Annotated in this window: 44 protein-coding genes and 1 pseudogene (1 of these 45 cut by a window edge); 17 read left to right on the forward strand and 28 right to left on the reverse strand. The window is 69.2% G+C overall.

Annotated elements, in window-relative coordinates; genetic code table 11:
* The 4 genes from IQ210_RS42765 to IQ210_RS42780 form a co-directional block, all read right to left on the reverse strand.
* Positions 1–284: the 5' portion of a sialidase family protein gene (locus tag IQ210_RS42765; RefSeq protein WP_194084668.1), read on the reverse strand. 1924 nt of this gene lie to the left of the window's left edge; 284 of the gene's 2208 nt are visible here — the first part of the coding sequence; the start codon lies at positions 282–284; the stop codon falls past the left edge of the window.
* Between the two features lie 128 nt (positions 285–412).
* Positions 413–1336: a carbohydrate ABC transporter permease gene (locus tag IQ210_RS42770; RefSeq protein WP_194084669.1), complete on the reverse strand. Its 924-nt coding sequence runs from the start codon at positions 1334–1336 to the stop codon at positions 413–415.
* Positions 1333–2367 carry an ABC transporter permease gene (locus IQ210_RS42775; protein ID WP_194084670.1) on the reverse strand — a complete coding sequence of 345 codons (1035 nt, stop codon included), beginning with the start codon at positions 2365–2367 and terminating at the stop codon, positions 1333–1335. The genes IQ210_RS42770 and IQ210_RS42775 overlap by 4 nt, the downstream gene beginning before the upstream one ends.
* A 27-nt stretch (positions 2368–2394) precedes the next feature.
* On the reverse strand, positions 2395–4086 hold the full coding sequence (locus IQ210_RS42780; protein ID WP_194084671.1) for an extracellular solute-binding protein: 1692 nt from the start codon (positions 4084–4086) through the stop codon (positions 2395–2397).
* Between the two features lie 325 nt (positions 4087–4411).
* On the opposite strand from IQ210_RS42780, the gene IQ210_RS42785 reads away from it, so the two are divergent.
* On the forward strand, positions 4412–7252 hold the full coding sequence (locus IQ210_RS42785; protein WP_194084672.1) for a glycoside hydrolase family 3 C-terminal domain-containing protein: 2841 nt from the start codon (positions 4412–4414) through the stop codon (positions 7250–7252).
* A gap of 111 nt (positions 7253–7363) precedes the next feature.
* Here IQ210_RS42785 and IQ210_RS42790 read toward each other — a convergent pair whose 3' ends face one another.
* The 3 genes from IQ210_RS42790 to IQ210_RS42800 all read right to left on the reverse strand — a co-directional run bounded on the left by IQ210_RS42790 (position 7364) and on the right by IQ210_RS42800 (position 13047).
* Positions 7364–8809, reverse strand: coding sequence for an aldehyde dehydrogenase family protein (locus IQ210_RS42790; protein ID WP_194084673.1), 1446 nt, complete (start codon positions 8807–8809; stop codon positions 7364–7366).
* A 160-nt stretch (positions 8810–8969) separates the two neighbouring features.
* Entirely contained in the window at positions 8970–10553 is a 1584-nt protein-coding gene (locus tag IQ210_RS42795; protein ID WP_194084674.1) for a PucR family transcriptional regulator, read from the reverse strand.
* A gap of 94 nt (positions 10554–10647) precedes the next feature.
* The gene (locus tag IQ210_RS42800; protein ID WP_194084675.1) at positions 10648–13047 is read right to left on the reverse strand and encodes a type IV secretory system conjugative DNA transfer family protein; all 2400 of its coding nucleotides are present in this window, start codon (positions 13045–13047) and stop codon (positions 10648–10650) included.
* Between the two features lie 286 nt (positions 13048–13333).
* Between IQ210_RS42800 and gabT the strand changes: the two genes are divergently transcribed.
* On the forward strand, positions 13334–14668 hold the full coding sequence (gene gabT / locus IQ210_RS42805; protein WP_079310953.1) for a 4-aminobutyrate--2-oxoglutarate transaminase: 1335 nt from the start codon (positions 13334–13336) through the stop codon (positions 14666–14668).
* 216 nt (positions 14669–14884) lie between these two features.
* Positions 14885–15706 carry a phosphatase PAP2 family protein gene (locus tag IQ210_RS42810; RefSeq protein ID WP_322658173.1) on the forward strand — a complete coding sequence of 274 codons (822 nt, stop codon included), beginning with the start codon at positions 14885–14887 and terminating at the stop codon, positions 15704–15706.
* Here IQ210_RS42810 and IQ210_RS42815 read toward each other — a convergent pair.
* From IQ210_RS42815 to IQ210_RS42850, 8 genes are all read right to left on the reverse strand, one after another.
* A complete protein-coding gene (locus IQ210_RS42815) occupies positions 15663–16160 on the reverse strand; it encodes a GntR family transcriptional regulator (RefSeq protein WP_194084677.1) in 498 nt (165 codons plus the stop codon). The genes IQ210_RS42810 and IQ210_RS42815 overlap by 44 nt on opposite strands.
* A 220-nt stretch (positions 16161–16380) precedes the next feature.
* The gene (locus tag IQ210_RS42820) at positions 16381–16833 is read right to left on the reverse strand and encodes a hypothetical protein (RefSeq protein WP_097269524.1); all 453 of its coding nucleotides are present in this window, start codon (positions 16831–16833) and stop codon (positions 16381–16383) included.
* A gap of 139 nt (positions 16834–16972) precedes the next feature.
* Positions 16973–18400, reverse strand: a complete 1428-nt coding sequence (locus IQ210_RS42825) for an NAD(P)/FAD-dependent oxidoreductase (RefSeq protein ID WP_194084678.1) — start codon at positions 18398–18400, stop codon at positions 16973–16975.
* Between the two features lie 37 nt (positions 18401–18437).
* Entirely contained in the window at positions 18438–19238 is an 801-nt protein-coding gene (locus tag IQ210_RS42830; protein WP_194084679.1) for an ABC transporter permease, read from the reverse strand.
* Entirely contained in the window at positions 19239–20168 is a 930-nt protein-coding gene (locus tag IQ210_RS42835) for an ABC transporter permease (RefSeq protein ID WP_194084680.1), read from the reverse strand.
* On the reverse strand, positions 20168–21331 hold the full coding sequence (locus IQ210_RS42840) for an ABC transporter ATP-binding protein (protein WP_194084681.1): 1164 nt from the start codon (positions 21329–21331) through the stop codon (positions 20168–20170). Before IQ210_RS42840 ends, IQ210_RS42835 begins: the two co-directional genes overlap by 1 nt.
* Positions 21328–22575, reverse strand: a complete 1248-nt coding sequence (locus IQ210_RS42845; protein ID WP_194084682.1) for a polyamine ABC transporter substrate-binding protein — start codon at positions 22573–22575, stop codon at positions 21328–21330. The genes IQ210_RS42840 and IQ210_RS42845 overlap by 4 nt, the downstream gene beginning before the upstream one ends.
* Positions 22576–22627: 52 nt before the next feature.
* The gene (locus IQ210_RS42850; protein WP_194084683.1) at positions 22628–24199 is read right to left on the reverse strand and encodes a gamma-aminobutyraldehyde dehydrogenase; all 1572 of its coding nucleotides are present in this window, start codon (positions 24197–24199) and stop codon (positions 22628–22630) included.
* A gap of 212 nt (positions 24200–24411) precedes the next feature.
* Between IQ210_RS42850 and IQ210_RS42855 the strand changes: the two genes are divergently transcribed.
* A complete protein-coding gene (locus tag IQ210_RS42855) occupies positions 24412–24981 on the forward strand; it encodes an NADAR family protein (RefSeq protein ID WP_194084684.1) in 570 nt (189 codons plus the stop codon).
* A 96-nt stretch (positions 24982–25077) separates the two neighbouring features.
* Here IQ210_RS42855 and IQ210_RS47675 read toward each other — a convergent pair whose 3' ends face one another.
* The gene (locus IQ210_RS47675) at positions 25078–25854 is read right to left on the reverse strand and encodes a DUF4190 domain-containing protein (RefSeq protein WP_322658164.1); all 777 of its coding nucleotides are present in this window, start codon (positions 25852–25854) and stop codon (positions 25078–25080) included.
* A 469-nt stretch (positions 25855–26323) separates the two neighbouring features.
* Here IQ210_RS47675 and IQ210_RS42865 point away from each other — a divergent pair, with 469 nt between their 5' ends.
* Both IQ210_RS42865 and IQ210_RS42870 read left to right on the forward strand, forming a co-directional pair.
* The gene (locus IQ210_RS42865; RefSeq protein WP_194084685.1) at positions 26324–27385 is read left to right on the forward strand and encodes an adenosine deaminase; all 1062 of its coding nucleotides are present in this window, start codon (positions 26324–26326) and stop codon (positions 27383–27385) included.
* Positions 27386–27427: 42 nt separating this feature from the next.
* Positions 27428–28117 (forward strand): glycerophosphodiester phosphodiesterase, encoded by a 690-nt coding sequence (locus IQ210_RS42870; protein ID WP_194084686.1) that lies wholly within the window; start codon positions 27428–27430, stop codon positions 28115–28117.
* Here IQ210_RS42870 and IQ210_RS42875 read toward each other — a convergent pair.
* Complete coding sequence (locus IQ210_RS42875; protein WP_194084687.1) at positions 28106–29758, reverse strand: RNA polymerase sigma factor; 1653 nt, start codon at positions 29756–29758, stop codon at positions 28106–28108. The genes IQ210_RS42870 and IQ210_RS42875 overlap by 12 nt on opposite strands.
* A 188-nt stretch (positions 29759–29946) precedes the next feature.
* Here IQ210_RS42875 and IQ210_RS42880 point away from each other — a divergent pair, with 188 nt between their 5' ends.
* Positions 29947–31077, forward strand: coding sequence for a serine hydrolase domain-containing protein (locus tag IQ210_RS42880; protein ID WP_194084688.1), 1131 nt, complete (start codon positions 29947–29949; stop codon positions 31075–31077).
* Here IQ210_RS42880 and IQ210_RS42885 read toward each other — a convergent pair.
* The 7 genes and pseudogenes from IQ210_RS42885 to IQ210_RS42910 form a co-directional block, all read right to left on the reverse strand.
* Positions 31070–31588 (reverse strand): hypothetical protein, encoded by a 519-nt coding sequence (locus IQ210_RS42885; protein ID WP_194084689.1) that lies wholly within the window; start codon positions 31586–31588, stop codon positions 31070–31072. The two genes, IQ210_RS42880 and IQ210_RS42885, sit on opposite strands and share 8 nt — an antisense overlap.
* A 43-nt stretch (positions 31589–31631) precedes the next feature.
* Positions 31632–32099 carry a hypothetical protein gene (locus IQ210_RS42890; protein ID WP_322658168.1) on the reverse strand — a complete coding sequence of 156 codons (468 nt, stop codon included), beginning with the start codon at positions 32097–32099 and terminating at the stop codon, positions 31632–31634.
* A complete protein-coding gene (locus IQ210_RS42895) occupies positions 32083–32574 on the reverse strand; it encodes an RNA polymerase sigma factor (RefSeq protein WP_194084690.1) in 492 nt (163 codons plus the stop codon). Before IQ210_RS42895 ends, IQ210_RS42890 begins: the two co-directional genes overlap by 17 nt.
* A gap of 85 nt (positions 32575–32659) precedes the next feature.
* Positions 32660–33256, reverse strand: a complete 597-nt coding sequence (locus tag IQ210_RS42900) for a class F sortase (protein WP_194084691.1) — start codon at positions 33254–33256, stop codon at positions 32660–32662.
* Positions 33253–33618: a Tat pathway signal sequence domain protein gene (locus tag IQ210_RS42905; protein ID WP_194084692.1), complete on the reverse strand. Its 366-nt coding sequence runs from the start codon at positions 33616–33618 to the stop codon at positions 33253–33255. The genes IQ210_RS42900 and IQ210_RS42905 overlap by 4 nt, the downstream gene beginning before the upstream one ends.
* A gap of 252 nt (positions 33619–33870) precedes the next feature.
* Positions 33871–34485 (reverse strand): annotated as a pseudogene (locus IQ210_RS47680) (DUF6308 family protein).
* A gap of 53 nt (positions 34486–34538) precedes the next feature.
* Entirely contained in the window at positions 34539–35765 is a 1227-nt protein-coding gene (locus IQ210_RS42910) for a VWA domain-containing protein (protein WP_194084693.1), read from the reverse strand.
* A 440-nt stretch (positions 35766–36205) separates the two neighbouring features.
* On the opposite strand from IQ210_RS42910, the gene IQ210_RS42915 reads away from it, so the two are divergent.
* The 3 genes from IQ210_RS42915 to IQ210_RS42925 all read left to right on the forward strand — a co-directional run bounded on the left by IQ210_RS42915 (position 36206) and on the right by IQ210_RS42925 (position 40374).
* Complete coding sequence (locus tag IQ210_RS42915; RefSeq protein WP_228049480.1) at positions 36206–37813, forward strand: TerD family protein; 1608 nt, start codon at positions 36206–36208, stop codon at positions 37811–37813.
* A 296-nt stretch (positions 37814–38109) separates the two neighbouring features.
* Positions 38110–38673, forward strand: coding sequence for a hypothetical protein (locus IQ210_RS42920; protein WP_228049481.1), 564 nt, complete (start codon positions 38110–38112; stop codon positions 38671–38673).
* Positions 38674–39066: 393 nt separating this feature from the next.
* Positions 39067–40374 (forward strand): AlbA family DNA-binding domain-containing protein, encoded by a 1308-nt coding sequence (locus IQ210_RS42925; protein WP_019068908.1) that lies wholly within the window; start codon positions 39067–39069, stop codon positions 40372–40374.
* Positions 40375–40517: 143 nt separating this feature from the next.
* On the opposite strand, the gene IQ210_RS42930 is transcribed toward IQ210_RS42925, so the two are convergent.
* Positions 40518–42575: a TniQ family protein gene (locus IQ210_RS42930; protein WP_158697177.1), complete on the reverse strand. Its 2058-nt coding sequence runs from the start codon at positions 42573–42575 to the stop codon at positions 40518–40520.
* Positions 42576–42920: 345 nt separating this feature from the next.
* On the opposite strand from IQ210_RS42930, the gene IQ210_RS42935 reads away from it, so the two are divergent.
* From IQ210_RS42935 to IQ210_RS42950, 4 genes are read left to right on the forward strand one after another with little or no spacing between them, the layout of a single operon-like run.
* Positions 42921–43730: a TnsA-like heteromeric transposase endonuclease subunit gene (locus IQ210_RS42935; RefSeq protein WP_019068906.1), complete on the forward strand. Its 810-nt coding sequence runs from the start codon at positions 42921–42923 to the stop codon at positions 43728–43730.
* A 17-nt stretch (positions 43731–43747) separates the two neighbouring features.
* Positions 43748–46141 (forward strand): transposase, encoded by a 2394-nt coding sequence (locus IQ210_RS42940; protein ID WP_019068905.1) that lies wholly within the window; start codon positions 43748–43750, stop codon positions 46139–46141.
* Entirely contained in the window at positions 46138–47385 is a 1248-nt protein-coding gene (locus IQ210_RS42945; RefSeq protein ID WP_019068904.1) for an AAA family ATPase, read from the forward strand. Before IQ210_RS42940 ends, IQ210_RS42945 begins: the two co-directional genes overlap by 4 nt.
* A complete protein-coding gene (locus IQ210_RS42950; protein WP_078532447.1) occupies positions 47382–49349 on the forward strand; it encodes a TniQ family protein in 1968 nt (655 codons plus the stop codon). Before IQ210_RS42945 ends, IQ210_RS42950 begins: the two co-directional genes overlap by 4 nt.
* Before the next feature lie 59 nt (positions 49350–49408).
* Here the strand turns inward: IQ210_RS42950 and IQ210_RS42955 are convergent, their stop codons facing one another.
* Positions 49409–52102, reverse strand: a complete 2694-nt coding sequence (locus tag IQ210_RS42955) for a hypothetical protein (protein ID WP_019068902.1) — start codon at positions 52100–52102, stop codon at positions 49409–49411.
* 166 nt (positions 52103–52268) lie between these two features.
* Here IQ210_RS42955 and IQ210_RS42960 point away from each other — a divergent pair, with 166 nt between their 5' ends.
* Positions 52269–53099, forward strand: coding sequence for a DUF5710 domain-containing protein (locus IQ210_RS42960; RefSeq protein ID WP_019068901.1), 831 nt, complete (start codon positions 52269–52271; stop codon positions 53097–53099).
* A 115-nt stretch (positions 53100–53214) separates the two neighbouring features.
* On the opposite strand, the gene IQ210_RS42965 is transcribed toward IQ210_RS42960, so the two are convergent.
* Positions 53215–53496, reverse strand: a complete 282-nt coding sequence (locus tag IQ210_RS42965) for a hypothetical protein (RefSeq protein WP_158697176.1) — start codon at positions 53494–53496, stop codon at positions 53215–53217.
* Positions 53497–53695: 199 nt separating this feature from the next.
* A complete protein-coding gene (locus tag IQ210_RS42970) occupies positions 53696–55273 on the reverse strand; it encodes an MDR family MFS transporter (protein ID WP_019068899.1) in 1578 nt (525 codons plus the stop codon).
* Positions 55274–55461: 188 nt separating this feature from the next.
* On the opposite strand from IQ210_RS42970, the gene IQ210_RS42975 reads away from it, so the two are divergent.
* Both IQ210_RS42975 and IQ210_RS42980 read left to right on the forward strand, forming a co-directional pair.
* A complete protein-coding gene (locus IQ210_RS42975) occupies positions 55462–56058 on the forward strand; it encodes a TetR/AcrR family transcriptional regulator (protein WP_019068898.1) in 597 nt (198 codons plus the stop codon).
* 201 nt (positions 56059–56259) lie between these two features.
* A complete protein-coding gene (locus IQ210_RS42980; RefSeq protein ID WP_158697175.1) occupies positions 56260–56469 on the forward strand; it encodes a hypothetical protein in 210 nt (69 codons plus the stop codon).
* The last annotated feature ends 801 nt before the right edge of the window (positions 56470–57270 follow it).

The raw sequence follows: 57270 nt of genomic DNA on the forward strand, positions 1-57270 counted from the left end.
TCCCACCCGAGGTGATCAGTGAGCGCCGTCCACCGCGCGGCGGAGTCGTCCCACCGATAGGCGCCACCGATGTCGGTACGAGCGTAGGCGAGCCCCCGGACGGAGGGATGGAAGAGCACGCCGGTGACGAACCCGGTGCCGCCTTGGACGACGTTGCGCCAGCGGTAGGTGGGGGCGACGGAGGCGGCCAGGGCGCTCCCCTGGAGAGAGGGAACGGCGGTGAACGCAGCGGCAGCAGCGGCCCCGGCAAGAACAACACGACGACTGGGCCGTGATGCGCGCATGACACGTACCTCACAATTCTGAGACAGGGGAGGGAGACGTACCTAAAGGGGCGCGGGGAACTGCGCGACCAGCCACAACAAACCCGCAGCCGCCAACGATCAGAAGCACCCCAGTGAGTAGGCGCCGTTCAACCCTTGACCGCGCCCGTCAACATGCCCTTCTTGAAATGCCGCTGCACGAAAGGCGAAAGCACAGCCACCGGCAGCAAAGCCATCACCATCACAGCCATCTGAACGGCCAGCCCCGACAACTGCCCCGTCTTGATCGCCTGCCCCAACCCCACCGGCGCCTCCTGCTTCTGCACCAGCTGGATCATGACGTTCTGCAACGGCATCATGTCCTGGTCGTTCAAGTACAGCGACGCGTTGAACCAGGCGCTCCAGTACCCCACCGCGTAGAACAGCGTGATCACGGCGATGACCGCCCGAGACAACGGCATCACGATCTGCCAGAGAATCCGGAAATCCCCGGCCCCATCGATCCGCGCGCTGTCGGTCAGCTCCGACGAGATCCCCATGAAGAACCCGCGCAGCACCAGGATGTTGAAGACACTGATCGCACTCGGCAGGATCAGCGCGAGATAACTGTCCGTCAGCCCGAGGGTCTGCACCAGCAGATACGTCGGAATGAGCCCGGCGCTGAAGAACATCGTCGCCAGCAGGACCATCAGGATCCACCGGTGCCCGAGCGATCCCGACCGCGACAGCCCGTACGCGCACAGCACGGACACGGTCATCGAGAACGCGGTGCCCACGGCCGTGACGAGCACGCTGATGATCGCCGCCCGGGTGACCTGCCCACCGCTGAGCAGCTCCTGGTAGGCCACGAACGTGATGCCCTTCGGCACCATCACCAGCCCGCCGGCCTCGTCGATGGTCTTGCGGGACGAGAGGCTGGTGACGACGACGATCCACAGCGGAAAGAGAATCGCCAGGCACGCGATCCCGAGCACGAGCCCCTTGCTCGCCAGCCCCACCTTCGAGGGAGGCTCCTCCCACACCGGCCGAGGCGGCGCGGCGAACCGGCCGGGTTTGTCGATGACGACGCTCACTTCTTGTACACCCCCTGCTCGCCCATGAGATGGGCCACCTTGTTCGCGGCCAGGACGAGACCGATGCTGATGACGCCCTTGACGAGTCCGGCGGCGGCCGCGTAGCCGAAGTCCTGGTTGCGGACGCCGTTCCACCACACGAAGGTGTCGAGCACTTCCGCGGCGCCCGGTCCCACGGCGTCTCTCTGCAAGAGGATCTGCTCGAAGCCCACCGTCAACGCGTCGCCGACCCGCAGCACCAGCAGCAGCGCGATCACCGGCCGCAGCGCGGGCAGCGTGACGTGCCACATCCGGCGCCAGCGGTTGGCTCCGTCCATCGCGGCGGCCTCGTACAGGTCGGGGCTGACGGCGGCGAGCGCGGCGAGGAAGACGATGATCCCCCAGCCGGCGTCCTTCCAGACGGACTGCGCGGTGACCAGGAACTTGAAGGTGTTCGGGTCGGTCATGATGTCGAGGCCGTCGTAGCCGTGCTCGCGCAGCAGCTGGGAGAGCAGCCCCGCACCGCCGAGGAGTTGCTGGAAGACCGAGATCACCAGCACCCACGAGAAGAAGTGCGGCAGATAGAGAACGGCCTGGGCGACCGCCCGCACCCGGGGCCTGACCACGCTGTTGATGAGCAGCGCGAGCAGGATCGGGATGGGGAAGAACAGCAGGAGCTGGAGGAAGAAGAGCACCAGCGTGTTCTGGACCGCCGACCAGAAGGAGGAGTCCTCGAAGATCCGCTGGAAGTTCTCCAGCCCCACCCAGGGGCTGTGCAGCATGGACACGACGCCGTTGTCGCTGATGTAGGGGTCGTAGTCCTGGAAGGCCACCACGTTGCCGAGGATCGGCACGTAGTTGAAGAGCAGTACCAGGGCGACGGCCGGCAGCGTCATCAGGAGCAGGACGCGGTCGCGTCGGAACCTGTGCCGCAGACTCAGCTTTCCCGGACGTCGCTTCCGGCTGGAACCGGTGGCGCCGCCGGACGCCACCGGGGTCTTCGCCGTCGAGTCGGCCTCGGTCCTGCTCCGAGGCACCGTGCTGTGGGACACGGCCGTTCTCCTTGCCTCGGTACCGGGTCAGCTGGCCGCGGAGCCGTTCTCGTCGAGGATCTTCTTGTACCAGTCCCGCAGCTTGTCGCCGCCCTTGCTCTTCCAGTCGGAGACGGCCTGCTGCATGTCGCTGATCTTCTTGCGGCCGCGGACGATGTCGTCCTCCAGCTGCTCGAAGTCGTTGGCGAGGTTGGTCCAGCGGTTGGGCTCGGTGATCTGCATGCCCCAGAAGGCGGACTTCTTGGTGAAGGCGCCCATCCGCTGCTCCCACTCGACCTGGGCCTTGGCGACCTCGGGGAAGTCGGGGTGGGCGAGGGTCGCGGCGGGGCTCGCGATCATGACGTAGGCGTTCATCACGTCGATGTTGCCCTGGTCGGTCTTGGTGGGGACGCCGTCCTTGACGGTGTAGTGGGTGCCCTCCACGCCGTAGTTGGTCATCATGTACTCCTTGGTGCCGTACGGCGCCGCGGTGACGTTGGCGACGGCGAGCACGTCGCGGATGACCGACTCGGAGGCCTTCTTGTTGACGAAGGCGAAGATGCCGGCGGGTTCTTCGGCGTAGATGGTGGGGTTGCCGCCGTCGTGGCCCCAGACGTCCATGCCCCAGATCTTGAACTCCGGGTTCTGGGTGGCCTGTTCGGCGGTGCGGCCCCACCACTGGGAGATGTTGTTGGGGTAGATCAGGAACTCGCCGGCCGCGAACTTGGGCCCGGGGTCGGGGGCGTTCTTGCCCATCTTGGAGTCGGGGTGGACGACTCCCGCCTCGAACAGCTTGCGGGACCATTCGATCGCCTCGAGGTACTGCTCGGTCTCGATGCGGTTGACGAGCTTGCCGTCGACCATGTCCCACCACAGCGGCTTCTCGCTGCCGGAGAAGACGCCGAAGGCCTGCCAGGCCGTCCACTTCATGTCCAGGCACGCCCAGCGCTTGGCCTTGGCGTTGGTGATCTCCTTGGCCAGGGCCATGAACTCGTCGCAGGACTTGGGTATTTCGTACCCTTCCTTCTCGAAGATGTCCCGGCGGTACAGCGGCACGATGCTGGGCGCCCACGGCGACGGCATCGGCAGGCCGCGCAGCTTGCCGCCGAAGATGGAGCGCTGCCAGGCCTCCGTCGGGATCGCGGCGAGGTTCGGGTACTCCTTGACCGCGTCGCCGGAGAGGTAGGGGCCGAGGTCGGCGAACTTGCTGATGATGGCGGTGGGGATCTTGCCGTTCATGTTCCAGCCGGGGACGACCACCACGTCCGGGACGTCGCTGGAGGCGAGGACCGCGCCGAGCTTCTGCTCGTAGGTGTTGCCGTCCTGGTTCTGCCAGGAGACGTCGACGCCGATCAGGTCGTTCATCGCCTTGTAGTAGGCGTTGTCGCTCTTGGGCGGGGAGCCCCAGAACGGCGACATGACGGTGACCTTGCCGCCCTTGCCGAGCTTCTTGGGGACCGACGTCTTCAGCGTGGCGAGGTCCAGCTTGCCGGTGAAGCCGACCGCGGAGCCGTTCTTGGCGGGGATGTCCGGCGTCACCACGTTGCTGGCCACGTAGGCCGGAAGGATCTTCTTGGCGTCCTTGCTCGACGTGGTGCCGTCGCGCGAACCGCTGTCCGAATCGCCGCAGGCGGCGAGGAGCGGCATTCCTCCGGCCACCGCTGCGGTGGCGACCGCCGTGGAGGCGAGGAAGCTTCTCCGGCTGGGCCCGGAGGGAGCGGAAGCGGCGTTCGGCGTCATTGCGTCAACCCTTCATGGCGCACCAGGACACCCGGCGGTGGGCCGTCGGCTGCGGTGTCTTCAGTGGAACTGGCTGAGCCGAAGCGTTCCTTCGACTTCTACGGTCGCTGCGTAGTCGAAGCGCTTCGATGTTGCTGTGAGGTTAAGTGAAGCCCTGTGGGTGCACAAGGGTCGCTCCCAATATTCCTCGGAGGTCTGCGAGGTGACCTTTTCTCATGCACCGCTTGAAGTGATGGTGCCGCTCCCTTGACACCCACGCCGATGTCGAATGAGCATCGAAGCGCTTCGAAAGCGCTTCGCCGCTCCACTCCAAGGGGAACCCCACGTGACCGCACAGACGCCGCCCACGCCGCCCTTCCGCGATCCGCAGCTGCCGTTCGCGAAGCGCATCGACGATCTGCTGTCCCGGCTCACCCTCGACGAGAAGACCGCGTTCCTGCACCAGTTCGCGCCCGCCGTGGAGCGCCTCGGCATCGCCGCGTTCCGCACCGGCCAGGAGGCGCTGCACGGCGTGGCCTGGATGGGCCCGGCGACGGTGTTCCCGCAGGCGGTCGGCCTCGGCGCGACCTGGAACACCGATCTCGTACGACGGATCGGCGACGCGGTGTCGAAGGAGGTCCGCGCGATGCGGGCCCGCGACGACCGCGTGGGCCTGAACGTCTGGTCGCCGACCGTCAACCTGCTGCGCCACCCCCTGTGGGGCCGCAACGAGGAGGGCTACTCGGAGGACCCGAAGCTGACGTCCGCGATCGCCACCGCGTACACCCACGGCCTGCGCGGCGACCACCCCACGTACTGGCGCACGGCCCCCGTCCTCAAGCACTGGCTGGCCCACAACAACGAGACGGACCGGGCCACTTCGTCGAGCTCGGTGCGCCCGCGCGTGCTGCACGAGTACGACCTGCGCGCCTTCCACGAGACCGTCGAGGCGGGCGCGGTGGCCGGCGTGATGCCCGCGTACAACCTGGTCAACGGCCGCCCCAACCACGTCAGTCCGTATCTGCGCGAGCAGCTGCGGGCGTGGACGGACGAGGACCTGCTGGTCTGCTCGGACGCGGGCGCGCCCTCCAACCTGGTGGACTTCGAGCACTACTTCGACACCCACGAGGAGGCCACGGCCGCCTCGCTGCTGGCCGGCGTCGACAGCTTCACCGACCACGGCACGGACAGCTCGCAGATGATCGGGCGGATCAAGGGGGCTTACGAACAGGGCCTGTTGACCGAGGCCGACATCGACACGGCGGTCCGCCGCCAGCTCTCGGTGCGGTTCCGCCTCGGCGAGTTCGACGGCTACGACGAGCCGGGCGCGTTCGACACGTCCGAACACCGTGCCCTCGCCCAGGAGGCGGCGGAGCAGGCGATCGTTCTCCTGCGCAACGACGGGGTGCTGCCGCTCGCGCCCGACACCCGCCTCGCCGTCGTCGGGCTGCTCGCCGACGAGTGCAAACTCGACTGGTACAGCGGCACGTTGATCCACCGCTCCACCCCGCTGGAGGGCCTGTACGAGCGGTTCGGCGCCGAGCGCGTGGAGTTCGCGGAGGGCGTGGACCGCGTCCTGCTCAGGACGTCGACCGGCGCCTACCTCCACGTCCCGGCCGCCGAGGCCGACGACGAGGTGCGCGGCGCCGAGGGCGCCCTCGACCCGGCGCTGCTCGCGGGCCGCACCGACCTCCCGCCGCTGACCACGGACGCGACCGGCACCGAACTCGCCCTCGTCGACTGGGGCGAGGACCTGCTGACCCTGCGCGCCCCCGACGGCCGCTATCTCTCGGTCGCCGAGGACGGCTATGTCCGCGCCGCCGCCGACCAGCCCGGAGGCTGGGTCGTCCAGGAGACGTTCCGGCTCGAACCCCATGAGAACGGACACCTCCTCCGGCATGTCGGCACGGGTCGCCACATCTCTGTCGCCGCCGGCGGAGTAAAGGTTGCCGACGAGAACGCGGAAATCTCCGAGCCGCCGGAGATCTTCGAGCTGATCATCGCCGAGCACGGCAAGGACGCGGTGGCCCGGGTCGCCGCCGAGGCCGACGTGGTCGTGGTGGTCGCGGGCAACGACCCGCATCTCAACGGCCGTGAGACCGAGGACCGTACGACCCTCGCGCTCCCCGCCCACCAGGAGCGGCTGCTGCGGGCCGCCCGCGCCGCGAACCCGAACACGGTGCTGGCCCTGGTCTCCGCCTACCCGTACGCCGTGGACACCGGCCCGCTGCGGGCCGCGCTCTGGACGGCCCACGCCGGCCAGGCCGCGGGCACCGCCCTGGCCCGGGTCCTCGCCGGCGACGTCTCCCCCGCGGGCCGCCTCCCGCAGACCTGGTACGCGGACGACGCCGACCTGCCGGACCTGCTCGACTACGACGTGATCGGCGGCCGGCAGACGTACCTGTACTACGAGGGCACGCCCCTGTTCCCGTTCGGCCACGGGCTGTCGTACGCGTCGTTCGCGTACGCGGATCTGAACTCCCGTGTCGGAGAAGAGGCGTTGCACGTGTCCTTCACGGTCACGAACACCGGTGACATGACCGCCGACGAGGTCGCCCAGCTCTACACGAGGGCCATGGACCCGTCCGTGCCGCGCTCGCGTCGCGCGCTGGCCGCGCACCGCCGGGTGACGCTGACGCCGGGCGAGAAGGTGACGCTGGACCTCGAAGTCCCGCTGTCGGAGCTGGAGTTCTGGGACGTGGCCCAGGGCCGCGCGCGTCTCGAACCCGGGCCGTACGACCTGCTGGTGGGCGCTTCAAGCGAGGACATCCGGCTGCGTACGACGGTCGTCCTGGACGGCGAGCCGGGTGGCCCGCGACCGGTGGCCGAACGCGGCCTGGACGGGGCGGACTTCGACGAGCAGAGCGGCGCCGAGATCGTCGACCGTACGAAGACGGCGGGCGACGCCGTGACACCGGCGCCGGGCCGGACGGCCGAACTGCTCTACCGCGCCTGCGACTTCGGGCCGGGCGTCACGCAGGTGACGGTGACCGTGGCGGGCGAGGGCACGGTGGAGGTGTCGCTGGACGGCGGCGCCACGTCGGTCGCGCTCTCACCGAAGACGCCCACGTCAGGACCGTACGACTACGTCACGCTCGCGGCGGATCTGACTGCCTCCGGTATGCACGACGTCCGCCTCAGACTGCGCGGCCCGTTGCGGCTCGCGCACGTCGGCTTCTCCGGTTGAGGGTCCGGAGAAGCCCGGCACGGAGAAGGGGCCCGGCACCGGAAGGCATCGGTGCCGGGCCCCTTTTCTCCAGCCTAGCTGAAAATGGTTCCCATTAGCTAGAGGGGGCCGTCAGAGAGCGAGCCCGGTGAGAACCAGCACCCGCTCGTAGGTGTAGTCGTCCATCGCGAACTTCACGCCCTCGCGGCCCACACCGGACTGCTTGGCACCGCCGTACGGCATCTGGTCGGCGCGGTAGGAGGGCACGTCGCCGATGACGACGCCGCCGACCTCGAGCGCACGGTGGGCGCGGAAGGCGGCTTGGAGGTCGTGGGTGAACACGCCCGCCTGGAGGCCGTACTTGGAGTCGTTGACGGCCGCGAACGCCGCGTCCTCGCCGTCGGCCTTCGTCACGGTGAGGACGGGTCCGAAGACCTCCTCGCAGGAGATCGTCGTGTCGGCCGGCACGTCGGTGAGGACGGTCGGCGCGTAGGAGGCTCCGTCGCGGGAGCCGCCGGCCAGGAGGTTGGCGCCTGCCTCGACCGCTTCCTTGACCCATGCCTCGACGCGCTTGGCGGCGTCCTCGCTGACGAGCGGGCCGACGTCGGTCTTGTCGTCGCTCGGGTCACCGGTGACCTGGGCCTCGACGGCGGCGACGATGCGCGGCAGCAGCCGGTCGTACACGGACGCGTCGGCGATGACCCGCTGCACCGAGATGCAGGACTGGCCGCCCTGGTAGTTGGAGAAGGTAGCGATGCGGGTCGCGGCCCAGTCGAGGTCCGCGTCGCTCGCGTAGTCGCCGAGGACGACGGCCGCGCCGTTGCCGCCCAGTTCCAGGGTGCAGTGCTTGCGCGGCACCGAGTCCATGATCGCGTAACCGACCTTCTCGGAGCCGGTGAAGGAGATGACCGGCAGGCGCTCGTCCTGGACGAGGGCGGGCATCCGGTCGTTCGGCACCGGGAGGATGCTCCACGACCCGGCGGGCAGCTCGGTCTCGGCGAGCAGGTCGCCGATGATCAGACCGGAGAGCGGGGTGGCCGGGGCGGGCTTGAGGATGATCGGCGCGCCGGCCGCGATCGCCGGGGCGATCTTGTGGGCGCACAGGTTCAGCGGGAAGTTGAAGGGCGCGATGCCGAGGACGACGCCCTTCGGGAAGCGCCGGGTGAGCGCGAGCCGGCCCTGGCCGCCGAGGTCGGTGTCGAGGCGCTGGGCCTCGCCGCCGTTGAAGCGCCGGGCCTCCTCGGCCGCGAACCGGAACACGGACACGGCCCGGCCGACCTCACCGCGGGCCCACTTGATCGGCTTGCCGTTCTCCGCGGAGATGAGCTGCGCGATCTCCTCGGTGCGCTCGACGAGACGCCGGCTGACGTGGTCGAGGGCGGCGGCGCGGACGTGCGCCGGGGTGGCGGCGAACTCGTCGCGCACGGCGTACGCGGCGGCGACGGCCTCCTCGATCTGCGCGTCGCTCGGCACGCTCACCTTGCCGACGACCCGGCCGTCCCAGGGCGAGGTGACGTCGAAGCTGTCCTCGCCGGTGACCTGGCGGCCGGCGAGCCAGAAGGCGGTGGTGGAAGTCATGTGCGAGTCCGGCCCTTCGCTGTCGGGGGTGTGTACGCGGCTTGCGCCTCCACGGTAGGGCCGACCCCACGGACCGGCGTTTGTCCGAGTCGTAGTGGTACGACTCGGCCTTGCGCCGCTTTGTCGTACGACGCCGTACGCCTGTCGAGATGCCGTACGACTACTCCGGCGCCGTCGCCTTCAGCGCCAGCCACAGCTCCATCCGTACGTCCGGATCGTCCAGCGAGCGGCCGAGGATCTCCTCCACCCGCCGCATCCGGTACCGCAGGGTGTGCCGGTGGACGCCCAGGTCCGCGGCCGCCGCGTCCCACTGGCCGTGCCGGGACAGCCAGGCCCGCAGGGAGGCGACCAGGTCCCCGCGTCCGGTCGCGTCGTGCTCGTGCAGCGCCCGCAGCAGCCCGTCCGCGAACGCCTTCACCGCGTCGTCGGCGAGCAGCGGCAGCACCGACCCCGCCGCCAGCTGCTCGTGCTCCACGTACACCCGCCCCCGTCGCCGGGCCACGGACAGCGCCTGCTCGGCCTGCTTGTACGCGGCTCCCGCGGCCACCGGCCCCACCGGCGCCGACACCCCGACGACGAGCTCCTCGTCCTCGCCCTGGTCCCCCGCCCGGGCGGCCTCCACCGCGGCCCCGTACTCCCCGCACGCCCCGGCGGCCGCTCCCCCGTCCGCGGCCAGCACCACCAGCCGCTCCCCTTCGGGCACGACCAGCACGGCCTCCCCGGCCCGCGCCGCCGCCGACTCCACGGCCTCGGTGAGCCCCCCAAGCGGATCGCCGTCAGCCTCGGGCCCCCGCAGCGCCGAGCCCACCTCGGCGATCACCACCCGGAACGGCGCGTCCAGCAGCGCCCCGTACAGATCCCCGGCCACGGCCCGGGCGTGATCGGGCTCCCCCGCCAGCAGCATGCGCAGCACCGCCGCCCCGATCCGCTGCTCGGCGGCGTGCAGCGACCGTGACCGCTCCGTCGTGAGCGTCAGCAGCGCGATCGCGGAATGGACGGCGTATCGCTCGGCCGTGCCGAGTGCCGACGCGGTGCCCACCGCGAGGGCGGCGCGGGGCCGCCGTCCGGTGCCCAGGGAGTGCAGTTCGACGCGGTCCTCGTCCGCCGGGCCCGCGACCACCGACGACGCCGGGGCGGGGCGCTCGCGCAGCCGCTCCACGTCCGCGGTCAGCCGCGCGGCCCGCCGGCCGGCCCACTCGGGCGCGGTGGCGACGACGGCGCCCGAGGCGTCGTACAGCGCCGTCCACCCGTCGACCTGGGAGGCGAGCGCGGCGAGCAGCCCCTCGGGCCCCTCCGCCAGCGCCTGCTTGGTCAGCTCGCGCTGCGCGGCGAACCCCGCCGTCACCGCGCGGTACTGGTCGGCGGCGATGGCGGCGGAGACGGCCTTGCTGATGGCGAGGAAGGGCGTGCGCCGGGGGACCTCCAGCAGGGGCAGCCCCTCGGTCTGCGCGGCGGTCACCAGTGCCTCGGGGATGTCCTCGTAGTTGACCCCGACCGCGAAGCCGAGCCCGACGACCCCGGCGCCGACCAGCCGCTTCACGTACCGCCGCATCACCTCCGGGTCCGCCGCGTCCAGCTTGAGCGCGGTGATCAGCAGCAGCTCCCCGCCCTCCATGTACGGCACGGGGTCGGCGAGCTCGCTGACGTGCGCCCAGCGCACGGGGACGTCGAGGCGGTCCTCGCCCGCGCGCACGGTCAGTTTGAGCGCGGAGTGGTGGACGAGCGAGGCGAGGGTGGGAGGCATGAGGCCTTCAGATCAGTGAGGTGCGGCCGATGTGATCATTTGGCCGTGGTGTATGAACGGCCTGTGCCGATTCTGCCTCACCGTACGGTCTGACTCAGCCCCTCAGGTCCACCAGCAGCGGCGGCGCGTGCTCCCCCTTCACCGTGGTCAGGGACAGCACGGCGTGCCCCGGCGGCACCGCGTGCGCCAGTTCGGACGCGGACCAGCGCTCCCGCTCCACCTGGCGGACGGTGACCGCCTCCGTGGTCACGGCCTTGCCGGTGACCAGCTTGCGCAGGGAGTGCATGAGCCGGGTCATCGGCTGGTCGGCGAAGACGGTGTGCTGGGCGACGTCCTTGGTCTCCACCCACTCCGTGCCCCAGGCCTCGGCGAAGCGGCTGCCGTCCCAGGTCGTCACCCCGGACAGCGCCATCCGGCAGCCGACCGCCCCGTACAGCGGCCCGTGCAGGGCCTCGGGGACGTCGGAGACCGAGCGCAGCGCCAGCACCACGCCGGCGTTCTGCGAGCGCAGCCGCTGGATGCGGCGCAGCGAGCCGGGCGTGACGGTGCCGGTGGCGTCGTCGAGGACGAGGCTCACGAAGTGGTCGCGGGCGCCTTCCTGCTCCTGGGCCACCCGCGCGAACTGGGCCAGCACGAGCCGGGTGATCAGCCGCGCGGCCTCCTCGTGGCCGTGCCGGGGCAGGTCGATGCGGACCCGGAGCGGGTGGTGGGCGACGGCGCGCAGGGAGAACGGGCGGATGGTGTCGCCGCCGGAGCCGAAGAAGCCGTCGAACGCGGGCCGGTCCAGCAGGGCGAGCCGGTCGGCCAGCGCCGGGCCGGGGTCGCCGGGGGTGCCGGTCTGCCGGACGCGGGCGTCCAGCTCACGGCGCATCGCCGCGTGGCGGTCGTCGGTGAGCCGCGCGCGGAGGTCGGCGAGGCCGGCGGGGTCCCCTTCGAGCAGTTCGCGCAGGACGGGCAGGGTCGGGAAGCGCCCGTAGGCGGCCCGGTAGGGGCCCAGCAGTTGGGCGAGGGGGCGTACGGCGCGCTCGGCGCCCACGGTGTCGAGGTCGCCGGCCAGTGCCTCGGCGAGGAACCCGGCGGCCTCGTCGGGGTCGTCGACCTCGGCGTAGGGGTCGAGGTCGTGCACGGAGGCGGGGTCGCCGACGCGGACCACCACGTCGTAGGCGGAGTCGGGCCCGAGCGGCGTCCCCGCGCCGCACACCACGACGACGGCGCAGCTTCCGGTGAGGGCCTGGAGCGTCAGGGACTCGGCCACCGGGGCGATCACCTGCCGGGTCTTGCCGGCGCCGGACGGGCCGACGACCAGCAGTGAGGTGCGCAGGGTATCCGGTCCGAGGGCGGCGCCGACCCCGCCGTACGCCAGCGGTGTGCGTTCGGCCTCGGCCCAGCGGCCGATGCGGACCTGGCCGGTGAGCAGGTCGTGCCGGGCGGCGCGGTGGGCGAGGTCGCGGGCGCCGGAGGGGTGGGTGAAGGCGGCGGCGCCCTGTCGGAGCACCGTGTCCGTGAAGTCGGCGAGCCGGCCGAGGCGGCGGGCCCGCGTCCAGCCGTGCTCGATGCGGGCGCAGTCCACGTCGTTCATCCGCCCGGCGAGCAGCTCACCGGCGAGCAGGTCGGCGACCTGGTACTGGCCGGCCTCACGCAGCTCGGGCCAGCGGGCCCGGGGCTGCTCGGCGACGACGCCCAGGTCCTGGCCGTGCGCGGCGCGGCGGCGGTCGGCGAGCCAGGTGCGGGCGAGGGGAAGCCAGCCGCCGAGGCGGGCGAAGGGCCACAGGACGAGGACGACGACGGCGGTGTCGAGCAGTTGCTTGGAGGGCGAGCCGTACACCCCGTACCCGTCGGTGATCAGCACGAGCAGGGAGAACAGCGGGGTGACGACGGGCACGGGGTCCCAGCCGACGACGGGAAAGGCGTCCGGGAAGACGAAGCTGAGCGCGATCAGGGCGCCCAGGGCGGCGATGAGGGCCCGCGCGGGCTGGGCCTTGCGGCCGACGAAGTGCCGGGCGACGACGGCCCAGCCGCCGAGCCGGATCACCAGGTACACGAGCAGGGCGAAGGAGAGGCCGCTGTAGACCTCCAGCGCCTCCACGCCGGGGTACGGGACCGACCGTCCCGTCAGCTCCTTGGGCGTGGCCAGCGTGCCGCCCCACCACCAGTCGTCCGGCGTGAACAGCCGCAGCACGGTGAACTCGTACGGCACCTCGCCGCGTCGCCAGAAGGACCAGAACACGATGCCGACGACGAGCGGGATCAGCATGCCCGCCACGGTCACCGGGGAGAGCCGCTCGGCCTTCCGCGCCGCCTTCGGCCGCACGTATCCGAACCGCCAGATGCCCGGCTCGGCCTCGGGCCGCTTCTCGTTCAGCCAGTTGGCCACCACCGCGCCCGGGCTCTGCCCCGGCTGCGGCGGCACCCTCGGCACGTCCGGTGGCCCCGCCGGACGGGGCACCGGGTTCGCATGCGTACCCCGCGCGTCCTGCGTCCCGTCGCTGTCCATCGCCCCTGCTCCCTGACCAGCCGTTCCGTCCACCGTCAGCGGTCAATCTAACGCCCTGGCAAGGGGAGTTCACCGCTTACGCGGCCGGGGTCCACGGAGCGGACGGGCGGGCGCGCCGGCCCACCGACCGGCGGCGCTATGTCCACCACGGACAAACCCGCCCCCCTGACACCGCCCACATGGAGCATGCCCACCCCCCGCTCCCCGCCCTAGCCTGCGAGAAAAGAGACATGCGTCCGCAAGACGTTCGGTAAGACCCCGTACGCCACACCCCCAGGAGCCCCTCATGAGCGCACTTCCGCAGGAGCGCCGGATCGTCACCGCCATCCCCGGCCCGAAGTCGCAGGAGCTGCAGGCCCGCCGCCTCGAAGCGGTCGCGCAGGGCGTGGGCTCGGTGCTGCCCGTGTTCACCGCGCGGGCCGGCGGCGGCATCATCGAGGACGTCGACGGCAACCGGCTCATCGACTTCGGTTCCGGCATCGCGGTGACCAGCGTCGGCGCCTCCGCCGAGGCCGTCGTACGCCGCGCGAGCGCCCAGCTGGCCGACTTCACCCACACCTGTTTCATGGTCACCCCGTACGAGGGCTACGTGGAGGTCGCCGAGGCCCTCGCCGAGCTCACCCCGGGTGACCACGCCAAGAAGAGCGCCCTGTTCAACTCCGGCGCCGAGGCCGTCGAGAACGCCGTCAAGATCGCGCGTGCGTACACCAAGCGCCAGGCCGTGGTGGTGTTCGACCACGGGTACCACGGGCGCACCAACCTCACCATGGCGCTGACCGCGAAGAACATGCCGTACAAGCACGGCTTCGGGCCCTTCGCCCCCGAGGTGTACCGCGTGCCGGTCGCCTACGGCTACCGCTGGCCGACCGGCGCCGAGAACGCCGGCCCCGAGGCCGCCGCGCAGGCCATCGACCAGATCACCAAGCAGGTCGGCCCGGACAACGTCGCCGCGATCATCATCGAGCCGGTGCTGGGTGAAGGCGGCTTCATCGAGCCTGCCAAGGGCTTCCTGCCGGCCATCCGGCAGTTCGCCGCCGACAACGGCATCGTCTTCGTCGCCGATGAGATCCAGTCCGGTTTCTGCCGCACCGGGCAGTGGTTCGCCTGCGAGGACGAGGGCATCGTCCCGGACCTGATCACCACCGCCAAGGGCATCGCGGGCGGTCTGCCGCTCGCCGCCGTCACCGGCCGCGCCGAGATCATGGACGCCGCGCACGCCGGTGGCCTGGGCGGCACGTACGGCGGCAACCCGGTCGCCTGCGCCGGTGCGCTCGGCTCCATCGAGACGATGAAGGAGCTCGACCTCAACGCCAGGGCGAAGAACATCGAGGCGATCATGAAGGCCCGCCTCGGCGCCATGGCCGAGAAGTTCGACCTCATCGGTGACGTGCGGGGTCGCGGCGCCATGATCGCCATCGAACTCGTCAAGGACCGCGCCACCAAGGAGCCGAACCCCGAGGCCACCGCCGCGCTCGCCAAGGCCTGCCACCAGGAGGGCCTGCTGGTCCTCACCTGTGGCACCTACGGCAACGTGCTGCGCTTCCTGCCCCCGCTCGTCATCGGCGAGGACCTCCTCAACGAGGGCCTCGACATCATCGAGCAGGCCTTCGCCCGCATCTGAGGCGATCGTCCGGGCGATCATCCGGGGCGAAACCTCTTTTTTCACAGCCGCCCCTGGCGTGAACGCACAGCGGATTCCGGGTCTGGGGCGGCCGACGGCAGAGGGTGTGAAGAAGGTGTGCGGGGTGCATGGCAGGACTCGATTCCGGCTGTCGTACCCCCACTCGCTGCCGTAGGTTCTACCCAGATGAGAGATACACCCCGCCCACAGGGGACTGTGGGCGACATCAGGCCGGGGCCTCCCCAGCTTCGACCTGGTCGTGCCCTCGCGCACACAACCGGAGCCTCCGGCTCCGGATCTCCTCACCGATCGGACGGTCACGCGCCCCAAACCCCCCGGGGCGCGCGACGATCCGGTCCGGACGGCCGCCCCGGAACCACCCCCCCTGTTCCGGGGCGGCCGACCTCCTTCTTTCTCCTCCTCCTTCTCGGGCTTCCGGCCCTCCTCTTCGCGCTGATCACCTGGCAGGTCGTGGCCGACGGCCCCCTGCTCGGCCTGGACGAGCGCGTCAGCCGCGCCCTCCTCCACCCGGACCGCGCCTCCGCACTCCTCGCCGACCTGGGCAACATCCAGGTGGCCGTCCCGATCCTCGCCGTCGTCCTGGTCTACGTCGCTCTGCGCGCCCGGCGTACTGGTACAGACCGCTGGTGGGTGGCGCCCGCCGCCGGGGCCCTCCTGATGGCCCTGGTCCCGGCGCTGATCATCCCGCTCAAGGAACTCACCGCCCGCCACGGCACCCACGTCATGCCGCCCGGCCCCGGCTACTACCCCTCGGGCCACACCGCCACGGCCGCCGTCGCCTACGGCACCGCGACGCTGCTGCTCCTGCCGTGGCTCCGGACCGCCTGGGCCCGCCGCACCCTCGTCGCGCTCTGCGCCCTCGCCGTGCTCGGCGTCTCGTTCGGGCTGGTCCGGCGCGGATATCACTGGCCGCTGGACGTCGTCGCGAGCTGGTTCCTGTGTGCGGTACTGCTCGGGTCGCTGTGGGTCTTCCTCAACCGGCAGCGACGATCCACCCCTTCCGCGGAACACTCCTGACCAGCCCGCGTTCCCTGAGCACCTTGTAGGCACGCTCACCCACCCACACCGCCACGCCTTCCGACGCGGCGAGCTTCCTGGGGCTCGGCAGCCGTTCGCCCGGGAGCATGCGGCCCGCCGTGATGTCGGCGCAGAGCCGGTCGGCCAGCCGGGTCCAGATCTCCTCGGGGCGGCCGTTGTACGTGTCGTTGTGGCGGGGTCGCTCCGCCCTGATGGCCTGGCGCTCCGCCTCTTCCGCGTCGGCCGGGTACTCGATCCTGATGCCGATGACATCGGGACCCCACGGCTTGTCGCGCAGGTGGGTGCGGACTCGGGTGAGCGGACACGTGGAGATACCGACGTACAGCAGGCCCTCGACGCCGTAGAGGCGGTACAGCGCCGTCCCGCGCCCCGCGTACAGGCTGCCTTCCTCGTCGAACAGGCCGCGCAGGAACTGGCTGTCTATGTCGGTCATACGGCCCGGCTCCTTCGCGTCGTCGCGATTCCGGCCGTATCAAAGTAGTCGTCCAGAGGCAGTCCGGGACCGCCTCTTCGAGCAGTTGTCCGCGTCGGCCGCACGGGCGGCCGACGAGATGTCGGACGAAGGACGCGCGAAGGGGCGTCACGGTGTCACGGTGTGGTGTCGGGAAGGGGGAGTGCGACAGCCCGCGTGACAGTGCGCCCGTCCGGCCGAGTCAGCCTTCGTCGTCCGTGGCCAGCCCGGCCGCCGCCTCGTGCATCGCCAGTTCGAGGAGCGCCGGGTCGGTGAGGGTGCCGGAGCCGTCGGGCGGGACCAGCCAGCGGACCCCGCCGGTGGAGCGTCCGGGATACGGCACGACGATCCAGGTGCCCGCACCGGCTGTGCGGATGCCGGTGCCGACCCAGCGCGCGGCCGTGCCGGGTGGCACCAGGAATCCCATCCGCGCGTCACCGAAGTCGACCAGCACCGGGCCGGGCTGGTCGATGATGCGGGTGAGGACGTCGAGCGTGGGATAGCCGAGCTCGCCCGGCAGGATGAGCACGTCCCAGGCTTTACCGGCGGGCAGCAACGCGACCCCGAGGGGGTTGCGTTCCCACTCCCAGCGGCAGGCCTCGGGATCCGGAGCCACGGATGCCAGCCACTCGACCGCCGTCTTCGCCCCAGTCATGAGGGGACCTCCCTTTCCTACGTGGACGCGGAGCGCGTCACGAGGGAGAGGGAGGTCCTGGGCGGGCATTACGCGGGTTTCGGCACCTCGTTGAAGTGAACTGGATCACACGCCGAATGCGCCCCCGTGAGAACGGGCGTCAGCTGTCGAAGCCCAGGCCCAGCCGGTCCATGGTCTTCAGCCACAGGTTGCGCCGGCCGCCGTGCGAGTCCGCCCGCGCCAGCGACCACTTGGTCAGCGCGATGCCGGTCCAGGCGAACGGCTCGGGCGGGAACGGCAGCGGCTTCTTGCGGACCATCTCGAGCGAGGTCCGCTCGGTGGTCTCCCCCGCGAGCAGGTCCAGCATCACGTCCGCGCCGAACCTGGTCGCGCCGACCCCGAGGCCCGTATAGCCGGCCGCGTAGGCGACGTTGCCGTGGTGGGCGGTGCCGAAGAACGCCGAGAAGCGCGAGCAGGTGTCGATCGCGCCGCCCCACGCGTGCGTGAAGCGGACGCCCTCCAGCTGCGGGAAGCAGGTGAAGAAGTGGTCGGCGAGCTTGGCGTAGGTCTCCGGCCGGTCGTCGTACTCGGCGCGGACCCGGCCACCGTACTGGTAGACGGCGTCGTAACCGCCCCACAGGATCCGGTTGTCGGCGGAGAGCCGGAAGTAGTGGAACTGGTTGGCCGAGTCCCCGAGGCCCTGCCGGTTCTGCCAGCCGATCTCCTTGAGCTGCTCGTCGGTGAGCGGCTCGGTCATCAGCGCGTAGTCGTAGACCGGGACGGTGTACGACCGCACGCGCTTGACCAGGTTGGGGAAGATGTTGGTGCCGAGCGCGACCTTGCGGGCCCGAACCGACCCGTAGGGGGTGCGTACGGCCATGCCGGCGCCGTACGGCTTCAGCGTCAGGGCGGGGGTGTGCTCGTAGACGCGGACGCCGAGTTGCACGCAGGCCCGCTTCAACCCCCAGGCGAGTTTCGCCGGGTTGAGCATGGCGACGCCCCGGCGGTCGTACAGCCCCGCCTGGAAGGTCGGCGAGTCGACCTGCTCGCGCACCGCGTCCGCGTCCAGGAACTCGACGCCCTCGGCGAGGCCCTGGCGCTGCATCTCCTCGTACCAGTCGCGCAGTTCCCACGCCTGGTAGGTCTCGGTGGCGACGTCGATCTCGCCGGTGCGCTCGAAGTCGCAGTCGAGGGAGTAGCGGGCGACCGCCTGCTCGATCTCGTCGAGGTTGCGGGCGCCCAGCTCCTCCAGCTTGTGGATCTCGTCCGGCCAGCGGGTCAGCCCGTTGCCCAGACCGTGGGTGAGGGAGGCGGCGCAGAAGCCGCCGTTGCGGCCCGAGGCGGCCCAGCCCACCTCGCGGCCCTCCAGCAGGACCACGTCCCGCTGCGGGTCGCGCTCCTTGGCGAGGAGCGCGGTCCACAGTCCGCTGTAGCCGCCGCCGACGACCAGCAGATCGCAGGTCTCGGGGCCGGTGAGGGCGGGCTCGGGGTGGGGCTTGCCGGGGTCGTCCAGCCAGTACGGGACCGGCTGGGCTTCGGAAAGTGCCTTGATCGAATGACTGCCACGGCTCATGGCGCTTGGGGCCATGATTTCAACTCCCTACAGAGCATTACGCAGTAAAGGCTTACGCCTTTTGCTTGTTACGGCGATTGGTGATGACCATAGAGGTCAGCACCAGCAGTACGGCGACCAGGAACATGGCCGTACCGATCACATTGATCTGAACGGGCGTACCGCGCTGTGCCGAGCCCCAGACGAACATGGGGAAGGTGACGGTCGAGCCCGCATTGAAATTGGTGATGATGAAATCGTCGAAGCTGAGCGCGAAAGCCAGCAGCGCGCCCGCCGCGATTCCCGGTGCCGCGATCGGCAGGGTGACCCTGACGAAGGTCTGGAACGGGCCCGCGTAGAGGTCCTGGGCCGCCTGCTCCAGGCGCGGGTCCATCGACATCACGCGCGCCTTCACCGCCGTCACGACGAAGCTCAGGCAGAACATGATGTGGGCGATCAGGATCGTCCAGAAGCCCAGCTGCGCGCCCATGTTGAGGAACAGGGTGAGCAGCGAGGCGGCCATGACGACCTCGGGCATCGCCATCGGCAGGAAGATCAGCGAGTTCACGGCGCCGCGGGCGCGGAACCGGTAGCGGACCAGGGCGAAGGCGATCATGGTGCCCAGAATGGTGGCGCCGATCGTCGCGAAGGCCGCGATCTGGAGGCTGATCGACAGCGAGCCGCACATGTCGGCGACACCGCACGGATCTTTCCAGGCGTCCGTGGAGAACTGCTGCCATTCGTAGTTGAAGCGCCCCTTCGGTTTGTTGAAGGAGAACACCGTGACGACGACGTTCGGCAGCAGCAGATAACCGAGGGTGAGAAGTCCCGCGATGACGACGAGATTGCGCTTGAGCCAGTTGACGAAGGGCATTTAGACCAGATCCTCCGTCCCGGACTTGCGGATGTAGACGGTGACCATCACGAGAATGGCGGCCATGAGGATGAAGGACAGTGCCGCGGCCGTCGGGTAGTCCAGAATCCGCAGGAACTGCGACTGGATGACGTTTCCGACCATGCGGGTGTCCGTCGAGCCGAGCAGGTCGGCGTTGACGTAGTCACCGGCCGCCGGAATGAACGTCAGCAGCGTGCCGGAGACGACGCCCGGCATCGACAGCGGGAAGGTCACCTTGCGGAACGTGGTGATCGGCTTGGCGTACAGGTCGCCGGCGGCCTCGTGGAGGCGGGTGTCGATGCGCTCCAGCGAGGTGTACAGCGGCAGGATCATGAACGGCAGGAAGTTGTACGTCAGACCGCAGACGACCGCCAGCGGGGTGGCCAGCACCCGGTCGCCGGTGGTCCAGCCGAGCCAGCTGGTGACGTCCAGGACGTGCAGCGAGTTGAGCGCCCCGACGACCGGGCCGCCGTCCGCGAGGATCGTCTTCCACGCGAGGGTGCGGATCAGGAAGCTGGTGAAGAACGGCGCGATCACCAGGATCATGATCAGGTTCCGCCAGCGGCCCGCCCGGAAGGCGATGAGGTACGCGAGCGGGTAGCCGAGCACCAGGCAGAGGATCGTCGCCGAGCCGGCGTAGAGGATCGAGCGCAGGTACTGCGGCCAGTACTCGGACAGCGCGTCCCAGTAGGTGGCGAAGTGCCAGGTGACCTTGTAGCCCTCCTCCAGGGAGCCCGTCTGCACGGACGTGGAGGCCTGGTAGACCATCGGCAGCGCGAAGAAGACGACCAGCCACAGCATGCCGGGCAGCAGCAGCCAGTACGGCACGAGCCGGCCGCGCTTGCGCGGGGGCTTCTTCTCCGGTGCGGTCGGGGCGAGAGGCGGCGGCGCCTCGGTGAGCGTCGCCATCAGGCCGCCGCCCCTTCCTCGACACCGGCGTCGATGTCCTGCGCCGCGTCGAGGCCGAAGGTGTGCGCCGGGCTCCAGTGGAGTACGACGTCGGCGCCGGGCACGAGCCGGGAGTCCCGCTCGATGTTCTGGACGTAGACCTCGAACTCGGGGCAGACCGCGCTGTCGATGACGTACTGCGTGGAGACGCCGATGAAACTGCTGTTGGCGATCTTGCCCGTGATGCGGTTGCGGCCCTCGGGGATCTCGCCCGCGTCGTCGGCGTGGGTGAGGGAGATCTTCTCCGGGCGGACGCCGACCAGTACCTTGCCGCCGGTCGTCGTCGGCGCGGAACAGCGTGACTCGGGCAGGACGAGCTTGCCGCCGCCGGCCTTGAGGACGATGTCGTCGCCGTTCTTCGTGTCGACCTCGGCCTCGATGAGGTTGGAGGTGCCGAGGAAGTTGGCGACGAAGGTGGTGTGCGGGTTCTCGTAGAGATCGGTGGGCGAACCGAGCTGCTCCACTCGTCCCGCGTTCATCACGGCGACCGTGTCGGCCATGGTCATGGCCTCCTCCTGGTCGTGCGTGACGTGTACGAAGGTGATGCCGACCTCGGTCTGGATGCGCTTGAGCTCCAGCTGCATCTGGCGGCGCAGCTTGAGGTCGAGGGCGCCGAGGGGCTCGTCGAGGAGGAGCACCTTGGGGTGGTTGATGAGCGCGCGGGCCACGGCCACACGCTGCTGCTGGCCGCCGGAGAGCTGGTGCGGCTTCTTGCGGGCCTGCTCACCGAGCTGGACGAGCTCCAGCATGTCCTCGACCTGCTTCTTCACCGACTTGATGCCACGCCGGCGCAGACCGAAGGCCACGTTCTCGAAGATGTCGAGGTGCGGGAAGAGGGCGTACGACTGGAAGACGGTGTTCACCGGCCGCTTGTAGGGCGGCAGGTTGGTCACCTCCTGGTCGCCCAGGAACACGGTGCCGGTCGTCGGCTCCTCCAGGCCCGCGATCATCCGCAGGGTGGTGGTCTTGCCGCAGCCGGAGGCGCCGAGCAGGGCGAAGAAGGAGCCCTGCGGCACGGTCAGGTCCAGCGGCTGTACGGCCGTGAAGCCGTTGTCGTACGTCTTGCTGATGCCCGAGAGGCGGACGTCCCCGCCGGTTTCGTTCTTGTTCGTCACGGTGGTCACGCCCCAGTCAGCTTCGCGAACTTCTGCTCGAACTCGGTCTCTTCCTTCGAGCTCAGCGAGCGGAAGGCGTGAGACTTCGCGGCCATGGCCTTGTCCGGGATGATCAGCGGGTTGTTCGCCGCATCCGGGTCGATCTTCTCCAGCTCGGCCTTCACCCCGTCGACCGGCGTCACGTAGTTGATGTACGCGGCGAGTTCGGCGGCCGGCTGGGGCTCGTAGTAGAAGTCGATGAGCCGCTCGGCGTTCGTCTTGTGCCGGGCCTTGTTCGGGATCAGGAAGTTGTCGGTCGACGTCATGTACCCGCTGTCCGGGATCAGGAAGTCGATGTCCGGGCTGTCGGCCTTCAGCTGCACGACGTCACCGGCCCAGGCGATACAGGCCGCGAAGTCGCCGCTGGTCAGGTCGGAGGTGTAGTCGTTGCCGGTGAAGCGGCGGATCTGGCCCTTGTCGACGGCCTTCTGCATCCGGGCGATCGCCGCGTCGTAGTCGTCGGCGGTGAACTTCGCCGGGTCCTTGCCCATGTCGAGCAGGGTCATGCCGACGCTGTCGCGCATCTCGGAGAGGAAGCCGACGCGCCCCTTGAGCTTGGGGTTGTCGAGCAGATCGGAGACCGACTTCACCTCGACGCCGTCCAGCGCCTTCTTGTTGTAGGCGATGACGGTCGAGATGCCCTGCCAGACGTACGAGTACGCGCGTCCCGGGTCCCAGTCGGGGTCGCGGAACTGGGCCGACAGGTTGGCGTAGGCGTGCGGCAGGTTGGAGGCGTCCAGTTTCTGGACCCAGCCGAGGCGGATGAGGCGGGCCGCGAGCCAGTCGGTGAGGACGATGATGTCGCGGCCGGTGTCCTGGCCCGCCGCGAGCTGCGGCTTGATCTTGCCGAAGAACTCGACGTTGTCGTTGATGTCCTCGGTGTACTTGACCGAGATACCGGTCCGCTTCTTGAACTGGTCGAGCGTGGGGTGGTGTTTCTCGCTCTCGTCCACGTCGATGTACTCGGTCCAGTTGGAGAAGTTGACGACCTTCTCCTTGGCCGAGTGGTCCTCTGCGGAGACGCCGCCCTGGGTGTTGCCGGCCGCGGGGATGCCGCAGCCGGTCAACGCCCCGAGGCCGCCGACCGCGAGCGCGCCGCCCGCGGAGGCGCGCAGCAGGGACCGCCGGGTCATGGCGGCCCGGCCATTGCGGAAGCTGCGCCGCATGGCGGCCACTTGGGCCGGGCTCAGGCGGTCGGGCTCGTACTGCTCCATGCGCGTGGTGCCCTTTCGGAGGGTCGGCCGCGGGTCGGGCGGCCTGGTTCAGCTAACGGTCCCCGAAGATCGTGCGGTGCCAGTCCTTCCTGGCGACCGCCGTATTGTCGAACATGACGTGCTTGATCTGGGTGTACTCCTCGAACGAGTACGAGGACATGTCCTTGCCGAAGCCGGACGCCTTGTACCCGCCGTGGGGCATCTCGCTGATGATCGGGATGTGGTCGTTGACCCACACACACCCGGCCTTGATCTCGCGGGTCGCCCGGTTCGCCCGGTAGACGTCCCGGCTCCAGGCGGAGGCCGCGAGGCCGTACGGGGTGTCGTTGGCGAGTGCGATCCCCTCGTCGTCGCTGTCGAAGGGGAGGACGACAAGGACCGGCCCGAAGAGCTCGGACTGGACGATCTCGCTGTCCTGGGCGGCGTCGGCGACCAGGGTGGGCCGGTAGTAGGCGCCCTTGGCGAGCTCCCCTTCCGGTGCCTCGCCGCCGGTGACCACGCGCGCGTAGGCACGCGCACGGTCGACGAAGGCGGCGACCCGGTCCCGCTGCACGTGCGAGATGAGCGGGCCGAGGTCGGTGCCGGCGGCGAAGGGGTCGCCCAGCCGCACGGTCTCCATGAGGGCGGCCGTCTTCTCGACGAACGCCTCGTAGAGCGGCCGTTGCACGTACGCGCGCGTGGCGGCCGTGCAGTCCTGGCCGGTGTTGATGAGCGCGCCCGCGACGGCGCCGTTGACGGCGGCGTCGAGGTCGGCGTCGTCGAAGACGACGAAGGGCGCCTTGCCGCCGAGTTCGAGGTGGATGCGCTTGACGGTGGCGGTGGCGATCTCGGCGACGCGCTTGCCGACGGCGGTGGAGCCGGTGAAGGAGGTCATGGCGACGTCGGGGTGGCCGACGAGATGCTCACCGGCCTCCTTGCCGGTCCCGGTGACGATGTTGATGACACCGTCGGGGATGCCGGCGTCGGTGGCTGCCTGCGCGAACAGCAGCGAGGTCAGCGGGGTGAGCTCGGCGGGCTTGAGCACGATGGTGTTGCCGGCGGCGACGGCCGGCAGGATCTTCCAGGCGGCCATTTGCAGGGGGTAGTTCCAGGGCGCGATGGACCCCACGACACCGATCGGCTCCCGCCGCACGTACGACGTGTGGTCACCGGAGTACTCACCGGCGGACTGCCCCTGAAGGTGCCGCGCGGCACCGGCGAAGAAGGCGGTGTTGTCGATGGTCCCCGGGACGTCGAACTCACGCGTCAGCTTCAGCGGCTTGCCGCACTGGAGCGACTCCGCGCGGGCGAACTCCTCGGCCCGCTCGGCGAGGACGGCGGCGAAGCGGTGCAGGGCGTCGGAGCGCTCGCCGGGGGTGGTGGCCGCCCAGCCGGGGAACGCCGCGCGGGCGGCGGCGACGGCCGCGTCCACGTCTGCCGGGCCGGCCAGCTCGTAGGTGTACACCTCCTCGCCGGTCGACGGGTCGACGACCGCGTGCGTACGACCGGAGGTGCCCTTGGCCAGCCGGCCCGCGATGAACTGCGCACCGTCCGCGAGGCGCTCCTGCGCGGGGAACCGGTCCGAGGTGTCGGGGGCTTCCTGGGTCTCGGGGGTTTCCGGGGTGGCGTTGCCCGGGTTGTGCATGTCGCTCGCTCTCCTCCGCCGCCGGCCCGTGTTCACAGGCGGTGGGCGTAGCTCCAGCTCGATTTGAGTGCCGATCCTGACAGAGCAAATGCCGTCCAACAAGTGATTCCGTTGTTGCCTTTTGGTTACGCGACGGAATCTGTCGACCAGGTGTCGAGCGAGCGAGGAAAAGGGAGGACGGAGTGTCAGTGGCGCCTGCCAGACTCGCATGCATGACGAAGATCGATTCTCGGGACGCGCTGGTCAGGGCGGTCGAGGCGGGGGCGAGAGTCAAGTACCTCCATTTCTGGGGGCACCGCCCGCTGCCGGACGGCCGGATCGGCGCGAGCTGTCTGAGCCAGTGGTGGCCGTCACCGTTCGTGGTGGACGGAGTGACGTATGCGACGGCCGAGCACTGGATGATGGCCGGCAAGGCGCGGCTCTTCGGCGACGCGGAGGCGGAGCGGCGGGTGCTGGCGGCGGACCATCCGTCGCTGGCGAAGAAGGCGGGCCGCCTGGTCCGGGACTTCGACGAGGAGACCTGGGAGCGCGAGCGCTTCGGGATCGTCGTCGAGGGCAGTGTCCACAAGTTCGCCTCGGACGCGCGACTGCGGGAGTTCCTGCTGAACACCGGGGAGCGGGTGCTGGTGGAGGCCAGCCCGGTGGACCGGGTATGGGGCATCGGCCTGGCGGCGACGGACGAGGCGGCGTCGGATCCGGAGCGGTGGCGGGGGCCGAACCTGTTGGGGTTCGCGCTGATGGAGGCGCGGGGGCGGTTGCGGGTCGGTGGCGCCGGCGATTAGGGCCTGCATCGGCAACCGACGACAACGCCGCAGATCGGCGTGCCAGACCCCGCGTCTGCGGCATGATCCGCCGAACAGGCCCTAGGCCCGGTCAGGTCAGGTCACGACGAGGAGTATGAGCATCCCCACGCCCAGCAGGATGCCCACGGCTCCGCAGATGATCCCGGCCAGGGCCTGGCCGGCGTTGGTGGCCAGGCCCTTGCTCGCCTTGCCGCGGCCGATCGAGCCGAAGATCACGCCGAGGATGCCCAGGACGATGGCCAACGGCCACAGGCAGAAGACGATCGCCGAGAGGATGCCGAGGACGAGTCCCGCGGTGCCCATGCCGTTGGCGGGCAGGGACTGCATGCCGGGCCAGCCGTAGTAGCCCTGGGGCTGGCCGGGGTAACCCTGGGCTTGCCCCGGGTAACCCTGCGGCTGGCCCGGGTATCCGTAGCCGCCGCCCGGATAGCCGTAGGGCACCTGACCGGGGCCGTCGGGGGCGATGGGGGGCGGGGGGACGGCGGCGTCCGGGGCGTAGGGGGCCGGGCCGGTAGGGCCGGTGGGGGGTGCGAAGGGGTTCGGCGGGGTTGCGGCGGACGGTGGGGCGAAGGGGTTGGAGGCAGAGCCGCCGGGTGGTGCGAAGGGGTTGGCGTCGCCGTTCGCCGTACCGTTCCCCGGGGCGGCGAACGGGTTGGCGGAGCCGTTGTCCGACGCGGACGGCCCACCCGGCGCGGCGAAGGGGTTGGCCCAGGGCTGTGGCGCGGGTGTGCCGTGCCCGGGCGCGGGCCCGGTTCCAGGCGTCGGCGTCGCCCCGTCCACCCCCGGCATCGAGGTGATCGTCCGCTGGTCGTGGACCGAAGGAGGCGGCCAGGAAAGCGGGTCGTCGGACACGACGGTGCCACCGGGCCCACCAAGGCCGCCCGCATCTGCGGGACCTGCCGGACCACCAGGGCCACCACCCGGCATAGCCCCCGCGTCCCGGCCCGAGGGCGCCCCCGCGCCACCGCCCGGCATAGCCCCCGCGTCCCGCCCCGGCGCAGCCCCCGCCGCGCCCATCGGCGGTGCCCAAGGGTCCCGCCCCGTATCCGATACTGTGCCCGTCCCCTCGGCCCCCTTCACGTCCGGCTTGTCCAGGCCCACCTTCGGAGCCGGTGGTGGCGGAGTCGGCCGGTTCCGGGTCGGGTCCGGGGTCTGCGCCTCGTCGGACATGCGTGGGTTCCCCTCGGTTCGGATGCCTCGTCATGCTACGGCCAGGGCATCCCCCACGCGGGGGCGGCCTACGATGATCCCCGAGTCACCGATCAGCCGATCACCCGCGCCCGCCGCACGCCGGCCGAGGGCGCCGTTCCGGGGAGGAACCTTGACCGACCGCCTCATCGACCCCAGCATCCCGCGCGACCTGCACGCGTTCATCGCCTCGCTGCCCAAGGCCGAACTGCACGTCCATCACGTGGGCTCCGCCTCCCCCCGGATCGTCTCGGAACTGGCCGCCCGGCACGCCGACTCCAAGGTCCCCAGCGACCTGGAGGCCCTCGCCGACTACTTCACCTTCACGGACTTCGCCCACTTCATCGAGGTGTACCTGTCCGTCGTAGACCTGATCCGCACCCCGGAGGACGTACGTCTGCTGACGTACGAGGTGGCCCGCGATCTGGCCCGGCAGCAGGTGCGCTACGCCGAGCTGACCATCACCCCGTTCTCCTCGACCCGCCGCGGCATCGACGAGGAGGCGTTCATGGAGGCGATCGAGGACGCCCGCAAGGCGGCCGAGGCCGAGTTCGGCACCGTACTGCGCTGGTGCTTCGACATCCCCGGCGAGGCGGGCCTCGTCTCCGCCGAGGAGACCGCGCGGCTGGCCACCGACGACCGGCTGCGCCCCGAAGGGCTCGTCTCCTTCGGGCTCGGCGGCCCCGAGATCGGCGTACCGCGCCCGCAGTTCAAGCCGTACTTCGACCGCGCGATCGCGGCCGGCCTGCACTCCGTCCCGCACGCCGGTGAGACGACCGGCCCGGAGACGGTGTGGGACGCCCTCACCCACCTCCGCGCCGAGCGCATCGGGCACGGCACCAACTCCTTCCAGGACCCGAAGCTCCTCGCCCACCTCGCCGAGGAGCGGATCCCGCTGGAGGTGTGCCCGACCTCCAACATCGCCACCCGCGCGGTGCGCACGCTCGACGAGCACCCGATCAAGGAGTTCGTGAAGGCCGGGCTCGTCGTCACCATCAACTCCGACGACCCGCCCATGTTCGGCACCGACCTCAACAACGAGTACGCGGTCGCCGCCCGCCTCCTCGACCTCGACGAGCGGGGCCTGGCCGAGCTGGCGAAGAACGCGGTCGAGGCCTCCTTCCTCGACGAGCCGGGCAAGTCGAGGATCAAGGACGAGATCGACACGTACACCGAGGCGTGGCTCGCCCCCTGAGCCGACCGCACAGCACACTGTCCCGCCCACCACAATGGGCGCATGCAGAAGCTGACCGCAGTCGCCCATCGCGGCGACCCCTACCGCGTCCGTGAGAACACGCTCGACTCCCTGCGTTCCGCGCTCGACCTGGGCGCGGACGCCGTCGAGGTCGACGTGCGCCTCACCAGGGACGGTGTCCCCGTGCTGCTGCACGACGCGACGCTGAAGCGGCTGTGGGAGCACGACCGGCCGCTGCTGTCCCTGTCGTCGGACGAGGTCCGCGGCCTCACGGACGGCAAGGTGCCCACGCTGGCCGAGGCGTTGGCGGTGGTCGACGGAGCCCGGCTCATGCTCGACCTGCCGGGCACGCCGGACGTGAAGGCGGCCCGCCGGGTGGTGGACGTCGTACGGGAGGCCGGGGCGGAGGACCGCGTCTACTACTGCGCGGGCGCCCCGGCCATGCTCGCCGTACGCGCCGCGGACCCGGCCGCGGAGATCGCGCTGACCTGGACGTCCCTGGCCCCGCCGCGCGCCGCGCTGGTGGACGCGGTCCGCCCCCGCTGGCTCAACTACCGCTTCCCGCTGGTGGACAAGGCGCTCGCCGAACGCGTCCACCGCGACGGCTACCTGCTCTCCGTGTGGACCCCCGACACGGTCCGCTCGATGCGCCGCCTGATCACCGCGGGCGTCGACTCGATCACGACGAACCGCATCGACGCCCTCTGCGCCCTGCGCGACCTACACGCGTGAGCGCTGCGCCACCGTCGCCGGGTCGGCCGGTTTCGCGCGGGTGACGTACTGCGGTACCGGCGCGGTGTCCTTGCCGGTGTCGCGGACGAGGCCGTAGCGGATCGCGCCTTGCGGGGGGCCGTAGTTGATGTCCTTGTCGGCGGCCTCCCAGGTGGACGGGAAGACGGTGAGCCCGTAGCTGGCGCCGCGTTCGTTGACGGTGAGGCTGACGCTGCCGTCGAGGTAGAAGTACTCGTTCTGCCACATCTGCTGGGTGCCGTCGGGCAGCACCGTGTATCCGGTGGCGGGGCCGCCCATGCCGGTGGCGTCGGGGCCGGTGGCGTCGTCCATGCGGCGGCCGCCGCCCGAGGCGACGTGGAAGAGCCTGCCCTTCAGGCCGGTCCAGGTGGGCATGGCCAGGCCGCCCGACCGGTCCTGCGGGGCGATCTGCCAGCGCACCAGGACGTAGCCCTGCCCGCTGAGGTCCACCGTCTCGCCGCGGTGCTGCATGACCGCCTTCGGGCCCCAGCTGCTGGTGATCCCGGACTCGGGCCGGTGCGGCAGCGCCGCGGGCTTCGCGTTCGGGTCGGGCGCCGCGTCGACGGCGTCGACGACCGTGCCGTACAGGTCGATCTTCCGCTGCTGGGTGGGCGACGGGGACGGGGACGGGGTCGCCGTGGGCGAGGGCGCCGCCGGCGGGCGGGCCGTGCTGGCGGCCGTGGGACTGGAGACCGCGCGCGGGGGCGGGTCGTCGGGCGGCTGTACGACGACGTAGGCGCCGCCCGCCACGATCGTCGCGCCCGCCGTCACCGCGACGACCGGCTGGGTGAGCGCCGCCATCACCTTGGCGGACCAGCCCACCGAGGCGGCCCCGGCCGCCGCTGCCGCCGTCTTGCCGCCGAAGGCCAGCGAGAGGGTGAAGCCGACGGGGAGCGGGACGAGCGCGATGCCGACGAGGAGGCGTTCGGCGGGGACGACGGTCTCGTGGGTGTCGCCGCAGTAGCCGCAGCCGCGGATGTGCCGGGCGAGCCGTTTGCGCCAGACGGAGTCGGGGCGGCCGTTCCAGCGGGCGGTGGTCTCGCGCAGGTCGGGGCAGGCGCCGTCGAGGGCGCGGACGATGCCGCGCGCGGTCTCGACGCGTTCCTTGAGCCGCTGGACGCGTACGGCGGCGTGCTGGCGGCTGATGCCGGCCGCCGCCGCCAGCTCGCGCCGGGTCAGCTCGCCCGCGACCTCCAGCCACCACAGCGACAGCAGCTGCCGGTCCTCGTCGTCGAGCCAGCGCACCGCCTCCGCGACCTCGCGCCGCTGCCCCTCCAACTGGAGCCGCAGCACGGTGAGTTCGGCGAAGTCGGCGGCGCCGCCCGCGGCGGACTCGTCCAGCGGGGCGGCGGCGGTCCGGCGCCGGGCCCGGTCCCGTATCTGGCGCATGGCGATCGCGACGAGCCAGGACCGGAAGCTGTCCGGGTCGCGCAGCGAGCCGAGGTTGTCGACGGCCCGCAGCATGGTCTCCTGCACGACGTCGTCGACGTCGGCATGGCCGTTCAGGGCACGCCCGACGATGTTGTAGACGAGCGGCAGCCAGCCCGCGACCAGCTCGTCCAGCGCCTGCCGGTCACCGGCCTGCGCCGCCGCGATGGTGTCGCGCCACTCCCGCGTGTCCACGTCGTCCTTCCGGGTCCGAGATCGGTCCACCCTCTCATTCGTCCTGGGTGGAGCACTCCCGGGTGGAGACGGAACTCAGGATTCCCCGATAACACTTTTTCGCCCCCCCTAGGGGAACACCCTCTCAACTCCCCTATTCACAGGCGCTGTTGCTCAAAAAGCCGTCGGAGCCTGACACCCTCACCACCATGCCTCTCCCCCGCAGAACCCTCCTGACCGCCGCCCTCGCCGTGAGCGCCGGTGCTCTGACGAGCCCGGCCTACGCCTCCACTTCCGCCTCCGCGCAAAGGCCACGAAACGCCCCCGACGCCGAGGCATTGCGCGCCGCCATCGCCGGGCTGCCGAACGCCGACGCGACCGCCGCCCTCGTCCGGATCGGCGGCCGGGACGGCAGGTGGCGGGGCAGCTCCGGGGTGCACGACCTGGAGAGCGGGCGGGCGGCCGACCCGATGGGCCGGTTCCGGGCCGGGTCCACGACGAAGGTCGTCACCGCGGCCACCGTCCTGCACCTGGCCGCCGAGCACCGCGTCGACCTCGACACACCCGTCCAGCGCTACCTCCCGGGCCTGTTCACCGCCGCCTTCGACCCGATCTCGGTACGCCAGTTGCTGAACCACACGAGCGGCATCAAGCCGGGCGACAGCTTCGACGACCCGTACGCCCACCGCTTCGACACGCTGCCCCCGCGGCAGGTCGTGGCGTCGGCGATCGCGAAGGGCCCGGCCTTCACACCGGGGACGCAGCAGCAGTACCTCAACATCAGTTACACGGTCCTCGGCCTGCTGATCGAGAAGGTGACGGGACACTCGTACGCCACCGAGGCCACCCGGCGCGTGCTGCTCCCGGCCGGCATGCGGGACACGTACTTCCCCGGCACCGACCCCCGCATCCGCGGCCCGCACAACCGCGGCTACCAGCGGATGACGGCGGCGGACGGGACGACGAGCCTCGTCGACGTCACCGAGTGGAACCAGGCGGACCGTTTCGCGGCCGGCGACATGATCTCGACGACCGCGGATCTGGAGCGGTTGCTCCACGCGCTGTTCCGGGGCCGGATCGTGCCGGGACCGCAGTTGGAGGAGATGTTCACGGTCCCGGCGGACATCGAGGGGGCGACCTTCAGCGCCGGGTTGCAGCGCATGGCGGTGGGCGACCGGGTCTACTGGTTCAAGACGGGGGCGCGCTACGGCTACAGCACCGCGGTCGCCGCGACCCGCGATCTGCGTCGTACCGTCGTCTACTCGGTGGGCGACACGGACGCCAAGGACGAGTCGTCGAACCCGGTCATCGACCGGATCGTCACGGCCGCGCTCAAGTAGCGAGCGCGGCGGGCACGGGAGCCACGGCGGTCATCGCCTCCAGCCGCTTGATCTTCTTCCGTACGACGTACAGCGGTACGACCCCGAAGACCCCGAACGCCATGTCGATCACGCTCCACCAGAACGGGATGCCGCGGATCGGCCCGCAGACCAGCGCGAGCGGGACGATCCCGGCGCAGGCGATCATCCCGAACTCGACGACCCAGATGTTGCGGACCGGGTCGCGGTAGGGCCCGTAGAAGGCGACCGCGATGACGAGGTGCGCGAAGGCCAGCCAGTCGGTGCCGTAGAGGAGGAACGGGTAGTCGGCGTCGGCGGTGTCGAGGCCCTGCCGGACCCGGGTGATCCAGTCCGTCAGGGCGTCGGGCGCGGGCAGGTGCGTCAGCAACTCCTCGGTCCAGCGCAGTTCGTGGACGAGCGGGAAGGCCGTGGCGCCGCTGAGCACCAGGCAGATGACGAAGAGGACCAACCAGGCACGGATGCCCTTGAGCAGGGCGGCTCTGTCGCTCATGGGAGGAGCGTACGCCTGAAGTTGAACATGTTCAAAAAGGGTTTCAGGGGCCCGTCCCGGGCGCGGACGGCGCGACGGTCGGCACGGTCCGCGAAGGCACCGCGCTGGGCGAGGGCTCGGGGGTCTCGGTCGGTTCCGACGGCACCGCGGAGTCGCTCGGGGGGCTGCCGGCGGGCGTGGAGGCGGGGCTGCTCGCGGGTGGCGGGGCGAGCGGGACGGTGGGAGACGCCGGGGTGTCAGGAGTCGCCAGGCGCAACGGCAGTACGACGAGAGCGGCGACGGCGCACACCAGTCCCGCCCCGGCGGCGGCCCGCAGCAGCTTGCGCCGGGCGGCGCCGCGTCGGATGGCCTCGTAGCTCCCGGGCGGCGGGCCGAGATACTCGGCCGGGGGACGCAGGATGACGGCGAGCGGGTCGTCGAAGGCGGAATCAGGGGCGGGGTCGGTCTGGAAGCCGAAGCCACGTTCGGAGCCGAAGTCGAAGTCCGGGCCGTCGTCAGCTGGTGTGATCAAGACTCCTCCTCAGGTGGGCGCGGAGCAGTTCGCGGGCCGCGTGGAGGTCGGCCTTGACGGTTCCTTCCTTGCGTCCGGTCAGCATCGCCACCTCCCGGACGGGCATGTCGGCGTAGTAGTGCAGGAGGATCGGGACGCGCAGGCGTTCCGGCAGCGACTGGACGAGCAACCGTACCGAGGGGTCCGCCGGTTCGGACGAGGGCCCGAGCTCCGCCTCCGTGGCGACCCGGCGCACGGCCCGGCGCTCGCGCTCCAGCTTGCGCCAGTGGTCGCGGACGAGGTTGGCCGTGGTGACGTAGAGAAAGCCCTGCGGTTCGTCCACCGCGGTCCAGCGCGCCCACAGTCTGGTGAACGCCTCCGAGGCGATCTCGTGGGCCGTCTCGTCGTCGTCGACCAGCCGCCGGCACCAGCCGGCGAGGCGCGGGTAGAGCGCGGCGAACAGCTCGGACGCCGCCTTCTCTCGGGACCGTTTCAACGTTCTCCAGTGGGTGGGGGGTTCGTGGGTGAAGACCCCGAACCGTCGGCACGCGTTCCGACGGGGCGGGATCCGGCGGCTCCGGTCAGCGACCGGTGGCGCTCACCGCGGCGAAGACGATCACGTTGTCGGGGTATCCGTCGCCGGTCCGCGGGCCGCCACAGGTGATGAGGCGCAACTCGGGCCGGTCGACGTCGCCGTACACCTCGTCGGTCGGGAAGTCGGCCTTGGCAACGGTCCGTACGGCGGTGACGGCGAACCCGGCCGAGGTGCCGTCCTTCAGCGTCGCCGTGATCCGGTCGCCGCGGCGCAGTGCCGCGAGGTGCCGGAAGACGCCGTCGCCGTAGGAGCCGACCGTGACATGGCCGAGGATCACCGAGGGTCCGGTCCGCCCCGGCACCGGCGAGTGCTCGTACCACCCGGCCCGGTCGTGCGCCGTGATCGGCGGCACCTGGACGGTGCCGTCCGCCGCGAGCCCCAGCCGGAGGACCGGGGTGTCGACCCCGATGGCCGGTATCCGCAGCCGGACCGGCACCGAACTCCCGTTCCGCGCGGTCGACTTGGCGGCGGGTGTCTCGGTGGCCGAGGTGCGGACTCCCGTCCCGGCTCCCGGACCGCCGCAGCCCACGAGCAGCGCTGCCGGGGCCGCGAGCGCGAAGGCGCGCCGCGAGAGCGGACTCACGCCCCGCTCGCCCGCCGACGCCGTACGACGAAGGCGGCACCGCCCCCGAGGACGACCGCCGCGGCGGCACCCCCGCCGACGAGCCCGCCCTTGCCGTCCGAGGACGGGGCCGTCACGCCGGTGTCCGGCGCCCCGCTGGGCACGACGGAGACCTGGGCGCCGGGCGCCTCACTCGGAACGGTGGTCGGTTCGGCACTGGGCACGGCGGTCGGCTCGGCACTGGGCGCGACAGTCGGCTCCGCGCTGGGCTCGCCCGGCGCGCTGGGGACGGGACTCGGCGTCGCGTCGGCGAAGGCGGGCGCCGCACCGGTGAGCACGGCCGCGCAGGCAAGTGCCGCGACGCCCAGGACAGTTGTACGCATGGATGACTCCCCTTGCTTCGGTCCGTCCGCCCGTCGGTCGGGCGGGGTGACGGATCGAGCGGAGAGACGAGACAGCGGCGGGGCGCGTTGTAAAGAGATGGCAAAGTCGTGTGACCAGGACCGATAGTTGGCACCAGAAGGCGTTCGTGACCTGCGCTGATGCCAACTAGCTTCTGGTACTGGAAGTACGGAATCAGAGAGATATTTGGCACTTTGGTACACCGCAGGTCAGAGGATGTTTCGCCGGGAACTTCAGGTCTCGGTGCAACGTCCCTTCTGATGATCCGCACGGTGATGCATCCACAACACCACATCGCAGACTCGAAGCGCGCTGACGGTCGCAGGGAGGCCAGCGGCCTGTCGTAGAGCCATCAGCTCGCGGTGCAACGCCTGGTTGTCGGCACGCAGTGCGCCATGCAACTCAAGCCAGAATGACTTCGGCCGCTCGAGGACACAGCGAACGACCTGATCGTAGACGGGCAACAACCGCGGTCTCTTCCGGGCGAGGAGCTTGCCGGCCGTCACTCACCCGACACCGGGTTGGCCACAGAGAACACGCCAGGCAGTGTGGGCCGGTGCCCCATCGCCCAGGTCGGTGACCTCAGCTTCGACCATGTCGACGTCATGGGGAACTCTGCCCAGTAGTTCGGACATTCGGAGACCAAGGTCGCCTTCCAAGAGGTCCAAGGCGACCTGCGCAGGGATCCTGACCGACAGGGTCTGAACAGCAATAAGATCATCGGCGGTCACTACATTCGCTACCGGTTGACGATCCCCTCTGCCGGCCAAATGCTCGAAACGACCGCCCGTGAATGACACCGTTTCCAGGTCCAAGCTGATGCCGAAGTAGCGCCGAAGATTGGGCACGGCCTGATCAGAGGCGATGAGGCTGCTCAGTCGGTGCGCAAGTGGCGGTTGGCTCAACGCCGCAACCAGAGCGCGAAGGCGTCGATGAGGCCGGCGTAGAACCGCTCGTCGGGCACCGATCCCGGGTTCTTGCTCGCATCGTAGAAGGCCACGTTGGAGAAGGTGGCGGAGGCGGATGCGTTGAGGTTCTTGTAGAACGCGAGCTTGCCGCGTCCGAACCCGACGAACAGCCAGAACACCCCGAGCGATGCGGTGTTCTGCAGCAAGGAGCGGACCTCGGCCTTGTCCCATGGCTCATCTCCGACCTGCGTCACGATGAAGGCCGGGTCAGCCGCTCCTGACTCCTGGTAGTGCCCCACTGCGCGACGCATGGCGTCGGCGACATTGCCCCAGCCCCAGTCCACCTGGGTGTGCAACTGCCCGATACGCCCGCGGTAGTTGTCGAGACGGATCTCCTCCAGAAAAGGTTCTCTTCCGCTGGAGAAAACCACGGGCACGGTGCCGTCATCGTCAAGGTTGGCCGACAGCGCGAGGACACGCTCTGCGAAGGCCTGCACGGCAAACGACTCGTACAGCTCTTCCATGTGCCAGTCGTGGTCCAGGATCAGGTACACGGCCGCGCGCCGGTTCGAGATGCCCCGGTCCACGAGGGCGTTGCCGGCCTGACGAGCTGGGGGCAGCAGCGCCGGGGCCAGTCGTTCGACCTTCGACAAGTCAACCGCAGACCCCGCTGAACTCGAATTCGGATGCCCTTGGGCGGGAAGAGACACGGGTGTGGGAATGGGCTCGGGGTCGACATCCACTCCGTAGTCGGTGGCCAGACCAGCTAGGCCTGAGGCATACCCCTGTCCTACAGCGCGGATCTTCCATCCTTTGTTCCGCCGGTAAAGCTCCGCCAGGACCACAACCGTCTCGCCGGATGTGAAGTCCGGCGCGATGAACGACATGGCGGACGCCGCTGACTGGGTAATCGTCAGAAGCGGAGCGCGGGTGAAGACCGCGCCGGGCTGAAGCGGATCAGCACTCACCACAACGACCACCCGGTCCACATCAGCTGGCACACGGACGAGATCCACCGTGACCGCCGAGCCAGCCATTGACACACCGTCTTGGGACGGGTGGTTGTAGAAGACCAAGTCCTCGTCGCTGCGAACCTTGCCGTCCGCCCCTAGCAACAGCGCCGAGACATCCGCGGTCAACCCCTGAACCGACACCGTCAGTACCACCGGTGCCGCCAGCAGCGCCTGGTTCTCCCCTTTGCGCAACGACGTCGACCGCATCCTTCGCCCCCCCTTGATCGCTGAGAGGGAAACGGTAGTCCGCTGGTGCTCGACCGTCTCGGCTTTGGGTGGAATGCGCCCCTGAGATGACTTCAGTCCCCGCTCCTCGCTCCAGATGACCAACCTCCCAGGGGTGAATGAGCCTGGCACGTACTCCCGAAGTTTCTGTTGGTGCCACACTGTGCCCCCGGGGAAAGAGGTGGGCCATGGGATTCGGGTTCCGTGTCGGTGTGCCTGGGCTGAGTGTTCGTGTCTCCACACGAGGCGTGCGAACGTCCGTCGGTCCTCGTGCGGCGAGGCTCAGTGTGGGCAGTGGCGGCGCAAGGGTGTCGACGGGACTCGGTCCCTTCTACGCGTCGAGTTCACTCAGTGGCAGTCGGCGCCGGACCACTACGCGTCGCACCGCTCAGACTCGGTCGGTTGCCCCGTCGGCCGGTCAGTTGGAGCGAGCACGCCGCCAGGCCGAACGAGCCCAGCAGGAGGCGGAACGCGACGCCGCCATTGCTCAACTGCAAGAACTCAGGCTGCAAATGACCAGTGTCCACTTGCAGACCTTCGCCGCTGCGCAACCGCCTCTGATCCCAGGTGCTCCGCAACTCGGCCTGCCATGGGCACTCGCCGAAGCCCAGGCCTTCCACCTGCAAGGAGTAGGCCGACTCGCACGTGCCGAACGAGCTGCCGCCAAACAGCGTGCGCAGGCGGACGCTCCCGCGTACCTGGCCTCGGAGTCCGCGCGTCTACACGCCGTCCGTGAACAGATGGTCACCGAGGCAGGAGCGTGGTGGCACGCGTTGCTGGCCAACGACGAGGCCACTGTCTGCGAGGCGGTCAACACCGCGTTCTCCGACAATCCCGCCGCCGGCTGTGCAGTCGGCGTGGAGGGCTCGGTGCTGTCCGTCGTGATGCGGCAGCAGGACCTGGACACGATGCCCACCCAGACCGCAGGCCTGACCCCCAGTGGCCGTCCCACCCTGAAGAATCTCACCAAACGTGACCGGACCCTGTGGTGGTTGACAGCCATGGGCTCCAACATCGTCGCCACTCTCAAGGAAGGCTTCGCAACCGCACCCGGCATCCAGGCCATCGACCTGGCCGTCATGACGCGCCTTCCCGATACACAGCGACTCGGCTTTGTCGCTTACGGCCGGTGGACACGACAGGCAATCGAGTCAACACCTTGGCGGACGCCCGAGGACGCCCTACGTTTCCTCGACATCGGCCAGGACACCGCCTGTTCCGTCACCACCACCGCCTCCGGCAATCTCTCCAGCACGCTCAAACCACTGGACACCACGCGCATTGCCGGCCTACAAGCCCTGCTGGACGGTGCCCAAGACGACTCCAGCTCTGGTGAACCGTCCCTCGCGGACTTGGACATCGCCCTCGGCGCCAACACGCCTCCCGATCCCCGAGCCGGGGTAGGCGATCCGTACCGGATCAGAGCGTTCGCCGAGTGGAAGCATCAGACTCTCTCACCACCTCCCGTCCCCGTCGCTCCCCCGGCCGCGTCCGCAGTACTCATCGCGGGCCAGACGCTCGTACTCCCCGAGGAAGCCTGGCAAGGACTTCGCGTCTCCTTCACCTTCGCCGGCGCAGACGCAGACCTCACTCTGTTCTTGCTCGGGAACGACGGCCGGGTCTGCAGCGACGAGGACTTCGTCTTCTACAACCAGCCCTCTGCCGCCGACGGAGGCGCCCGCCTCCTCGGCAAACAGCAGGAAGGATCACACACGGTGGAACGCGCCACCGTCCACCTTTCCGCGCTACCCGACCGGGTACACCGCGTCGCTGTCGCCATCAACATGGATGTTGACACCGGACTCACCTGCGGGTCCCTCACTCACGCAACCCTGGACCTGGATTGCGTAAGCGGCACCGCGTGGACGTTCAGGCCTCCCGCCGATCCTTCCATCCGAGCGATGGTCATCACCGAGCTCTACAGGCACAGTGTCGACGGCAACCCCGTGTGGAAGCTCCGGGCTCTCGGCCAGGGCTGGGCTGATGGGCTCGACGGCCTCGCTCGGGCTTACGGAGTCGACGTCGAGTGACAATCCCTCGTCACAAGCCGTGTGACCAGGAACGCTAGTTGACACTTTGGGACATCGTAGGCCGCAAGGGGTACCAGAACGTTCTCTCCGAATCAGTTGGTCGTTGGTGTGCCGCACCGGCTCGCCGCGCATGTAACCCTGCTCGTGCGTCTGCACAGTTCGGTGCCAGCGTCAGCGATCTTTTCGGCGGTGGTGCCCGGTGCTCCAGCTGTGACGCCGCCTTCCGTCGTTCAGCTGCCAGCGCCCAGGGTTGGGCTTGTTGCTGGGCTGTCAGAGGCGTGCGGCATCATCGGCAGATGGCAGCCACACCAGCCCCGCCCCCGGCGATGACACCGCAAGAACTCCAGCAACAGGAACAGACCCTGGAGCTGATCAACAGCGAACTCGCGGCGCGTCTGGCGCGGCAGGCCGAGTCGGGCGCGAAGGTAGACACCAAGGCAATCTTTCTGGTGGGATTCGCTGCCACTGCCGCGCAGTTCCTGGCTTCCCGGAGCTACGAGCCGTTCACCGGCGCCGCGGCCTTCCTGGCGTACGCGGTCGCCATCGGCTTCGGCATTGCGATCTTCAACCTCGCCGAGTACGAGGATCTCAAGCCACGGGAAACCCTGGACACCTACGCACGCTCGACAAAGGGCGCAACTCTGGGGGCGCTCGCCGGAACGAGGGTGGGCTTCTTCGAGAAGAACGAGGCAGTGCACCAGCGGAAGACGAAACGCTGGACAGTCGCTCTGGCCGCCGTCGGCGCCGGGATCTGCCTCTCCACTGTCAGTCTCGTGCTGCACACTGACGGCCATGACAGACACACAGAACCAGGGAAACCCGCCCCCGCCTCCTCCACCACCCCCACCCAGCCTCACTGACTCCCTCGCCAACCCGGCTCTTGTGGGTACGGAGAAGAGGAACGAGGACAGGCCCGCGCGCACCAGGGCGACCACCGGGGGACAGACCAGGGAACGGCGCTGACCCGCGCCGCGAGAAGGCGACCTTCTCCGCGCGGCGAGACGGCACGGACCCCGGGCATCTGCGGCCGGGGTCTCTACGTGCGCTGGAGCGTCCAACTGGTTCAACGGCCAGCCGACGGGGCGTCACGCCCACTCCATGCGCAGCTCTCGCACCGCGTCCAACTGGCCCTGGGCGAGCCCGATGACGGATGGCGGGCGCAGTACCTGAATTGCGTGGTGACGGCCCGGTGATTCCGCTTAGCGTGATCTGGCCGGCGATCGCCAGCATGTCGTGAACACATTGGAGTTCCTATGGCCCTGCCCGCACGGCTCACTGCCGCCCTGGGGCGACACCCCGACGACCTCACCGAGGCCGATCTGCAGCGTGCGGTCGAGAACCACATCCCCGAGAGTGTCGACCTCGATTGGAAGAAGGACTTCTATAAGGGCACCGACGCGGGCAAGAAGGAACTCGCCAAGGACGTGTCCGCCATGGCCAACACCGCCGGCGGCATGGTCGTCATCGGCGTCGACGACGGCAATCAGGACCACGCCCACGACTTGGCCCCCTTCGACCCGGTCCAAGGCCACGGCGAGGAATGGATCCGCTCCGTGCTCGCGAACTGGATCCAGCCCGTCGTACCCAACGTCGGCGTACGACCGCTGAAGTCCGAGAGCAAGGTGGGCAAGATCTACTGGGTCCTCACCGTGCCCGCGAGCACCCAGGCCCCGCACGCGGTCGCAGCCCCAGGCAACGACTACCACTTCCGTGTCTACGTCCGGCACGGCACCACGACCCGCACCCTTGCCGAGTCCGAGATCGCCCAGCGCTACCGTGACCGCTTCCAGGCCGCCTCCGACGACATCGACCGTCTCCACCAGGTCACTGACGCGGGCTTCGGCTACCTCTCGGGCTACTTGACCAGCACGGCCCACGGCGGCAGCCCCAAGGTGACCTACTACCCGGGCTGGGTCAGCATGGCCGCCGTTCCGGCCGTCCGCGGCGCCTATCCCGTGACCACACGAGTGGATCGGGACGCGGCGTTCGACCGCTTCGTCAAGCTCGCCGGCGAAGGTGTGACCACCAACGTGCAACCGGCCCGCCCCGTGCTGGTTGGCCGCCGCCAGGTCCGCTTCGAGGGCGTACCGACCGGCCAACTCCACCAGGACGGCAGCTTCTACGCGGCGGTGCCCATCAACCTCCAGAGCGACCACACCAACGACGACGGCCCCAAGCGGCTGTTCCAGCGCGGACTCGAACTCGACGTCGTGGCCCTGGTACAGGCTGCCGCAGCCTGGGCGGCGGAGACCGGATCGGCCGGCGACCTGATGCTGTCCGCCGCACTCCACCGCTTCGACAACAGAGACAAGCCCGTGCACCTGATCGCGTCGGAGCACACCTTCCACCACGGCCCTGCGACGCCGCTCCCAGCAGCTCCTGCGCAGACCACTGGCGATCTCTCCGCCATTGTCACCGACCAGCGAGAGGCCGTTGTCGTGGCCTGCGCACTCGTCTCCGACCTCCTGGCCGACATGGGAGTGCACGAGCCTCACGTCCTGACCCCCGACGGGGAGATCCTGATCAACCGACTCGAGGGCTACCGGCATACGCTGCGGTAATCGCCTACCGACGGCAGCAATGCTCTCCCGCCTCCGGGAACACCGCTCTCACTCTTGGCGTTCTCGCCGTCCGCAGACACAACAAAAGCTGGTGTACCGGCACTGCGAGCCCTTCGATGTCCCCGACGGGACGCCGTCATGCCTCAAACGCTTGGGGCGCGCAGTGCCTTCCGGGCGGCGCGGCCACGCCGCCCATCCCGTACAGTGCGCCGCCAGAGCTCAAGTTCGGCTTGGTAAGCCTCGACTAGCGGCCGGACATGGGGCACGGTCTCGGACTCCGTCTCTTCTCGGACGATCTCGTCGACCGGAATGCTCTGCTCTCGGTCGAGATCACACGCAAGCGCCAGCCGGTCCGCGTACAGGTAGAGCCTCCGACGCAGCCTCAAAGTCGCGCCATCGTGATCGACGTTCATGAATTTGCCGGCACATCCGCCAAGCCGACGGGCTTCGCTGGTACTGCCTAGGCTGCGCAGTTCAAGCACTGTAGGACTGTAGATGTGCTCACCTTGCGTGACTTCACTCCAGACACAGATCGAGGCGAGGCGTGGATCCGCATGGGCCCCGTGCTCAGTAAGGCCAGGGAGTCCCTCCCGCATGACGTTCCAATCGCTCGCTCGCATGCGCCAATTTGCCATTAACCGACGCCTGTTAGCAAAGTTCACGCGGAACACCGCCCCACTCAGATCCTGAGCGACGCGCTCGGCAGCGTCTTCAAAAGACGGCCACAGACCTGCGGCGTCCAGACGGGGCCCAATCCGAAGGAGCGTGCTTTGCGCACTCCCATTGGGCATCCCGAGTAGGGGCGCACACTCGATCCAGCGCTTCCCGGTGAGGAGTTCAGCGAGGCGCAGTGAGGCGGCCCGCCGCAGACAACGCTCGGTCTGCCAGTCCCTCCTCGGCAACGCCTCAACGATTCCAGCGAAGTGCCGCTGGAACCACACGCGGGGCACGTAAGCGGGAATGTCCTCCGCGCGAAATTGGTGTGAGGGGCGGATTTCACGATGGCGGGCGAGAGTCGGGACGCCATGAAGGCGCCGGGCGACCGCTCGTGACAATGTGTTTGAAATGTCCTGCTTCCGCAGGACACTTCCGGCGTAGGGGGGAGAGCGTCGATAGGCCTCGCGCGCAAGCGGATTGACGCGACTGCGGAGAGAAGCAAGTTGGCGATCGCCCAGCAGCGTGTCGGCCGCGAGGAGCAAGGCCCCACACACGTCCGGATCACTCGGAGGTGCCTTGGTCCCGACCAGACTCAGGCTGCGCCTTTCCTTACGATCTGCGCTGATGAGCGCTGCGGCGGGTTCCGCGTGGGTGCCGACGAGATCGACAAGGCAGGAGGAGGGAAGGAGCTCAGCTCCCAGCGGCCACGTCATCTTGATCAGATGCGTCATCGCAATGAGGTCCGGAAAGTACGTCGCATCCGACTCCGCGGCACCGCTCATGCTCGACGCAGCCGGGTCCGGATTCAAGTGGCGCCAGATGCGCTGCTGCAATGACAAGAGACGTTCAAGGTCATCGGTCTGCAGTATTGGGCGAGCGCACATCCCGTCGCCTCGCTGATCGAGCCTGCCGGGGCACGGTGGAATTCCCCTCCAATGAACCGTGTGGCTGCGTTCCGCTCCGGGCCTGTTGCGGCATTCGGCGGGATGTTGTCCGGGCATCCCGGCGTTCTTCACCAGGTCGCGACGCCCACTGGTTGGACCGTTCACGGGAAGCCCGCAATCCGGGCAGAGGTATTCCAGGAGGCGACGGTGGGGCAGGCAAGCGAAGACGATCGGCAGGTGCCATTGCAACCGCCATGCGCCTCCATAGAGGCTCTCCTGCTGACTGCCGTTACCCCGCAGGCAGTCGGGACAGTAGCGGCTCGACTGGTTCACGGCCCAATTAGTGGATGCACTGGCTCCGATGCGCGCCGTGTTCGTGCGCACCCTAGCCAGAGGGCGGTAAACCCGCTTAAAACGGCGCAAAGTGAGCCGCTCAGCCTCCTCATGCGCCAGGTGTGTCACCGAGGCGAAGACGGCCAGGACATCGTCCGGAATAGCCCTGAGGTACAGACTGTTGAGCCGCCCCTGGTCGACAAGACCGCATAGTTCGCCGATCCGCAGAGGGGACCGCTCCAGACGGTACGCCAGACGCAGCACGAATCCGGGCAAGGACTCCTCAGGCAGCGGTGTCAGGCTGCGCGCAAGTCGATCAGTGACCACACCATTCCTCCTGCCGCCATGCCCGACACCGACGCCACTATGGGAGCCCCCCTTGGGAACTTGAGATCGACGGAATCCGTGCGCCGTAACCACAGTGGCCATCTGGAACTCCGCGTAACGAATCAGCCGGCCGTCTGTGGCAACAGGGAAACGGTCAGATTTTCACTCGTACGCGTGAGTTGCGAACGGGCGGCCACTCGGGGCGGGCTGAGCGCCGTACGGTCAATGCGCTTTTGGGCTTACCCATCACGGTGCGGAGGCAGGCACTCTCGGATGAATTCGACAGCTTTGGGGCAGGGCTGGCGCACCGGATCGACACCGTCCCATGGGGGCACGTGGTCGGACGTGTGCGCCCTGGAAGACCTCGCCGTGCTGGATTCCGGTTTCACGGACTACGCACAAGCATTGGACCTGGATGGGGCGTGGCCCGAGCGCTGGAGCACGATGTGGAAGTTCGGCCAGACTCCGGTCACCAGCCCGGTGCGTGACCTGGACAAGGTGGATCTCCGGCGGAGCGTTCCAGTACGCCGTTTCACCTGGCGCACGGACCAGTTCCACCGCCCGGGTCTCGAGTACCTGATGGCGACGGACCGGCACCACGGTTTCGAGAGCCATGAGGAGGAGCGGCTGCTGCTGGTGGCCGACTTCGCCGCCGGCCTGATTGAGGCCCTGTGCCAGCCCTTCCTGCTGCGGTTCTTCTCCGGCGGCAAGGTGATCCGGCACACCCCGGACTTCCTGCTCGTGACGGAGTCTGGGCTCGTCCTGATCGACGTACGTCCGGACGGCCGGATCAAGCGGGAAGACGCGCTGAAGTTCGCCGCGGCGGCGGAGGCGGCATTGTCGGCGGGCTGGCAGTACGGCGTCGTGGTGGGCTGGCGCCAGCACGTATGGACAAACGTGGACGCGCTCTCCGCAGAGCGGCGTCCGCTGCCGGATGTGCTGGGAATCCAAGAGCAATTACAGGAAGTGGCGGCACAAGGCCCCTTGCCGTTCGGCGAGTTGGCGCAGCGCTGCCGCATCCCGGCGATCGCCCGGGCCCATGCGATCCACCTGCTGTGGCACCGTCACCTCGGCGTGGATCTCTCCGGGCCGTTCGGGGACGCGAGCCTGGTGCGGCTCGCTCCTCAGCAGCATCACCGGCAGCTGCCGCAGTGAGCACTTCCCTCGATCCCATGTGGAATCTGTCGACCGGCGCCGAGCTGATCATCAACGGCAGCGCGTGGCGGATCCAGTCCTGCCTGCCGCACCTCGGCCGGGTCACGCTCGTCGACGAGGATGGCGAGACGTGGAAGACCTCGATCAGCGAACTGATGCATCGCCCGGACTGTCGCCCCTCCACGCGAACCCGCACGGACCTGCCCGCCGCGGACCGGGGCCGTCAGCCCAAGTCGATGGACGACCTTACGGAGCATCAGCGCGAGATCGTCATGCTCCGTATGGAGCACTTGCGGGAGGCCGAAACGGGGTTTCGCAGCGGCGATCCGTGTGACGCGTTGCCGCATGAACCACGACCGCAGTACAACCCGGACACCACGACGCTGACCGATCGCCGCCACGCCAAGGAGAACGAACTTCGCAAGACCGCGGCCGAAGCTCCCGCCCAAGCGAAAGCGAACGGGCTGCACCGGGTGAGTGTGCGCACGCTGATCCGCTGGGACACTGCGCGGGCGAAATACGGCCCGATCGGCGTCGCGGACGACCGCTGGCTGCGCGAGGCGACCGGGCACACGATCACCCCCGAAGTGCGCGAGGCGTTGTTCGCGGTGTACGCGGAGTCGACGACTCGCCGCTCGAAGCTGACCATGCGGGACAAACAGCGTCTCATCCACCAGTACGTGCGCGAGGTTTTCGAGGCCCCGGATACCAAGCCCAAAGACGGCGATGCAACAGGAGGCACGGAGGGTAAAGCTACAGATGCTGAACCCGCTGAGAAGCCGCGCGTGCAGATCCCCAACTACGACACCCTACGGGCCATCTGGAAGGAGTGGTTCGGCTCCAACGGTGCGCGGCAGCGCTACGCACGCTCGGCGGCGAAGGCCCAGCAGTACGCGACAGGACGGCACGTCGTGGTGCACCGCCCCGGCCAGGTGGTGGCCCTGGACAGCACGGTGCTGCCGGTGAAAGTACTGGACAACGTGTTCGGCGACCCGGTGTCCGTACATCTGACGCTGGCATTGGACGTCTACACCCGCTCGATCGTGGCGTTCCGGCTCAGTCTTGTCTCCGACAAGTCGATCGACGTCGCGATGGTGCTGCGGGACATGATGATGCCGCTGCCGATGCGCCCGGAGTGGGGCAAGAATGTGGAGTGGGCCTACCCCGGCGTCCCCAACATGGTGGTCGCGGAGTTCGCCGGGTACGAGGTCGCCGGGCTGCCGTTCTTCCCTCCCGAGACGGTCACCACCGACCACGGCTCCGTCTACCGCAACCACCACCTCGTCGAGGTGCAGCGGGTCATCAAGGCGAACATCAAGCCCAGCCGCGTTCTGCGTCCGACCGACAAGCACTCCGTGGAGCGGACGTTCGGCGCCATCAGGTCGCTGCTGTTCGCCCTCCTGCTCGGCTACCAGGGCACGGACGTCGCCGACCGGGGCGTGGACCCTGAGGCCGACGCCTGCCTGACCGTGACGGAGATGGAACACGTTATCGCCACCTGGGTTGTCGAGACCTGGCAGAACCGGCGCTTCGGCTCGTACGCCCCGAGCTGGGACCCGCGTGGCGATCACAGCCCCAACAGCCTGTTCACGGCGGCCATGTCCCAGGGCGGCTTCGCCCTTCGGATTCCGCCCGCCGAGCTGTACTATCAGCTCCTGCCGCGGCACAAGCTCATGATCCACGGCAGGCGCGGGGTGAAGGTCAAGAACCTCTGGTACGACGGCCCCGCCCTGGATCCCTACCGCGGCAAGCTCTCCCACCGCGGCGGGACGGACAAGAACAAATACGTCGTCCACCGCGACCCACGTGACCCATGCTTCGTCTTCTTCCAGGACCCCAATACGCACGACTGGCACACACTGCGCTGGACCGGACTGCCCGAAGAAGGCGAGGTTCCCGCGTTCAGCGACGCCCGCGTCCGTGAAGCCATGCGAGAACTACGCAAGACAGGCCTTGCCCCGAAGTCGGACACCGAACTCCTCCCGGTGCTCCTGGAGTTGATCGGTGGCAACATCCCGGTCGAGAAGTGGCCGACACAGCTCTCCAAGAGGAAGCGCACCGAGCACGCGCGCGAAGTCGCCCAGCGGGCCGCGGCGGCCGCCGACCGCCCCGCAGACGCGACCGAGAGGAAGTCGCCGCAACCCGCCCCCGTTCCCTCTGCGCGGGCAGGTTTCTCTGACAGCAAGGTCGTCCCCCTGCGCCCGAAGGACCGCGCTCAGCAAGTACACGACGCGGTGAACAGCGAACGTCGGCGCCGTCGCGAGGCAGCGGTCCCCGACGAGCTGCCCACGTCCCCCGATCTGTCCGAACGGCTGCGCTCGTCGAGCTTGATGGCGCTGCTGGACGACGACTTTGACGATGACGACTCCACCATCACGGCCGGCGAGGCCGAGGAAGAGGCCAGTCAGTGACCTCGAAGCAGAACCCGCTGTCGTTCCTTCCCGGCCCGGCGGTGGACCGCACCACCTTCGAAGGCTGGAACCGATGGTGCGAGACCCGCGACGCCTTCGTCCCTGCGCCGATCCTCACCGCTGAGCAGTACAAACGCCTCACGAAGCGCCAGAAACGCATCCACGATCTGCATCGCCTCGCGACGCACAGCTCCCTGCCGATCCAGGCCACCCCCATGAGCGAACGCGTCGCCCACGCCGTCCTCGCCCGCGTCGAGGACGGCGCCTTCAGCCACAAGGCCGGAACCCGCGGCGGCATCATGGTCAACGGCGACGGCGCCCAGGGCAAGACCGAGACCATCTGCGAGGCCCTGGCCATCTTCCAGGAAGAGTGGCTGGCCCTGAACAACTACGCGAACCCCGACGCCATGCCCGGCACCCGCGACCTGGTCGCCCCCGTCGCCTACGTACGCTGCCCCGTCAAGGCCACCCCCATCTCCACCTGCCAGCGCATCCTCGACTTCTACGGCGAGGACTACAAGGGCATGCGACTGGAAGACCTCGTGCGCACCGTCAAGACCGCAGTCGTCGAGCACGCCACGAAGGCCCTCGTGATCGACGACATCACCCGCCTCAAGCTGCATCGCGAAGCCGACCAGGACGTCCTCGACCTGATCCGCGAAATGATGAGCATGCCCGTCACCCTCATCCTCGTCGGCGTCGGCATCCCCACCTCGGGCCTGCTGCGCGAAGGCCGCCGCGACCCCAAGACCCAGGAGTGGATCTACGAGCCGGTCAAGGACGCCGGCCGCAGCCCCAACGCCCACGCCGCAAGCCAGCACGAACGCCGCTTCCAGGTCGTCGACCTCGACCCGTTCAGGTACAAGACACCAGCGCAGATGGAGGCCTGGATGGTCCATCTCCGCCGCTTGGAGGGCGAGTTGCGCCTGCTGAGCGACACCACCGGCATGCTCACCGAGGGCGACATGCCCGAGTACCTGTTCAACCGCACCAAGGGCGTCGTCGGCATCCTGGAGAAGCTCATCCAGCACGGCTGCCGCCGCGCCATGGAGGACAAGAGCGAGCGCCTGACCAAGGGGCTGCTCAACCAGTTCACGGTCACCCCGGACGACATGCCCGACCTCGACGCCGGGTCAGGCGAACAGCCCCACATCCCGCCCCACGAGCCGACGCAGAAGAAGAACTCCCAAGGCCGCAACACCGTGTTCGACGACGACGGCCCGGCCCAGAAAGACGCCGGATGAGCGAGGTACGGCGTCGTGTGCTGGCCCGCTCCATGGACCCGCTGCCGGAGGAGTCCCTGCCGGGGTATCTCCTCCGGCTCGCCTACCGGCTCGGCCGCTCCCCAGGGCGCATCGCCGAGCTGTGCGGGATCAGCGACGGTCGCCAGCGTCGCCTCGTCGCCGACCACCTGCTCGAACTGCCCGCAGACACGGCCACCGCGTTCGCGCAGGAGAGTGGCCTGTCGGAAGCCGAAGTACGAGGCCTCGCGCTGATGCGGTACGCGAGGACCTATCCGGCGCTACGGGTGAAGCGAGGAGCTGAATCCCCTCAGACGGGTCGGAAGGGATACTTCGGCAGCGTCAGCCACTTCTATTCGGCGTCCTGGAGCGTGAACTTCTCCAGCCGCTACTGCCCCGACTGTCTCGTCGGCGACAGCAGTGCGGTCCAAGTCGCGTACGGCGGCGCGTGGAGTCTGCGCTGGCACCTGCCGGTCGTCTTCGCTTGCTCGCAGCACCAACGGCTCCTAGACGTACGGTGCCCCTCCTGCCGCAAGCCGATCAACCAGTCCTACGCGGGCCGCGCCACATTGATCACCCAGCCCTCGAACAGTGTTCGCCTGCATCCTGTCCAGTGCCGCAACACTGTCCCCGGATCGGGCGATCGCGTCTCTCGCGTACGCCTCTGCGGCGCGCGCCTCGACCAGCCGACCGACCACGACGTGCAGACGCAGGTTTCCCCTGCGGACCACGCGCACCTCATCGAGCTGCAGCGCCAGCTCGATCAGCTCCTGTTCCCCGCAGCAGCTTCCGTGGATGAGGAGCAACCTCGTGGCTGGACCATCCAAGAGCTCATCCCCATCGCCCAGTTACTCACCCTGAGCTGGCCCGCTGGGAGAAATCTCGCCCCATCGGACGGGCTCGCTTCGCTCATCGACGAGTACGCGGCCCCCATTCACGCGCACCTCCTCAAGGCGCCCGCCCGGCGCAACGCTCAGCTCCGGCTCCTGTGGTCCGCACCGCAGGACAGTGCTCAATGCGGGGCGCTGCTCCTGAGCGCGAAGGCCCTGTTGGACGAGGCTCCCGACGAGGCCGCATTGCGGGAACGCGTCCGCCCCCTGGCGCAGTTCGCCTTCGAGAACGCACCCGCGAGCGCGTGCCGGTCCTTCTTCAGCCGGCCGGACTTCTCACCAGGCCTGGCGCGGGCCATGGCCCGCCGCGTGCACGGCTTCTACGCCGCCGGCCCCCTGGAGTACGCCACCCTGCGGGTTCCCTCTCGCGCCTGCCGCTTCACCGTCGAAGAGGTACCCTCCCATCTCCCGACGTCCTGGTACGACAAGTACTTCGGCGACTTCGCCGCCCACGTTCCCCTGGCCAACCTGTACACGGTGCGCCACCTGCGGCGCGCGGCCTCCCTGAAACTCGCCGAAATGGCTGCCGGTGGATCATGGCGGAACTGTGCCGAAGCCCTCGACATCCCTGTCGGTCAAGCCCACAGCGCACTCGTCAAGCTCCGCCACCAGTTCGGCGACAGCGGTTTATGGACACGCTTCGAGGACGTCACCGAAGCGCTCGCCCACCACCTAGACGTCCTTCCCGAGCGCATCAACTACGCCCGGCGCCGCCGCGCCCTGGCTGAATGGCAGATGCCAGACGAGGACTGGACCGCGCTCTGCTCCGACGTGCGGCAGGCGGACCGGTTCACCGCCCAGTACGGCACAACTCTCGGCACCGTGCTGGCATGGACCGAAGCCACCCAGGCCGACTATCACCTGTGCCCACTGCTGGACAGAATGCGCAGCGGCCCTACCGGCATCGCCCGGCTGATCGACGAACTCTCCGCTTTCTTCACGCCGGCCAACCACCGCGGCGGCCGCCTCGAACTGCGTCACCGCATCGCACGCTACGCCGCGCGGCTCGGGGAGGAAGATGGGGATCGGGGAGGCTTGCCGGTCGCCGTCGCCCAGCGCAACTCGCGATGGGCATGAGCGCTGCCCCGGCGTTGCCCACACCTCCCGGCCGCCCTTCAAGTCGGTGACGTCTGCGCTCAGGCCGGCAACCCCAGCAGTCGACGGCGTGCCGTCACCAGCCCTCTCCACCGTTGCCGCGTCCTCCGCTGTCCATCCACCCACCGCGGCCCAGGGGCGGCCACGGGCAGCGGCAGGTCGCCCATGAAGTACGCGATGTCGACGTAGTACGCGTAACCGCCTCGGCGGGTGAGCCCTCTCAACTGATCGATCGCAAGCTGGAGCCCCGCGTCATCGCCGAGTACCGCGTGGTGAAAGCACAGGGCCAGTTGGAGTTTGGCGGCCGCGTAGGCGATCCCCGAGACATCGATCTCCGCACGCAGCACCGCACCCCGATCGAGGACGTCAGCGCCCCGTCCGGCATCGCGTACGAGACCGGCGATGCGGGCGGTGATCTCGTTGGAGCGCAGGCTGAGGGACTCCAGCATCCGTTCGGCCAGGTCGAGTTCATCATCCGCGCGCGCAGGGTCGGCCAGGGCCGCGGCGAAGGCGAGGTGGGCCTGCGCTACGGCTGTCTCGCCCACGACCCCGTGCTGTTCCGCTTCGTCGCGTCCGGCCCGGTAGGCCGCGACCGCACGGTCGATATCGCCCTGTACCCACCACACGTCGCCCATGACCCGGTGGTGCCGTCCTTCCCATCCGAGTTCCCCGGCGGCCTCCAGGGCGGCAGGGAAGTCTCCGGCCAAGCGGCTCAGATGCGCCAGGCCGCGCCGCGCGGCCGGCGCCAACCGCCCTTGACCCGCGACGACGTGTCTCATGCCGTCACGTGAGGCGTCGGTCAGACCGAGATCGCGTTGCGCCTTGGAGCGGTAGTACAGGGCGAGATCCGCGAGTTCGTCGGGCAGCAGTCCCGACGTGAGGACCGCCGACAGCCGACTGACCGTACGTTCACGGTGCTCGTGCTGGCGACGTGCGACCGCGCTGAGCGTGTCCACCAGGGCGGCGGCCGGCGTGCCCGCGCCAACTCCCAGGGCGTCATCAGCATCCGGCAGGACGAGTGGTTCCCAGATGGAGTCGGCTACGTACTGGAAGGCGGCGTCGATGAGCCAATCGAGCTCCAGCTGGAACTCGCGGGCGAGCCAAAGGCCTTGTCGAAGGCAGCCGAGCAGCAGCGCGCGGTCCCGTCGCGGGCCGTGGCGCCATTCGTCGGCCAGAGCTGTGAAAGCACGCTGAGCGGCGCGCTGCCAGTCCCGCTGCGACCAGCGGTCGTCACCGGTGTCGGATGCGTTGCGGATGGCGGCGCGTATGACGTCGTGCAGGTGGAAGGGCCACCGCTCGTTGACGGTCTCCCGCACGAAGGGCCGCTCGACCAGACGGAGGACGGGAGCGTCGTACTCCAGGCCGGAGGCCTTGGCGGCGAGCGGGACGGAGAAGGCGTTGAACAGGCTGACCGACCGCAGCACATGCCGCTCGTCGAGGGTGAGGTCGCTCAGGGTGCGGGTGATCAGTGCCGGGAAGTCGTGGTCGAAGTCGGCGAGTTGGGGCTGTGCGCCGCCCCGGCGCAGTTCGAGGTAGCGCATGACCGCTAGGTCCAGGTACAGCGGCAGGCCGTGGGAGCGTTCGGCGATGACCCGGCGTATCGGCATGTCGATCAACGGCTGTCGGTCCTTCACGAGGCGACGGGCGAGGTAGTCCTCGCAGTCTTCGGGAGAGAAGTCGCCGATCAGGATCTGGCGGGACGCCGGTTCAGTCACGTTGATGCTTGTGCGGGCCTGTGAGGCGACGGGCGGTTGCAGGCCAGGCCAGGCTCCCGGCCCGGCCCAGTCGAGTTGGCCGGCGAGCGCTTCGTCGCCCCACTGCAGCCGGTTGCGTCCGGTGACGATGAAGAACGCGTTCGGCATGAGCCAGACGAGCCGCTGGAGCAGCCGTTCTACGTCGCGGTGTGTGCGGTCACCGATGTCCTCGAACGTGTCGAGCAGGACCACGGGCAACGTCCGCTTAGCCGTCGGGAGTTGTGCGAGGTCCCAGGCGAGGAGGTGCGGGTAGAAGCTGAGGGCGTCCGGACCGGGCTCGGCTTCGAGGAGGTCGGCGAGGCGCGTGCAGCCGGCGAGGGCGCGTACGGCCTGCCGCCGCTCGCGCAGCGCCCTGACTAGGGCGCCGGTGCCGTGCCCCATAGCGCTGCCGACCGTGCCGGGCAGCAGGAGGGCCTGGGCGACGTCGCTGAGCACGGACTGCATGTGCTGCGGCAGCGCGGCCGCGGCGCTGAACCGGCCGAGGAGTCCGCCGCGGCGCAGGTGTTCCTCGATCGGCTCGCCGGGGTGGTTGTGCTCCCAGTAGCGGCGCAGGGCGAGATCGAAGGCGGGCATCGGTCGCCCCATGACGGTGAGCGCGAGCCGGACGGAGAGGATGACACGCTCGAAGTCGGTGTTCGCCGAGCGGGCGAGGTCGATGCGCACCGGGATCACGCGGTGCCGGTGCAGGTACGCCGGCGGCGCCCACTGCGGCGGCCGGTCGTCCCCTCGCGCCAGGACGGCCTCGATCTTGCGCGAGAGCGTCGACTTCCCGATCCCGCCGACTCCATGGAACACGAGGACGTTGCGGCGGGGGCTTTCCAAGTCCTCCGCGTCGAAACCCGGCGCGCTGACCCGGCTCAGGTGCTCCGCCAGGCATTCTGTGACCGTCTGCCACTGCGCCTGGCGGTTCGTGAACGCCTCGCTCGCGGAGATGCTCCGGTCGTTCGAACTGAACAGGGTCCGAAGGTCCCGGTCGTCCACATGTCCCCCTCTTGACGATCAAGTCGCGTCAATCTACGTCTACTTGGGCCGGGGACGGCAAGGTACGCGATCCGGCCACGTGTCCGCCTGAGAGAGTCCGGGGTGCCGGTAGCGTCGTCGACGACGGGCGCGGGTAGGCCTCGTATCACTTCGGAGGGGAGCACTGGTGGTCGACCGGATCTGGCTGGATGTCCCGTACGCGGAGAAGGACCAGGCGAAGGCGGCTGGAGCCCGGTGGGATCCGGCCGCCAAACGCTGGTACGCGCCCCGCCGGGGTATGGCGGCGCTCGACGCGTGGGCTGCCGCTCCGGACGTGCCGGACTTGCTGCCCGGCGAAGACCGCACGCTGGGGCAGGGCTTGTTTGTTGACCTGGTGCCCTCCAGCTGCTGGTTCACCAATGTGCGGTCTTGCGTGACGCCGAGGGACTGGGAGCGGCTTCGGCGGATGATCACTAGCCGGGCCGGGAGGCGGTGCGAGGCATGCGGCGCCACCGAAGACCGCACCGCCCAGCGGTGGCTGGAGGCGCATGAGCGGTGGGTGTACGACGACGCGGCCCGGATCCAGCGCCTGAAGCGGCTGATCTGCCTGTGCACGGACTGCCACACCGTCACCCACTACGGATACGCTCAGGTCCGCGGCTTGGAGTCGAAGGCCTTCGCCCACCTGGTCAAGGTGACGAAGATGGACGGCGTGTCCGCCCGCCGCCACATCGACGCCGCGTTCACGCAGTGGCGGCGCCGCTCCGCCGTCACATGGCAGCTGGACCTGAGCATCCTCACGGACGCGGGCATCACCCTGAAGCGACCGCCCGCCGCAGCTGACCGGCCCGGTGTCGCCGCGGCCCAACTCGCCGCAGAGCGAGGCGTCCCCCGCCCCTCTGCCTCCGCCTCGCTCCCCACTACCCCAGCGGTGCCCTCGCGCCCCACCCCGAACGTGCCTCGCCCGCGTGACGACTCAACGTCGCTGCTCCGCCGCATGTTCGGCCGGGGGCGCTGATCACCTGCGACCGCCCGTCAGGCAGGGACCGCCGGCTCCCCTCCGCAAGCCGCAGCACGTTCCGACTCCTCGTGGCTCGGGTCAACGACCAGCGGCTTGACGTCGGCTTCGTCGCCTACGAGGCGGGGCGGCTGCGCGTTACCGAACCGCCGCCATCGCAGTCCGACCATGTCGGTGAACTCCAGTCCGAACACCAGCTAAGCATCCGCAGCAAGGGCGGGGTGTCCGGGAAGGACAGGCTGAGCTGCGGACTGCTGCTCCTTCGATCCGGGTGCTCAGCACGGTCCGAGGTGCCACACAACTCATACCGGATCGCCGTCAACGGGCCGTCGTCGGCCGTGCAGAAGACCCAGCGCTGCGGATCGACGATCGGGCCTTCAGCATCGTTGATCACCATCAGGCCCACGTGCAGGCGCCCACTGAAGTTCCGATGCCCTGCCCCGCGGCCAGCTCCGACCGCGTCGGTGCCCTTCGGATCGTAGAAGGACGCCTCCTTCCCCACAGCCCTGGCACGCTCTCTCGGCGGCACCCACGCACAACGAAGACCCCCGGGGCGGACACCATCCGGGGGCCTTCAGTTCAGTGGCGGATCAGGATCAGACGTGCTCGACGACCGGCGGCTGCGCCGAGGAACCCTCAGCGTCCGGCCCCGTCCCCCGCAGCGCGACCTCTTTCACGAACACCGCCGCCACCAGCGCGACCACGGCCACCACGGCCCCGAGCAGGAACGCCGAGTGCGTGCCGGCGGACACCGCGTGCTGGTACGCCTCCCGCGCCGCCTCCGGCAGCTTCGCCAGGCTCGCCGCGTCCAGCTGCGCGGACTGCTCGGTCACCTTGGATCCCAGCGACCCGGCCCGCTCGGCCATGACGTCCTGGACCCGGTTGTTGAACAGCGCGCCCATGATCGCGACACCGAAGGAGGAGCCGAGCGTACGGAAGAGGGTGCTGGACGAGGACGCGACGCCCATGTCCTTCATCTCGACGCTGTTCTGCGCGACCAGCATGGTGACCTGCATCAGGCAGCCCATGCCGAGACCGACGATCGCCATGAAAACACCGGAGGTGACCCGTGAGGTGCCGGTGTCCATCGTGGACAGCAGGTACAGTCCGACGACCATCAGGACGCTGCCGACGAGTGGGAAGACCTTGTACTTGCCGGTGTTCGTCGTGATGCGCCCGGCCAGCATCGAGGTCACCAGCATCGCGAGGAGCATCGGCAGGAGCAGTAGCCCGGAGTTGGTCGCGGAGGCGCCCTGGACGGACTGCTGGTAGAGCGGCAGGTAGAGCGTGGCCCCGAACATCACGAAACCGGTGATGAAGCCGATGATCGCCATCAGCGTGAAGTTGCGGCTGCGGAAGATGTGCAGCGGCAGCACGGGCTCCGCGGCCTTGGTCTGCCAGAACACGAACCCGATCAGCGAGGCGACGCCGACGGCGATCAGCTCCATGATCCGCGCGGACGTCCAGGCGTACTCCGTGCCGCCCCAGGTGGTGACGAGCACGATCGCGGTGATACCGACGGTCAGCAGCACGACACCGAGGTAGTCGATCCCAGCCTTGGCCCGCTTCTTCGGCAGCTGCAGCACGACGGCGATCAGCCCCAGCGCGACGACGCCGAGCGGCAGGTTGATGTAGAACGTCCAGCGCCAGCCCCAGTTGTCGGTGATGGTGCCGCCGACCAGCGGTCCGCCGATCATCGCCAGCGCCATGACACCGGCCATCATGCCCTGGTACCGGCCGCGCTCCCGCGGCGGAATCAGGTCACCGATGATCGCCATGACGCCGACCATCAGACCACCGGCACCGAGGCCCTGCACGGCCCGGAACCCGATCAGCTCCCCCATGTTCTGCGCCATGCCGCTCAGCGCGGAGCCGATCAGGAAGATCACGATCGACGACATGAAGACGCCCTTGCGGCCGTACATGTCACCGAGCTTGCCCCAGATCGGGGTGGCCGCCGCAGTGGCCAGCGTGTACGCCGTCACCACCCATGACAGGTGCTCGGTGCCGCCCAGCTCACCCACGATCGTCGGCATGGCAGTACCGATGATCATGTTGTCGAGCATCGCGAGCATCATCGCGATCATGAGCGCGAAGAGCACGAGCCGAGTGCTCCTGGGCTGTTTCGCCGTCCCGGCGCCGTCGACGGTGTCGACGGTTAGCGTGTCCGCCATTGTTCCCTCTTTCCCAGGACTGCGGCCCTGACCAGCCACGTTCCTGCCGAATCAGTCTCCACGAGCTACTTACTTGCCGCCCGGCAAGTTGGCTACACTTGGAAGGTAGCCCCGGAACTAGCCGGGCGTCAAGTAAGTTATCTAGTCGGGCGGCAAGTAAGTTCGCAGGAGACGCGAGGAGCGCGAGAATGGTCGGCACCATGGACGACACCAAGCGGCAGCAACGCGGCAACACGCGCCAGCGCATCCAGGACGTGGCCCTCGAGCTGTTTGCCGAGCAGGGCTACGAGAAGACATCGCTGCGGGAGATCGCGGAGCGCCTGGACGTCACGAAGGCGGCGCTCTACTACCACTTCAAGACCAAGGAACAGATCCTCGTCAGCGTGTACGAGGATCTGACTCGACCGATCGTCGAACTGATCGATTGGGGCCGACAGCAGCCGCAGTCATTGGAGACGAAGCAGGAGATCCTCCGCCGCTACCACGACGCCCTGGTCGAGGCCGCGCCCTTCTTCCGCTTCATGCAGGAGAACCAGGCGACGGTGAAGGAACTGCGTATCGGCGAGATGTTCCGCACACGCATGCTGGGGCTGCGCGACATCCTCCTCGACCCCGACGCCGCCCTCGTCGACCAGGTCCGCTGCGTCAGCGCGGTGTTCACGATGCACGCCGGCATGTTCGCCCTCTCCGACCTAGCGGGCACGGACGAGGAGAAGCGGAGAGCGGTCCTGGAGGTCGCGACCGGCCTGATCACCGACGCGCATCAGGGAACGGATACGCCCTAGGTATGTGAGGGCTCGACGTTGGTGACGGACGATGGCCGGCCGTCTCAGCCCTCACCCGAGCAGCACGCCCGAGAAGACGAGGCACTTGAAGTACCGTCCCGCAGGCAGCGGACAGCGTGGCTCGCGGCAGGCCACTGCGTCCTCAACCTGCCGCCACCACTAGCCTGTTCACCGCCCTTCAGGCATCCACACACGCATGGCTTGCGTGTGCCCGACATGGCCAACGGCGCGCTACTGCCGTACGTGGCGAAGCGCGATGCGGACACGGCCGTCATCGCCTGGAACAAGCCCGACGACGCCACCGGTTTCACCCTCTACCGGACCTCAGACGCAGACACAGCGACCACCAATCCCCATGAGGACGCGGCGGGTTGGGACGACGTCCTCGCCGACACCCGGCTCCGCAGCTAGACGGAGGACGACCTGCGGCATGGCAGACGCTGGTTCAAGGTCGCCGCCTCGCTCGCGAGCGGTGGCAGCAGCCTCAGTGAGGAGGTGGCGATCGTCGGCGGCGAAAGCCTCGGGTACAGCTGACTCTGTCGGTGCGTCTCGGGAAGGCGTTTCCGCGCTGCAACCTGGCGGTCCGGGCGCCGAACCGCCTCGCTGCGGAGGTCAAGGCAATCGAGCGTCCGTGTCGCCGGTCACCGACACATCGACGGCGGGCAGCGGGCGGGCGGCGTCCTGGGCGGGCCGAGTCGAGCAGTGCGAAGGCGGTCTCGTGATCCACGGGCCGCCGTCAGTACGCACGGCATCGTCGACGCGCTCGCCACGACGAATCTGAAGTGCTGAGCGGACCGGGTGCACCAGAGCGCCGGCCGCCCTGTCCGGGGGGTCGTTCCGAGAGGCGCCGACTCGGGTGGCAGCGTCGACACAACAGCACCCACGCCAAGATCCGCTGCAGCGCCACCGGGATCACCGACATGGTGCAGGCTCGTGAGGCTGGAGAACACTCACTCAACCCGTCGACCACATCGAACTGTTGCCTGCCAAACGCCTGACGATCGGCGTCTACGGCATCCGCATCAACCGCCTCACCTACAACAGGTGAACCTGGAGCGACGGGTCGATGCGCGAACCCTGCTGTCCGCATCATGGACAAGGTATGTCATATTTTGGGATGACGAGAGTAGGGTGCCGTACATGTCTCGCATTCTCGATCTCGCAGTGATCCCCGGTGACGGCATCGGCCAGGAGGTCGTGGCCGAAGGTCTC

The organism is Streptomyces justiciae, assembly GCF_015163075.1.
In the GTDB taxonomy this organism is placed as follows: domain Bacteria; phylum Actinomycetota; class Actinomycetes; order Streptomycetales; family Streptomycetaceae; genus Streptomyces; species Streptomyces justiciae.

Bases quoted from the DNA above. Each gene is read 5' to 3' on its own strand.
- IQ210_RS42870 (WP_194084686.1), top strand. From the start codon at position 27,428: ATGCAGAAGCTGACCGCAGTCGCCCATCGCGGCGACCCCTACCGCGTC.
- IQ210_RS42825 (WP_194084678.1), bottom strand. From the start codon at position 18,400: ATGGCCCCAAGCGCCATGAGCCGTGGCAGTCATTCGATCAAGGCACTT.
- IQ210_RS42800 (WP_194084675.1), bottom strand. From the start codon at position 13,047: ATGGACAGCGACGGGACGCAGGACGCGCGGGGTACGCATGCGAACCCG.
- IQ210_RS42830 (WP_194084679.1), bottom strand. From the start codon at position 19,238: ATGCCCTTCGTCAACTGGCTCAAGCGCAATCTCGTCGTCATCGCGGGA.
- IQ210_RS42835 (WP_194084680.1), bottom strand. From the start codon at position 20,168: ATGGCGACGCTCACCGAGGCGCCGCCGCCTCTCGCCCCGACCGCACCG.
- IQ210_RS42905 (WP_194084692.1), bottom strand. From the start codon at position 33,618: ATGCGTACAACTGTCCTGGGCGTCGCGGCACTTGCCTGCGCGGCCGTG.
- IQ210_RS42925 (WP_019068908.1), top strand. From the start codon at position 39,067: ATGGCCCTGCCCGCACGGCTCACTGCCGCCCTGGGGCGACACCCCGAC.
- IQ210_RS42815 (WP_194084677.1), bottom strand. From the start codon at position 16,160: ATGACCGACATAGACAGCCAGTTCCTGCGCGGCCTGTTCGACGAGGAA.
- IQ210_RS42790 (WP_194084673.1), bottom strand. From the start codon at position 8,809: ATGACTTCCACCACCGCCTTCTGGCTCGCCGGCCGCCAGGTCACCGGC.
- IQ210_RS42850 (WP_194084683.1), bottom strand. From the start codon at position 24,199: ATGCACAACCCGGGCAACGCCACCCCGGAAACCCCCGAGACCCAGGAA.
- gabT (WP_079310953.1), top strand. From the start codon at position 13,334: ATGAGCGCACTTCCGCAGGAGCGCCGGATCGTCACCGCCATCCCCGGC.
- IQ210_RS42975 (WP_019068898.1), top strand. From the start codon at position 55,462: ATGGTCGGCACCATGGACGACACCAAGCGGCAGCAACGCGGCAACACG.
- IQ210_RS42920 (WP_228049481.1), top strand. From the start codon at position 38,110: ATGGCAGCCACACCAGCCCCGCCCCCGGCGATGACACCGCAAGAACTC.
- IQ210_RS42880 (WP_194084688.1), top strand. From the start codon at position 29,947: ATGCCTCTCCCCCGCAGAACCCTCCTGACCGCCGCCCTCGCCGTGAGC.
- IQ210_RS42970 (WP_019068899.1), bottom strand. From the start codon at position 55,273: ATGGCGGACACGCTAACCGTCGACACCGTCGACGGCGCCGGGACGGCG.
- IQ210_RS42885 (WP_194084689.1), bottom strand. From the start codon at position 31,588: ATGAGCGACAGAGCCGCCCTGCTCAAGGGCATCCGTGCCTGGTTGGTC.
- IQ210_RS42950 (WP_078532447.1), top strand. From the start codon at position 47,382: ATGAGCGAGGTACGGCGTCGTGTGCTGGCCCGCTCCATGGACCCGCTG.
- IQ210_RS42820 (WP_097269524.1), bottom strand. From the start codon at position 16,833: ATGACTGGGGCGAAGACGGCGGTCGAGTGGCTGGCATCCGTGGCTCCG.
- IQ210_RS42795 (WP_194084674.1), bottom strand. From the start codon at position 10,553: ATGCCTCCCACCCTCGCCTCGCTCGTCCACCACTCCGCGCTCAAACTG.
- IQ210_RS42780 (WP_194084671.1), bottom strand. From the start codon at position 4,086: ATGACGCCGAACGCCGCTTCCGCTCCCTCCGGGCCCAGCCGGAGAAGC.
- IQ210_RS42855 (WP_194084684.1), top strand. From the start codon at position 24,412: ATGACGAAGATCGATTCTCGGGACGCGCTGGTCAGGGCGGTCGAGGCG.
- IQ210_RS42940 (WP_019068905.1), top strand. From the start codon at position 43,748: ATGTGGAATCTGTCGACCGGCGCCGAGCTGATCATCAACGGCAGCGCG.
- IQ210_RS42910 (WP_194084693.1), bottom strand. From the start codon at position 35,765: ATGCGGTCGACGTCGTTGCGCAAAGGGGAGAACCAGGCGCTGCTGGCG.
- IQ210_RS42845 (WP_194084682.1), bottom strand. From the start codon at position 22,575: ATGGAGCAGTACGAGCCCGACCGCCTGAGCCCGGCCCAAGTGGCCGCC.
- IQ210_RS42965 (WP_158697176.1), bottom strand. From the start codon at position 53,496: ATGGTGATCAACGATGCTGAAGGCCCGATCGTCGATCCGCAGCGCTGG.